The following is a 57,671-nucleotide window of genomic DNA, read 5'->3' on the forward strand; positions in this document are numbered from 1 at the left end:
GTAGATCCTCGAACTCTAGATCAGGTTAAGGAGCATAAATGGCTTGAGATAAAACAAATTAGAGAAACCACCGAATTCGGTGGTTTTTCATTTAATGGATATAAATTTGATTCAGATGAAAAGTCTCAGAGCCGCATTATTGCAGCAAGTGCATTAGGCGTAGAGGTTGAATGGACATTATTCAACAATACCGTTATCACATTATCAGGGGAGGAATTAAAAAAGTTAAGACAAGCATTGGCAGAGCATGTATCTATGTGTCATGCAAGAAGCAGAAAAGCTAGAGAGAGTATTGCGCTGGCTAAAACGAAAGCTGAAGTAGATAAGATCAGTTTTTAATATTAACGAGACATTTTATAGCACCTAATTCGGGTGCTTTTTTATTGCCTAAACGAAAGGGGGAAGGCATGACTGAAAATGAATCATACGGGTTGAGATTTGAAAAGAAAATCGACTCCATTCAAAGTGATATTCGCATGTTGTCAGATCATGTTACTCGACTGACTTTCATTAATGAAGCGCACAAAGAGACTAGCGAACAGAACAAAAAGGATATCGATACATTGGATATCAAAGTCGCCAATTTAGAAAACCGCACAGCAGCGCAAGATGGTGGAATTTCTGTGCTGCGTGTATTGCTGGGAATATTTGCAGGCATCGTATTTTCATTGTGTGCGTGGGTTGGATCTTCAATTATTCAATTAAGCCAAGACCAGTCTTTAATTAAAGAGAAAGTATCACGATTGGAGGAAGCAAAAAGATGAACAGTGAAAATACTCGAGCATATCTAGCTTTCGCATTGGTGGGATTAATGTTTGTTTTAGTGATTGCTTTATTTTTTGTGGATATGCCCCGAGAAAATAGCAATCTGATTAATACAGCATTGGGCTTCATTGCAGGGGCTATGACAACTGCATGTGGCTTTTATTTTGGTAGCTCTGAATTAGAGAAAAAGAAAGGTGAATCCAATGACAACTAAACCATTCTTCGACGCCGCCCGTGTCATTGCAGGTGGTAAACTAACGCAAGCACAAGTAGATGATTTAAATAAAGTGGTCGAAAAACTTGCACCAAGTGGGAAAACGACAAGTGATGTTGGAGTGGAACTAATTTCAGGCTTCGAAGATACGCGCTTTAAAGCTTATGATGATGGTGTGGGTATCTGGACTATTGGAACTGGCACTACAGTTTATCCAAATGGTGTGAAGGTTAAGCAAGGTGATACTTGCACACCTGAACAAGCTAAAGCTTACTTTAAACACGACTTGGCCAAATTTGAAAAAACAGTAAATGAATCTGTGACAGTGCCCCTAAATCAAAATCAGTTTGATGCTTTGGTTTCTCTGACTTACAACATTGGCGCAGGTGCTTTAAAGAATTCAACTTTGCTCAAGTTGCTTAATAAAGGCGACTACAAAGGCGCTGCCGATCAATTCCTTGTATGGAACAAAGCAGGTGGCAAGGTTATGAAGGGCCTAGTTCGTCGCCGAGAAGCAGAACGAGCACTCTTTTTAAAGAAGTAACTTATATGTGCAAACGTACCAAAGTTGCATCGATCATCACATTGCTGTGCCTCCTACTCTCAGGTTGCACAGCTCACACTATTAATAGTAATGTGAACGTCTCGATTTGTGTAAGGGCTTTGTGATGTCGCAAGTCATGATTATGGTTTCGGAAGCGGGCAGGATGGAGAATACTTGCAATCTACCCGCTGATTTAGATAAGAACGGGAATGTTCTTAAAATCTATGACTACTCATTAAAAGAGTTGCCGATTAATTTGGATGGAACTGTCACTTACAACGGTAAAAGATGGACCTTTGATAAGAAGCAAAATTACCTCTAAACCTGTGGATAAATAGCGCATTACGCCAAATATACGCCAAAATATATTTAAGTTATTGATTTTATAAAATAGATTGGTGCGCCCGGCGGGGATCGAACCCACGACCCCAGGCTTCGGAAACCTGTACTCTATCCAACTGAGCTACGAGCGCACATGTGTGGGGCACATCATAGGAAAAAAACACTGGTAGGTAAAGCACGAAATACGTACCAAGTGAGTTTAATGCTTAATTAAACAGCAGCTTGTTCTATTTTAGATGCGTTGCTGAATAAGCTGAATTGAATAATTAATAGAATGGAGAGTATGTGCTAGCTCATGAGGAGGAATACGTGATTCCTGCAAACTGGTAATCCATTGCATTTGGCACATTTTAAGTTCTTGAAGTGTTTTTATTTGCTCTATTTTTTGAATAAGTGGCTTTGCCATAAGGCCACAGTATTGGCTTAAGCTTTGCTTCATCAACTGTTGTATTTCTTCAAAAGAGAGCTGTTGAACTGGAATGCTTGGTTGGTTATTTTCAATATTTGAAGAAGGCGCAGACGTTGAGTGAGGAACCTGAATTTCTCCAACTAAATCATTACTTTTATTCTCGTCAACATTTTTTTGATGTATTTCTTTAGTTGTTATAGATGACTCTTGGGGAGATATTTGTTCAGGTAACTCTGAATAATTTTCACTAGAAGGTGCAATTAGTTTTAAGTCAATGAGCTGTTGTATCAGTTCTGGTGGGGCGATCCGCTTTTTAAACTCAGTATCGAGACTTTGAAAATCTTCATGGTCTATTAATAGAAGTAAACGTCTTTGTTTTGCATTTAACGTAATATTACGTTGTTGAAGCGCAACTCTTCCCAAATTGGTTCGATAAAAACCAGACATTGTATTTCCCCAATATAAAAATGAAGCAGTCTGTTTGATTTTTCTCTATCAAACAGTACTGTTCTTAATAAAATATAAATGGGGTTAAAGATAAAACTCAAAAATGACAATTTGATGAAGAATTTATGAATATCATCTATTTAAGGAATTTAAAATGCGCTTTCTAATGCCTTACGTAGATAGGCATCCAGCTCGTCTTGACGTAGAAGCCATTGAATATAATCTTTAGGCAGTTCAGCAATTGCCGTACCTTTATGCTTACCAAAATTAATCGTATGCGGAATACGGGCTTCTTCAGAAACTTGGTAAAGCTCTTCAATATCTTGAATATTTAAATGATAGATAATATGCATCAAAATATTGGCAGTTAAAATAATGTCAGCGTCGGCACGGTGAGCACCTTTCAGCATTTCTCGAGCTTTACCGCTACCTTGGGAAATCATATAAATGAGTGCAGAAATATTATGAGCTTCGGCATCTGGCCAAGCTTTACGTGCTAAAGCTAAAGTACAAATCGGTTTAATATGAGATACATCGACGCCACAGCGAGCAATTGCGGCAATATCATAATCAATATTATGGCCAATAATATAAGTTGTGCTATCAGGTAATTTAAAGGTTTTATAGTGAGGCTGATTTTCTAGGTCGGACTCTAAGATATGGTGAACAGCCATTGCAGCATAAGAGATCGGAGCTCCCACCTGATAAAGCTGATCAAACAATTTGCTTTTATCTAAAGTGAGTTTACCTGCATTAAGTTCAATAGGGGCGTATGCAATTTCAATAGGCAAACCATTTAGTGTATGAGTTTCTGTATCTAAAATAATGGCTTGCATCTTTTGAACCTTTAAACAATTACAAGTAACCATCAATCTTAACAGTTGACTATCTACTTTAAAACATAGAGTAAGGCTAGATGAGCTATCAAATGCAATTTATGTTGAAAAGTAGAAAATCTCGCTGTTCATTTTGATTAAATATCACTTGCGAAAAATGAAGATTAGGCGTAATTGTTTGTAAGACATTTAAAATGTTCATTAAAAACTAAAGCACAACAAAAATTGAATTTAAGGAAGATATACGAATGAAAATGAAATTGTTCATGACCAGTGTTCTTAGCACAAGTTTACTATTGACGGGATGTGGAGATGGAAGTAGCGATGACAGTTCAGCAACTACTGATCCATTGGGTACTCCAGCCAATAATATTCAAAATCCAGTGGTTAAGGTCGATGCTTATACAAGTACTAACTTAGGAGCGGTTGCTGCTGAAAGTAGTATTTTAACTTATAAAATGTTAGGTCAAAGTGGACAAGAGGTGCAGGCAACAAGTCTAGTATTTACACCGACTACTCCACCACCAGCAGGCGGTTGGCCAATTGTGGTTTGGGCACATGGTACGACAGGGGTTGCAGATGCATGTGCACCGAGTAAATCGGCATTAACAGACAGTACTAAAGATTTAATTAGTAAACTTCTTGCAGCGGGTTATGTGGTGGTTGCACCAGATTATGAGGGATTAGGTACACCAGGTATACATCCATTTTTAAATATTAAAAGTGAAGCTTATTCAATTACCGATGCAGTAGTAGCAACACGTAATTATTTATTACAGCGGAACTTATTAACTTCGAAAAAGTGGGTTACTGTAGGACATTCGCAAGGTGGGCATGCTGCATTGGGCGCTGCACAATATGCGAGCCGTGCGCAGCTAGACTATAAAGGTACAGTAGCGGTAGCACCAGCTTCAAATCTAGGATTTATTTTAATTGCAGGTGAACAGGCTGTTGCTAATGCAACTGTGGATAAAAAGATTCCAATGTATGCGCAGCTTGATACATATACTGCTTTAGTGACAGCCGGCATTCGAAATACACAGCCAAGCTTTGATTATTCCCAAGTATTTACTTCACAAACAGCAAGTACTGCACAGCAGGCGGAAACAATTTGTGCAGGGCCATTGGGGCAAGCCTTTGGTGCAGGTATGACTAAGTATGCTACAGAGCATAATGGAACTCTGGATGGATATACGCGTACACAACCTAATTTTATGGCAGTACCTTTAGTTAAAACATTCTTAGATAAAGATTCTCAACCTTTACAGGCAAAAGTCACTACACCGATTATTATTTATCAGGGGCTAGCAGATACAACAGTTCCGAAAGTAGCTACTGATATTTTGATATCTAATGCCACTGTCGTCGGTACAAAGATTAATAGCTATGTAACGGGTAATTGGGATCATGAGGCGGCAATGAGCAGTAATGTAGATAATATTATTGGAAATGTACAAAACTTGCTGTCAGCTCAATAAGAGTGTTTGATATTTAAGGTTTTTTTATTGCTATGAAAAGCTAAATTTAACTTTGGAAAATTATTAATTAAAAGCTTTTTAAGTGTTTATAAATTATTTTAGATTTGATGGCTCATTTTTTATAAAAATTGAGCCATTTTTATTTAAAACTGAGCTAACTTGATTCTGTTTAATTATAAAGTTCATGCTACAATATGCCGCAATCTTAGCACGGCTTAAAAGCCCTAATTTATAGGACCCCCGCTAATGTTTGCCAATATTTCCATTTCTGAATTTGATCCAGAATTAGCTCAAGCAATTGCTTCTGAAGGTGAGCGTCAAGAAGCACATATCGAGTTAATTGCATCTGAAAACTATTGCTCTCCTGCTGTGATGGAAGCGCAAGGATCAAAACTTACGAACAAATACGCAGAAGGTTATCCTGGCAAACGCTATTATGGCGGTTGCGAATATGTAGATGTTATTGAACAAATGGCGATTGACCGTGCTAAAGAACTTTTTGGTGCTGATTACGCAAACGTTCAACCACATGCTGGTTCACAAGCTAACTCTGCTGTGTATTTAGCACTTCTTAACCCAGGCGACACAGTTTTGGGTATGAGCTTGGCTCACGGTGGTCACTTGACTCACGGTGCAAAAGTAAGCTTCTCTGGTAAAACGTATAACGCTGTTCAGTATGGACTAAATGCTGAAACTGGCGAGATCGATTACGAAGAAGTTGAACGTTTAGCTTTAGAACACAAGCCACGTATGATCGTTGCTGGTTTCTCTGCTTATAGCCGTGTTGTAGATTGGCAACGTTTCCGTGACATCGCGGATAAAGTTGGCGCTTACCTTTTTGTTGATATGGCTCACGTTGCTGGTCTTGTTGCTGCTGGTGTATATCCAAACCCAGTTCAAATTGCTGACGTAACGACAACGACAACTCACAAAACACTTCGTGGTCCACGTTCTGGTTTAATCCTTGCGAAAGCGAATGAAGAAATTGAGAAAAAACTTCAATCAGCTGTATTCCCTGGTAACCAAGGTGGTCCATTAATGCATGCGATTGCTGCTAAAGCAATCTGCTTCAAAGAAGCAATGTCTGATGACTTTAAAACTTACCAACAACAAGTTGTGAAAAATGCTCAAGCGATGGCTGAAGTATTCATCGCACGTGGTTATGATGTTGTTTCTGGTGGTACAGACAACCACTTATTCTTGTTATCTTTAATCAAACAAGACGTAACTGGTAAAGATGCAGATGCTTGGTTAGGTGCTGCTCACATTACTGTGAACAAAAACTCAGTTCCAAATGACCCACGTTCTCCATTTGTGACTTCTGGTATCCGTATCGGTACTCCGGCAGTAACAACTCGTGGTTTTGGTGAAGCTGAAGTTCGTGAACTTGCTGGTTGGATCGCTGACGTGATCGACAGCAAAGGTGACGAAAAAGTTATTGCTGATGTAAAAGCAAAAGTTGAAGCTGTTTGTGCAAAATTCCCTGTATATGCAAAATAATTTGTATATATAAAAAAAGCGCCGTAAGGCGCTTTTTTATTAACTACTCCAACCGCCTCCTAAAGCACGGATTAAATTGATGCTTGCAATGATTTGGCTACCTTTCAGCTGAGCTGCTAATTGTTCTTGTTGCAAAATCGTGCGGTCAGAATCAATGACATCAAGATAGCTAATCGCACCTTCTCGATAACGTAAATGAGAAAGTTGATTAGCATGACGAGAAGAGGAGAGTGCTTGGTTTTGAGCCTGAATTTGCTGATCGAGAATTCTTTGATCAGATAAACCATTTTCAACTTCGCGAAATGCGTTTAGTACAGCTTGTCTATAGTTGGCGACGCTTTCCTCATAAGCCGCTCTTGCTTGAGCAATGCCTGCTTTACGTTGTCCACCATCAAATAAAGGTAACGACAAAATAGTACCAGCGACAGGTCCTAGTAAAAAAGTCCGACTCGACCATTTACCCAACTCGCTTAAACTTGAAGATTCATAACCTAAAGCTCCTGTAAGACTGAGTTTTGGGAAAAATGCTGCACGAGCAATTCCAATACGTGCATTATCTGCTGCCATTGCACGTTCTGCAGCCGCAATGTCGGGTCTTCTTTCAAGTAAAGTTGACGGCAAACCGGCAGGGAGACGGATACTATTTGCGTTTAAAGGTTGAACTGGCAAGTTAAAGTCCGCTGGTGGTTTTCCTAATAAGACTGCAAGCGCATGTTCTGCACTGGCTCTGTTACGAGCAATATTTAGGGCAGTGGTTTGTGCGGCAGCAAGTTCGGTTTGTGCACGAGAAACATCTAATTCACTGACCAGTCCGTTTTTAAAACGAAGCTGCATTAAATCTCGTGTTTCGCCTAGTAATTTGATTGTTCGGTTATAAATTGCTTGCTCGGTATCAAGTTGACGTATCAGAAAATAGCCTTGAGCAACATCTGCTTGTAGAGCTAAAAGTGCCGACTGATATAGAGCCTCTTGTTGTTGTAGATCCGCTGTCGCTGCGTTGACACTACTTGCTACACGACCAAATAAATCGAGCTCATATGAAACATTGGCTTGCGCGCGCCATAAGGTGTGAGCCGAAGTATGTGCATTGTCATCTAAACCGAGTGAAGCCCGAGACGGCTTTTGGCGGGTTGGCCCAAATCCGGCATCAATACTTGGTAAGCGTTCAGCTTGAGCTGCCGAACGTAGTGCACGTGAAGCCTGAATATTGGCTGCCACCGCTTTAAGGTTCTGGTTGCCTGCGATGGCTTGCTGTTCAAGTTCATTCAGTTGAGCATCATTGTAAATGCGCCACCATTCACCACGAGTTTGCTGATCGGCAGGTTGGGCAATCTTCCAGTTATTATCTTCAATTTTTGGATCAGATTCTTTGAATTTGACTGGCACTATAACTTTTGCAGGTTGATATTCTGGAGCTAATGAGCAGCCTGCAAGGAGCAGGCTTCCCATGAGTGAGGACAACAACCAGTTTTGTTTTGATGTAATCACCAAATGTCCTCCTTAATGATCGTGTGGGCTAGCTAACGGCGCTTCATGAACTGCCGCAGAATGCAGTTTATGTTTGCTGTTGAGGGTACGAATCAGAACGTAAAAGGCCGGGGTGAGGAATAAACCAAAGAATGTTACACCGATCATGCCGAAGAATACGGCAACACCCATCGCATGTCGCATTTCAGAACCTGCGCCAGTTGAAGTCACCAGTGGTACGACACCCATAATAAATGCAATAGAGGTCATTAAAATTGGACGTAAACGTAGACGACTTGCTTCAACGGCTGCTTTAAAGGCAGTCGCGCCTTGCATTTCAAGTTCCCGCGCAAATTCGACAATCAAAATGGCATTTTTACAGGCTAGCCCGACCAGTACCATTAGACCGATTTGGGTAAAGATGTTGTTATCTCCAGCAGTCAGCCAGACACCTGTCAGAGCCGCTAAGATTCCCATCGGTACAATTAAGATAACTGCTAATGGTAGGGTTAAGCTTTCATACTGAGCAGCTAAAACCAAGAACACGAGTAATACGCTAATTGGGAATACCCAAAGTCCTGCATTACCGGCCAAGATTTTTTGATAAGTTAAATCTGTCCATTCAAACTTGATACCACGCGGCAGAGTTTGTGCAGCAATACGTTCAACCGCAGCTTCTGCTTGGCTAGATGAATAACCTGGGGCAGGGCCGCCGTTAATATCTGCTGATGTGTAACCGTTATAACGAACGACCATTTCAGGACCATAGGTTTGAGTGACATTTACCAATGAAGATAATGGCACCATTTGGCCGGCACTATTACGGGTTTTAAGTTGCAAAATATCTTCGGGATTAGCACGGAAAGGCGCATCGGCTTGTGCACGAACCTGATAAACACGTCCAAAGCGGTTAAAGTCGTTAACGTACTGAGAACCTAAATAAATCTGCATAGTGTTGAAAACATCTGTCACAGCAACGCCTTGCTGTTTAGCTTTTACACGGTCCAGATCTACGTTGAGTTGAGGTACGTTAATTTGATAACTTGAGAACATTGGACCAAGTTCAGGAGCTGATTGTGCTGCTTTCATAAAGTTTTGTGCAGCATCATTCAAGGCTGAATAGCCTAAGGCGCCTCGGTCTTCAAGTTGGAGTTTAAAGCCGCCCATAGTACCTAAGCCCATCACTGGTGGTGGTGGGAAAACCGCGATATAGGCATCTTGAATAGCTGAATATTTCTGGTTGAGCGCACCTGCAATAGCATTTGCAGATAAGTCTTTAGCCTTACGTTCATCAAATGGCTTTAAAGTCACAAAGACAATACCGGCACTTGAGCTATTGGTGAAACCGTTAATTGATAGGCCAGGAAAGGCAACCGCACTTTCTACACCGGGTTGTTTAAGCGCAGTATCACTCATTTTACGAATGACTGCTTCGGTACGATCTAATGATGCGCCGTTTGGTAGCTGCGCAAAGCTAATTAAATATTGTTTGTCTTGAGCGGGAACAAAGCCACCCGGAACAATATAGGAAATACCAACGGTTAAACCTAGAAGTGCTGCATAAACACCCATTGCCGAAGCTTTATGGGAAATGACACGGCTGACACCTTGACTATAACGGTCTGAAGCACGTGAAAACACACGGTTAAACAGTGCAAAGAAACGTCCGAATACACGATTCATAATACGTGTTAAGGCATCAGGTTTAGCATCATGTCCTTTAAGTAACATTGCTGCCAGAGCTGGAGATAGGGTAAGTGAGTTAAATGCCGAAATGACTGTTGAAATGGCAATAGTCATAGCAAATTGTTTATAGAATTGCCCAGTTAAGCCTGTCATAAAGGCAAGTGGAACGAACACGGCAACAAGTGTTAATGCAATCGCAATAATCGGTCCGCTCACTTCTCGCATGGCGCGGTAAGTTGCCTCCCTTGGGTTTAAGCCTGCTTCAATATTCCTCTCGACGTTTTCGACGACGACAATCGCATCATCGACCACAATACCGATAGCAAGTACCATCCCGAACAGTGAAAGCGCATTGATGGAGTAACCAAAAGCGAGCATAAGGGCAAATGTACCAATAATTGAAACCGGTACGGCAAGCAATGGAATGATTGAGGCGCGCCATGTTTGTAAAAATAAAATAACAACCACAACAACCAGTGCAATTGCTTCAAGCAAGGTATGAACGACCGCTTTAATACTGGCCCGTACGAATTGAGTCGGGTCATAAACAATGTCGTATTTAATTGAAGATGGGAAATCTTTTGAAAGTTCCTTCATCGTGCTACGTACTTGATCCGAAACTTGTAAAGCATTCGCACCAGGAGCTTGGAAAATTGGAATTGCGACTGCTTGTTTATTATCAAGTAATGAACGTAAGCCGTATTGAGAGGCTGCAAGTTCAACACGAGCAACATCACCCAATCGGGTAACCGCGCCATCAGGGGCAGTTTTTAAAATAATATCTGCAAATTCTTGTTCAGTGGTTAAACGACCTTGAGCATTGACTGAAAGCTGTAAAGGTGAATTACTTGGTGATGCACCGATTGTACCCGCTGCAACCTGAATATTTTGTTCACGAATGGCATTCACAATTTCGGTCGCGGTGAGGTTACGCTGCGCTACTTTTTGCGGGTCGAGCCACACGCGCATCGCGTAGTCACCAGAACCAAATAATCCGACTTCACCTACACCTTGTAAACGTGCCAAACGGTCTTTTACGTTGAGCACCGCGTAGTTACGCAAGTAGGTCATGTCATAGCGATTATCTGGGGAGGTCAGATGCACAACCATAGTTAAAGTCGGTGAGCTTTTTAAGGTAGTAACACCTAAGCGCTGTACATCTTCAGGTAAACGGGGCATAGCCTGAGACACACGGTTTTGTACCAATTGTTGTGCTTTGTCTGGTTCGATGCCGAGCTTAAAGTTCACCGTAATGGTTAGGTTACCGTCGCTGTTTGCTTGAGATTGCATATACAGCATGTCTTCTACACCGTTGATTGATTCTTCAAGTGGAGAGGCAACGGTTTCAGCAATCACTTTCGGGTTTGCACCTGGATATTGAGCACGTACCACCACAGATGGGGGAACAACCTCGGGATATTCAGAAATCGGTAACTTAAATACCGAAAGGAGACCGGCGAGTAAAATCAAGACTGATAGCACACCAGCAAAGATCGGCCGATCAATAAAAAATTTAGAAATATTCATATGTGATTAACCTTTTGCCGGAGTTGATGTTTTATCTGTTGGCTGAGGTTGAGGAGGAGTAGCGTTAGCAGTGATTTGGGAATTTGGCATAGGAACAAGATGCGGTGTAACAGGGTCACCCGGACGAATCCGTTGTAAACCATTTACCACGATACGATCACCCGCTTGTAATCCGCTATTTACGATTTGCAAGCCATCTTGTTGGGCACCGAGTTTTACTTCGCGGTAAGCAGTTTGATTTTTCACATCAACGACTACGACAAAACGTTTATCTTGGTCGACACCAACCGCGGTTGGACTAATCAGAATCGCTGGGCGAGGTTGGCCTCCACCTAAACGGATTCGTGCATATAGGCCCGGCAATAAAACACCGTTTGGATTGTCAAAAGTTGCGCGAACACGAATCGTACCTGAGGTTGTATTCAGGTTATTGTCGATTGAGTTGATCGTACCTTCGCGAGTAAAGCCTGTTTCATTGGCAAGTCCCATATAGACAGGTACTTGCGAAGAATTGCGCTGATTACTGATATATTTCAGGTAAGTTTGTTCATCAACATCGAAAGATGCGTATAGGCGTGATACAGACACTAAACTTGTTAAAACCTGTGCGCCGTTACCTGCAGAAACGACATTACCCACGGTGACTTCGGCACGGGAAATTCGACCACTGACTGGTGCAGTTATACGGGTGTATTCCAGATTTAAACGTGCAGATTGGACAGCAGCTCTAGCGGCTTGTAGGTTAGCATTCGCTGAACGTGCATCATTTTCGGCTAAATCTAACTCTTGGCGAGAAACAGCATTACTCTGAATGAGACGTTGAATACGTGAAAGATTGCTTGCGGTATATGTTACCTGTGCTTCAGCTGAAGCAAGCTGGGCTTTGGCACGATTCAGTTCAGCTTCAAAAGGACGTGGGTCAATGGTAAATAGTAAATCGCCTTTTCTAACAAGACTGCCATCTTTGAAATGTACGGCAATAAGTTTTCCTGAAACTTGAGGCCGAATATCAACTTGATCAATGGCTTCTAAACGACCGGAATATTCTTGCCAATCGGTAATGGTTTTGCTTACTACAGGGGCTACATCAACAGTAGCAGCTTGTTGGGTACTGGTCGGTGCAGCTTTTGCATCGGCATTTTCATGTAAAAACATAAAACTGCCCCCTGTAGCCAAAATGGCGACAAAGATGGCAGACAGTGCAAACTGTTTGCGGGAAAATGACATGAGGTGCTCCTAGTTATTTGGATACCTGTTTTCAGACTTTTAGTTATGGTCCGTATGGGAGAAACAGGGTTTATGGAATGGACGGAGCATAAAAGTTTGTCAATCACGAATAAATATATTAAATTTGATAACACTATTCGTATTTTTATAACAATTGATGTATTTGAATAAAGAAATGCATTAATAGGAGTGTGCGTGTGGATCTATTTCATGCCATGAGAGTATTCAACAAAGTGGTTGAAACAAATAGTTTCAGTTTAGCAGCTGATAGTTTGGGTTTACCGCGTGCTTCTGTGACTACAACCATTCAGGCTTTAGAGAAGCATTTACAAGTTCGTTTGCTGAATCGAACAACACGAAAAATTAGTCTCACACCGGATGGCGCGGTATATTATGATCGGACAGCCCGTATTTTAGCGGATGTTTCCGATATTGAATCTTCTTTTCATGATGCAGAGCGAGGGCCGAGAGGTCAGCTTCGTATTGATGTGCCTGTATCGATTGGCCGTTTAATTTTAATTCCAAGACTACGCGATTTTCATGCACGCTATCCTGATATTGATTTAGTGATTGGTCTAAATGACCGACCTGTAGACTTGGTTGGAGAAGCAGTTGATTGTGCAATTCGGGTGGGAGAATTAAAAGATTCAAGCTTAATTGCGCGTCGTATCGGAACTTTCCAGTGCGCAACCGCTGCTTCACCGATTTATTTAGAAAAATATGGCGAACCTACCTCAATTGAAGATTTGCAAAAAAACCAAAAAGCGATTCCCTTCTTTTAAAGCCGTACCGGACGCAACTTCGATTGGGACTTTGTGGTTGATGATTTAATTAAAAGTGTGTCAGTACGTGGACGTGTTTCTGTAAATGACGGTGATGCTTATATCGACTTGGCTTTACAAGGTTTCGGTATAATTCAAGGTCCACGTTATATGCTCACCAACCATTTAGAATCGGGTTTGTTAAAAGAAGTATTACCTCAGTGGACGCCAGCGCCGATGCCAATTTCAGCAGTTTATCTTCAAAATCGTCATTTATCGCTCAAAGTAAAAGTGTTTGTAGATTGGGTCGCTGAACTTTTTGCAGGTTGTCCATTACTTGGCGGTACGGCTTTACCTTTCGACCAGAAATGTGAATTTGCCTGTGATAAAGAAACTGGTCATGAATATACAATTCGTACTTTGGTCGAGCAGCACAATATTGCTGAAGCTTATACACTCAAAACTTAATCTTAAAATTTGATTGATTTTTCAACATTTAAACCGTCAATACAGTTCATTGCTTAGACATCTTCATAAATCCTTAATTTACTGGTATAGAAATTGCAATTATTTCGGCAGAAGAGTAATTTAGAAATTGCTCAAGTTTTTATCACCTTATTAGGATTTTAAGGAGAAGCTTCAAGATGGCAAGCTTTATGAAAAAAATGTTCGTTTCAACAACTTTAGTTTTGGCTGCTGTTGCAACGAATGTCCAAGCAAAGGATTGGAAGGTGATTCGTTTTGGTACTGAGTCGTCTTATGCGCCGTTTGAATATAAAACACCAGATGGCAAGTTAACTGGTTTTGATGTTGATTTGGGTAATGCAATTTGTGCAAAACTCAAAGCCAAATGTGTTTGGGTGGAAAATTCTTTTGACGGGATGATTCCCGCACTTAAAGCGAAAAAATTTGATGGCATTCTTTCATCAATGACCGTTACTGATGAACGTGCGAAACAAATTTTATTTAGCAGCAAAATCTATAATACGCCAACGCGTATGGTTGCAAAAAAAGGTTCGCCGCTTTTGCCAACACCTACTTCATTAAAAGGTAAGCGAGTAGGTGTACAACAAGGCACTATTCAAGAAACATATGCTAAAACCTATTGGGCTCCAAAAGGTGTGAGTGTTGTTCCTTATCCAACTCAAGATTTGATTTACCAAGACATGATGTCTGGTCGTTTGGATGCAACTTTACAAGATGCAATCATGGTTGATGGCGCTTTCTTAAAACAACCGAAAGGTAAAAACTTCTCTTTTGCTGGCGGCAATGTGGTTGATGTCAAAACATTGGGGGTAGGTGCGGCTATCGGTTTACGTAAAGAAGATGCAGACTTGAAAGCGAATATTGACAAGGCACTCGCTGCAATCATTGCGGATGGCACATACAAGAAACTCGAGAAAAAATACTTCTCTTTTAGCATTTACTAATGATGTGAAAAATGTCGGCTAAGTGCCGACATTTTTAAATCTATTCTCATCTCATCAATATTAGATATTGTTTTTAAGGAGAAGATGAGTCATGTCTTTTTCTGGCTACGGGCCACTCCTTCTCAGCGGAACATGGATGACCATACAGCTTGCGCTGTTATCACTCTTGCTTTCTGTCATTATTGGCTTAATTGGTGCGAGTTCAAAACTCTCTAATATTAAAGCTTTACGTTATATTGCGACCGCCTATACCACACTCATCCGTAGTGTGCCTGACTTAGTGATTATGCTGCTGTTATTTTATAGCTTGCAGTTGGGTTTAAACCAAATTACTGAAGCACTACAAATGGACCAGATTGATATAAACCCATTTGTGGCTGGGGTGATTACCTTAGCGTTCATTTATGGTGCATATTTTACCGAGACCTTTCGTGGTGCATTTCAATCGGTTCCGAGGGGACAAATTGAAGCAGCAATGGCCTATGGGATGACGCCGTGGCAGGTTTTTCACCGTGTATTATTCCCTCAAATGATGCGTTTTGCGTTGCCTGGCATTGGTAACAACTGGCAAGTTTTGATTAAGGCGACCGCGCTGGTTTCCATTATTGGCCTGACTGACATTGTAAAAATTACGCAAGATGCAGGTAGAAGTACCATGCAACTGTTCTTTTTCAGCATCGTGGCTGCCGCTATTTATTTGGTCATTACTACCGTATCGAACCTGATCTTAATGTGGCTTGAACGTCATTATTCTGCTGGTGTGAGGAAGGGGCAATTATGATTGAAATCCTTCAACAATATTGGAAGGCATACCTTTGGACCGATGGCCTACAAATGACCGGTGTCGCGATGACTGCTTGGTTATTGGTGCTTTCAATTGGTATTGGGTTTGTGCTTGCTGTGCCTTTATCACTTGCACGAGTATCAGAAAATAACTGGTTGCGTGGTCCAGTTTGGTTGTTTACTTATGTTTTTCGTGGCACACCACTCTACATCCAACTGTTGATTATTTACTCGGGTATTTATAGCTTTGATTATGTCCATGAACATCAAACTCTCGATGCATTCTTTCGAGAGGGCATAAATTGCACCATTTTGGCATTCGCGCTCAATACTGGTGCATATACCACTGAAATCTTCGCTGGAGCGATCCGTTCTATTCCACATGGTGAGATTGAAGCTGCTCAAGCTTTCGGTATGTCAAAATGGAAACTCTACACACGTATTATCATTCCGTCGATGTTACGCCGTGCTTTACCGTTTTATGGCAATGAAGTCATTTTGATGTTGCATGCCACAACCATTGCATTTACCGCAACAGTTCCCGACATTTTAAAAATTGCGCGTGATGTGAATGCAGCAACCTATGACACTTTCAGTGCTTTTGGCATTGCTGCGGTGTTATATGCAGTGCTGGCTTTTATTTTGATTTGGATATTTCGTAAGTTGGAAAAACGTTGGTTGGCATTTTTAAAGCCATCGAATCATTAGGAGACATAAATGGAACAGGTTGCAAAACTAGTGATTCGTGATTTACACAAAACATTTGGCGATCATGAAGTACTTAAAGGAATATCACTTGATGCAAATGCCGGTGATGTAATTAGTATTATTGGTTCATCTGGTTCAGGTAAAAGTACCTTGCTGCGTTGTATCAACTTTTTAGAACAACCGAGCAATGGCACGATTAAGCTCAATGGTGAAAAACTACGCACAGTCTTTGATAAAAAAGGCAATTTAAAAGTGGTTGACCCAAAGCAGCTACAAAAAATGCGTACTCAGCTCATGATGGTGTTTCAGCATTTTAATTTGTGGTCACACATGACAGTACTGGAAAATGTCATTGAAGGGCCAATCCATGTACTTGGAGTAAAACGTGCTGAAGCAGAAGAGTGTGCACGCAAGTACCTACGTAAAGTTGGATTGCCTGAAAGTGTTGAGAGTAAATATCCGGCATTTTTATCTGGTGGTCAGCAGCAACGTGTAGCAATTGCTCGTGCTTTGGCTATGGAACCGGAAGTGATGTTATTTGATGAACCAACCAGCGCACTTGATCCAGAGTTGGTCGGTGAAGTACTAAAAGTAATGCAAGGCTTGGCTGAAGAAGGTCGTACCATGATTGTGGTCACACATGAAATGGGCTTTGCACGTCATGTGTCTAATCAGGTGATTTTCTTGCATCAAGGGAAAATTGAGGAACAGGGACATCCTGATGAAGTACTCAACAACCCGAAAAGTGAGCGTTTAAAGCAATTTTTGACGGGTAGTTTAAAATAAGCTGTTGATACCGAGTATGGTGAAACTTTTTTAACATTCTCATCATACTCGGTTGCTTTTTAATTATATTTTATAGATGAGTATTTTTAGAAAATACATTAATAATCACAATACCAGCGATCATTAAAGCTAAACCAATGCAGGCAGCTAAGTCTAAATGCTGTTTGTAAAATATCCAGCCAATTGCAGAAATTAAAATAATACCTGCGCCTGACCAAATGGCATAGGCAATCCCGATCGGAATTGTTTTGAGCGTAAGAGATAATAAATAAAAAGCAACTGCATAACCCACAACCGTAATAATAGACGGAATGGGAACAGTAAAGCCTTGAGATGCTTTTAATGCTGAAGTTGCAATAACTTCACAAGCAATCGCAATTGCTAAATAAAGATAAGACATGGGAAGCTGCGCCAGAAAGGGTTTTAATCAATCTATATGAAATGTTGAAATGATTTGACCAGTTTTAACGATTGTTCAATTTTTTGGTACAAAAGTACCAGTAAACCAAACTGAACTGATAAATTGATTTTATCACTAGCAAAGTGGTCTCAGCTATTTATTCGTTTATTCAATCATTGATCTGCATGGTCATTTAAGAGGATCAGTGATTTTAACTTGATCCTCTAAATGGTTTTAAGAAGAGAATGAGCCGATTAAATTCAGACCTTTAAATTTCTCTAATAATTGCTCTCTATTTTCAATATGTGCAGGGTCTGGTTCTATACAATCGATTGGGCAAACCGCTTTACATGTTGGCGCATCGTAAAAGCCTACACACTCGGTACAACGAGATGAATCAATTTCATAAACTTTGCTTCCTTCAAAAATAGCTGTATTGGGGCATTCGGGTAAACACATATCACAATTGATGCAGTCATTCGTAATCAAAAGGGCCATGTTTAACTCACTGAATAAGCCAATGTAGAGGCAGTAATACTTTCTTTCGCATGCGGCAAATTGCGTATGAGTAGGGCATAACTAACATCAACATCTTGTGAAAGTGGAATCTCAACAAAATGTCCCGAACCTTTAGCATCTGTAATTGGATTGCCCTTTAAATCGCTCATTTCGGTTAAGGTAAAGCTGATATTGCCTTGAGGCGTCATCAGCTCAAGTGAGTCGCCAATCACAAAACGGTTTTTCACCTCAATGCGAATATAATCGCCGTGACGTTCTAAAACTTCACCACAAAATTGTTGATAGTCAAAATGTGATGATCCGTCAGCATAGTTTTGATATTCGCTATGTACATGCCGTCTTAAAAAGCCTTCAGTGTAACCGCGGTTTGCCAAACCTTCGAGTTGGGTCATTAAACTTGGGTCAAAAGGTTTACCTGCTAATGCATCATCAATAGCTTTTCGATAAATTTGAGCAGTACGGGCACAGTAAAAATAGGATTTAGTACGGCCTTCAATTTTCAGTGAGGCAATGCCCATTTTTATTAAACGATCTACATGTTGTACCGCACGTAAATCTTTAGAGTTCATAAAATAGGTGCCGTGTTCATCTTCTTCGGCAGCAAACATTTCTTCATCATTACGTTGTACGAGTAAAGTTTGAACCGAGGTTGTTTCTGATTGTGCTGATGAGCAGCAAGACTTTTCTGGTGTATTTAGCTGAGTGACTGGAATTATATCGCCGTTTGCATCTTCTTGGGCTTCATGTAGTTTATAGTCCCAACGGCAGGCATTGGTACAAGCACCTTGGTTGGCGTCACGCTTGTTCATATATCCAGAAAGTAAACAGCGGCCTGAGTAGGCCATGCATAGAGCGCCATGTACAAAAACCTCGAGTTCAATATCGGGCACATGTTGCTGGATTTCTTCTATTTCTTCTAAAGATAATTCACGAGATAAAATCACGCGGCTTAGGCCGTAGTCTTTCCAAAATTTAACAGTAGCCCAGTTAATAGCGTTGGCTTGAACCGATAGATGAATTTGCACTTCTGGGAAATGCTCACGCACCATCATAATTAAACCCGGATCAGACATAATCAGAGCATCTGGCTGCATAGCCACAATTGGCTCAAGATCGCGTATAAAGTTTTTTAATTTGCTGTTATGTGGCTGAATATTTACCACAACATAAAACTTCTTACCCAAAGCGTGGGCTTCATCAATACCAATTTTTAAGTTGTCATGGTCAAAAGCATTATTACGTACACGTAAGCTGTAACGAGGTTGGCCTGCGTATACTGCATCTGCACCATAAGCAAATGCATAGCGCATGTTTTTAAGAGAACCTGCGGGAGAGAGAAGTTCGGTTTTCATAAAATAAAAGGCATAAAAAATATATGGTTTTATTTTATTAACTCCGCATTTTTGATTCAACCTACTGAATTAGTAGGAATTTGAGTTATATCATTTTGCGCGGGTAGCATATTTTTTGCTAACTCTCCTAAGCGCATCAAAGCATTTAACATTTTCGGATTTAATTCGAAACAGGCTGCTATACGTAAACAATGACTAAAACGTTTATCAGCCGAACATAAAATTCCTGGCATACATAAGATCTTTTCATCCATTGCTTGATGAAACAGTTCTAATGTATCAATAGATTCGGGTAGCTCTAACCATAAAATAAATCCAGCTTGTGGACGACTAACTCGAGTACCGAGTGGAAAATAGCGACAAATATAAGAGTTGATGGTATCGATTTGTTGTTGATAGCGCTTTTTGAGCTGACGTAAATGCAGATCGTAACCACCATTTTCTAAAAAAAGTCCTAAAGTTTCGGTGAGTAAAGTTGGTTCGGCAACGGTTGTTGTTAATTTAATTTGCTGCACAATATTACGAAAGCGTCCAGCTTCTAGCCAACCAATTCGATAGTCAGGTGCCACAGTTTTGGTATAGCTACCACAGACCAAGACCCATCCATTTTGGTCAAATGCCTTAATGTTGGGTAGGAGAGGCTCGGGGGGTTGTAGTTCAGCATACATTGCATCTTCAATAACCGGAATTTGGAACTGATTAGCGAGCTCTGCTAAACGCCGGCGGTTGCTTTCAGGCATGCTAAAACCAAGAGGATTATGTCCTGTCGGAATAGTTAATATGGCTTTTTCACTTTTTGATTTTTAAGAGTTCTTCAAGTGCATCTAGACACATCCCTGTATGAGGCGAAGTCGGCACTTCTACGATTTTTCGCCCTAAATTATGAAGAAGCGGGTACAGGTTATGAAAAGTAGGAATCTCAAGCGCTATGCTGTCACCTGCTTGGGTGGTTGCCATAATTGCGAGACTTAAAGCCTCCATAGTGCCATGAGTCAGCACAATGTCATCTGCGGACAGAAACATGCCAAGCTGTAAGCTTCGCCTAGCAATTTGAGTACGTAATCGTAACGAACCAGGCGGCAAAGTATAGTTTTTAAAAATGTCTGCCTGTGTCCGTAAAACTTGAGCAGTTAAACGTTTTAATCTTTCTATTGGATAGAAGTTTTCTCCAGTAGGGCAAGCTAGAGCTAAATTGGCATAGTCAGGCTCCATCTGTTTTTTAACAATTTGTGCGAGAAAACAGCTAATTCCTGAAAGAGATACTTTTTCTTCACTGACATAACGCTCTTCGAGTTCTAGTAAGTTTGAAGGAGCATGACAAACATAGTAGCCAGACTGTGGGCGAACTGAAATTAAACCTTGGTCTTCAAGCTGACGATAAGCTTCTTTTACGGTGTTAATACTGACCTGATAATGTTGCGCACAGTCACGAATTGAAGGCAGCCTAGAACCTACAGGCTGCCTACCATTCTGGATTTGAAGGGTGAGGTCATCACTCACTTTTTTATATTTGTACATGTCAATTTATTAAAAAGTAAAAGTAATGGATACACTTTATAGTGATCTGGTATTTATCTCAAATATTGTTATTCGCTTAGATTGATCCTTTTAAGCAGGATTTATTTTTAAGAACTGTGTCTATTATTTTTCATATTAACTGATACTGTGACCATCAAAAATAAATTAGTAAGATCAAAAAGTGGTGAGGATTTAAAGCCATATTTTTTTAATTATAAAATCAGTAGGAGTGGTCTATGTCTGTTGTTGCATTTAAACAAGTTGATGTTTTTACTTCACAAGCATTTAAAGGAAACCCTGTTGCGGTCATTATGGATGCCAGTACTTTAACGTCTGAGCAGATGCAAGCCATTGCGAACTGGACCAATCTTTCTGAAACCACATTTGTATTTCCAGCCACTGATTCACAAGCTGACTATCAGGTTCGAATTTTTACTCCACAAAGTGAGTTGCCATTTGCAGGACATCCCACAATTGGTACCGCCTATGCTTTGCTTGAAGCGGGTATAGTGACTGCTAAAGAAGGTAAGTTAGTACAGCAATGCGGTGCAGGTTTGGTGACTTTGACTGTAAGTGATTCAAAGCATATTTCATTTGAACTCCCTAAGCCTAAAATTACTCCACTCGATGCAATGCATACTGAAAAATTGGCAGAAATTTTAAAATGTAAAATTAATACACAATGGAATGCAGCATTGATAGATGTAGGTGCGCGTTGGGTTGTATTACAAGCTGTAAATGCTAAGGCTGTTTTAGATAGCCAACCCGACTTTGCTGCTCTAAAAGAACATGATTTAGAAATGAAAGTTACGGGTGCGACAGTTTTCGGTTTTTATGAAAATGATGATGTAGAAAAGCATATAGAGGTCCGTTCATTTGCAACTTCATGTGGTGTAAACGAAGATCCAGTTTGTGGTAGTGGTAATGGGAGTGTAGCGTCTTTTATTCGTTACTATGGTATTTTGCCAGCACAAAATGACCTTGTGCTTTCTTCACAAGGTCGCGCTTTAGGGCGCAATGGACAACTTAAGCTTGAATTGCATCAAGATAAAATTTTAGTGGGTGGAACAGCTGTTACCTGTATTGATGGCAGCATCACCTTATAAAAAGAGCTATAAAAAAACCGAGGACTTTACCTCGGTTTTTTATTTAGAAAAATCTTATTTTTCTACGAACGCACGTTCGATCACATAGTCGCCCATTTCACCCATGCGAGGTGATTCAACTAAACCATGTTGGTCAAGTAATGCAGCAACGTCTTTTAAGAATGCAGGGCTACCGCAAAGCATTGCACGGTCAGTTTCACGGTTGAAACGTGGTAAACCGATTTTTTCAAATAAAGCGCCTGTTTCAATTGCAGTTGTTACACGGCCTTGTGTGTGGAAAGGTTCACGAGTAACAGTAGGGTAATAAACAAGTTTGTCTTTAATACCTAACTCTTCAAAGAATTCATGGTTTGGTAATTCGTTCAAGATTAAGTCTTGATAAGCTAATTCAGAAATATAGCGTGTACCATGAACAACAATTACTTTTTCAAAGCGTTCGTAAGTTTCTGGGTCACGAATAATTGACAAGAATGGAGCAAGACCAGTACCAGAAGATAAAAGGTACAAGTTTTTACCTGGTAAAAGATCATCATGAACTAAAGTACCTGTTGGTTTTTTAGAAACTAAAATTTCGTCACCAACTTGTACTTTTTGCAAAATTGAAGTTAAAGGACCATCTGGTACTTTAATCGAGAAGAACTCTAACTCTTCTTCGTAGTTTGCACTTGCAATCGAATATGCACGCATTAACGGTTTGCCATTCACTTCAAGTCCGATCATCACGAACTGACCATTTTTAAAACGTAAGCTAGTGTCGCGTGTAGTTTTAAAACTGAAAAGGGTGTCATTCCAGTGGTGCACATGAGTAATGCGTTCAACGTTAAAAGCAGCCATTAAAGGTCTCGATCACGATTAAAAGAAAACAGATTGCTATTCTAATCTAATTTCATTCCCGATAAACTGAATATATTTAATTGTGTTTATAAGAAAAAGTGATGATGAATTCTGTCACCCTCCCAATAGTCGGGCACATGTGCTCACCTTTTCGAGAAAAATTTGGTATTCCACGTCAGCCTAATTTGGTTAATATCGAATCTTATATCGAGATGGTAGAACCTTATAACGACTTGTTGGCTTTTGAGGGAATTGAGCAATTTAGTCATCTTTGGCTCATTTGGCAGTTTCATGACAATAAAAATCAGGAGACTGCAACTAAGTTTCGGCCTCAGGTTCGTCCGCCACGTTTAGGGGGCAATGAAAAAATTGGTGTGTTTGCAACACGCAGTATGTATCGTCCAGCGCCTGTGGGTTTATCTGTAGTACGTTTAAAAAAGATTGAAAAAGTCGGTAAGTCATTAAGAGTGTACGTTACAGGCAGTGATTTATTAAATGGCACGCCAATTTTAGATATTAAACCTTATATTCAATATTCAGATGCCATTGTTGATGCTCAAAGTGGTTATGCGCAGGCTGAACCCGAACGAAAGTCAGTCATATGGTCGGAAACTGCACTCACTACCCAGCAATATCTTTTAAAGAATAAAAAAATTAATACGCAATATCTTGATGAATTAGAACAAGTATTGACGTTAGACCCTAGACCTGCCTATCAAGAAGACCCTGAACGAGTCTATAAAATGAAATTTTCGAATTTTGATATTCATTTTAAAGTGAATGGTAATGTCATTACAGTTGTTGATATAGCGAAAGAGGAATCGCTTATCTAATAAAGCCGTTTTAGAACCAATGTAGGTTCATCCATAGCAAGCTAATAAATATTGTCATATGCAAAATTTGGGCAGGAATAAAAGCAAGGGCATAACGCATTCCACCAGAAATAGCCGAGTTAATGCTTTTAGCAATCGCATGGACAGCGAAGCCGCTCATGAAAGCAATGAGTAGTGAGGTATGAGCGTTATTCGGTTCTCCTTGTACAATTACTGCTGCAATAGCTGCATGTATTTCAAACAAAGATGCGAGTAAGGTCCCTGCGATTAAGCCTGCATCTCCCAAATATAGACTTAGACCATAAACGCCTGCCTGAATGAGGGTAAGTGTCCCTGCAATAATAATTGCTTCTTTTAAGCTAAACATTCTGGAATCTAGCTCGGGTGTAGTCGTACTTGGCTCTGCCTTGCGTAATATAATGAAAGCCCATACCGCTAAAAAAGCCAATGCAATGAGTGTTGGAAATATAATAAGTTTGAACCATGCCAAACTTATACCGACGACAATAATTAAGGTTTGTACCAATGTGGAAACACATGACATTAATGCTGCACCTGCATTTGTCTTGGCATTTGCACGACCAGAGCGTACTTCCAAACCCAGACTCGCGATAGTGGCGGTACTTGAAACAAAACCTGATGCTAAAGAAGAGAGTAATAAAGCATTTTTAGAAGATAAAAGCCGCTTTGCAATATGTGCGAGAGCTTGCACAAATAAAATTAAAGTCAGTAATTTTAAAATCACATGAGGGTTTAGAACGGGTCCCCAAAAAGGTTTATTGGGAACTAAGGGTAAGGCAATTAAAAGTAATGCCAGTAAAAAAATCCCGTCGCGCAATTCTGATTCGGTAATCCATTGACTGGCTATGCCATGCATTGATTGTTTTGCCAATAAAATAATCGTTATGATCACGGCGAGTCCTGCAGCCAGCGAAATATTCCAAATACAAAGCGCCCCAATGAAGTAAGTCATAATAAAGGCAAGTTCGGTGGTGACACCGGGGTCATTTGGCTGATTTTTTAAGAGAGACAATACTGATCGCGCCTATAAGTAGAGCACCTACAATTCCAATTTCAGTACCGAATAAAAAGCATATTGCTCCGAGTAGGGAGCTAATTGCAAATGATCGAAAACCTGCGAAAGTTTTATATTCGTGTTTTAACTTACTTCTTTCGCGCTCCAGACCAATTAATAACCCGCAGCCCAATGCAGCAGCAATGATAGTGATAAATTCTTCAAATGATGCAGTTTGTAATGACATTGTCATTGGAAGATTCATAATACTTCCTCTTAGGTTTATTGTTATATGTAGATGTCAGTTATTTTTAAATCATATATTCATGTCCAGTTTATGCTTTTTATTGTATTGAGCCTAGTCTCTTTTTTAATCAAACTATCATAATAAATATCTTTATAAATATGATCTATGACACAAAAAAAATCTAAGTTGAGAATTGGTTTAATTAATTGAAGTTAAAAGATATTTAAAAGCTAAATTTGAAGATTTCTAGACCAGCTAAATCTAAAACATCTCTGCTATATTATAAAAATATATTGGGGATAACACATGAATGCACATGTAGAAATAGACGCACATTGGTGTCTGGAACAACTATTACAAGAAGGCCGCATTACTGAACGGGACAAATTACTGGTACAAACGACAAATAGACAAAAAGATCAATTGAAATGGCATCCATTACAGTGGATTGCACATTTTAATTTAAAAGACCAACAGCACGTACAAGCACATTTAAGTCTAAACCGCCTGTGCCAATGGTTTGCTGATCGGGCGCAATTACCATTATTTGTGATTGATCCTTTAAAAGCAGATGTAAGCGCTTTAACTCAAGTCATGTCACAAGAGTTTGCAATTCGAAACCATATTTTAGCTGTAGAAGTTCATGCGGACCGAATTGTGATTGGTACAGACCAGCCTTTTAAAACAGATTGGTTAAACAATTTGGAAAGAAGCCTGGCACCGAAGAAAATTGAACGCGTACTGCTTAATCCCGAACAGTTGCAACGTTATTTGCGAGAATATTATCAGGTTAGCCGAGCAGTAAATTCAGCTCAGAAAGATGCTGCGCATGACCGTGATAACAAGGGAGTAGAAGCACTTTTACAGCTTGGTGATAGCCAAAACCCTGATGCCAATGATCAACACATTGTGAAATTGGTTGACTGGATTTTACAGTTTGCATTTGAACAAAGTGCCAGTGACATTCATATGGAACCGCGTAAAGACAATGGCAAAGTTCGGTTCCGTATTGATGGTGTTTTACATACCATTTATAACATGCCCTCAAATACACTGACTGCCGTGATTTCCCGAATTAAAATTTTAGGGCGATTAAATGTAGCAGAAAAACGTAAACCGCAAGATGGTCGGTTAAAAACACGCACACCGAAAGGGCAAGAAACCGAACTCCGTTTATCTACCTTACCAACAGCGTTTGGTGAAAAAATGGTTATGCGTATTTTTGATCCAGATGTACTGGTACGTTCCTTTCAGCAATTGGGTTTTGACCAGTCATTGTTGCAACAATGGCAGCGTATTACACAAAATAGTCACGGCATTATTTTGGTTACTGGTCCAACAGGTTCTGGTAAAACCACAACGCTATATTCTTCTTTAAAGCAGCTTGCAACCGAGCAGGTCAATGTCTGTACCATTGAAGACCCGATTGAAATGCTAGAGCCTAGTTTTAACCAAATGCAGGTCAATAATGCAATTGATCTGGGCTTTGCTGATGGTGTGCGTGCCCTGATGCGTCAAGACCCAGACATTATTATGATTGGGGAAATTCGTGACCAAGATACTGCAAATATGGCCATTCAGGCGGCACTCACAGGGCATTTGGTTTTATCAACTTTACATACCAATGATGCACCCTCTAGTTTGACCCGTTTACATGATTTGGGTGTGCAACCTTTTTTAACAGCAGCGACTATTTTAGGGGTATTGGCTCAGCGTTTAGTGCGACGACTTTGCCCACACTGTAAACAAGAAACTCATATAAATGAGGAAGAATGGCAGCACCTAACATTTGACTATATTATGGAAATGCCCGAAAAAGTTTATCAAGCAGTAGGGTGTGAACAATGCCGACATACGGGCTATAAAGGTCGAGTTGGTATTTATGAGTTTATGCCAGTTAGTCTTGAGCTTAAGCATCTTATTAGCAGCCATGCGACATTAAATGAACTACGAAGCCAAACCAAAAAAGAAAGTGTAGAGCCTTTGAGAATTGCGGGAGCACATAAAGTCATTGAAGGGCTTACCACTTTAGAAGAGGTATTAAGAGTTGTTCCATTAAACTAAACTTTTCTTAAGATTCACCTCATTTATGCTTGTTTTACTGATGTCATTCCAAGATGTAATTAAATAGGTGATTTTATGAAAGCATTTAAAGTGATCTTGATGACAGCGCTTACTGGTATAGCGCTAGCTCCTATATCTATGAGTCAAGCAGCGGCTATATCTGCAACGGTCACTACTGTTAAGCAAGCATTAACGGCAAAAGACGATACGCCTGTAAAACTACATGGACAAGTCGTGAAATCTATTGGAGATGAGAAATATCAGTTCCGAGATAAAACAGGTACTATCACTATTAATGTAGATGATGAGCTTTGGCAAGGTCATCCTATTTCCCCAACAACTAATATTGGTTTAGTTGGTGAAGTAGATATAGACTTTAAACCCTCAAAACATGTAGAAATTGATGTAGAACAAATCCAGTTTTAAGCACTGGACTTTACTTATAATATTTATAGCCGCACTGATGATGCGGCTTTGCTTTTTTAATAAAGGCTTGGCAAGATCAAGACAGAATATAACAGGAAAAATAGATGAGAATTTTGCTTGCAGAAGATGATCGCTCTCAAGCGGAAAGTATTCAATCTTGGTTAGAGTTAGATGGCTATCAAGTCGATTGGGTCGAAAGAGGTGATTATGCCCTTACTGCGATTGAGCAGCATGACTATGATTGTATTTTACTTGATCGAGGTTTACCTCAACTGGCAGGTGAAAAAGTCTTAACAACAATCCGTTATAAACAAAAAAATGTACCTGTCATTTTTATTACAGCGCGTGACAGCATTCATGACCGGGTAGAGGGACTAGATTTAGGCGCAAATGACTACTTGATTAAACCTTTTAGCTTAGAAGAGTTATCTGCCCGAATCCGTGCTCAATTACGTAATCAAACTTTAAGTCAGCAATCGATTCTAATATGGGGAGATTTACATCTAGATACTCAAGCAAAAGTTGTATCGTTGGCCGGAAATTCCATTGATTTAACAGCGAAAGAGTTCCAAATTTTACGTAAGCTCATGGTTCATCCTGAACATATTGTTACTCGGGATCAATTAGAAGAAGCGCTCTATGCATGGGGTGACGAGATTGAAAGTAATGCAATAGAGGTTTTTATCTATCAACTTCGAAAAAAAATCGGCAGTAGCAGTATTAAAACCATACGGGGACTAGGCTACCGTATGGGAGATTTAAAATGAAAACGAATCGATCCTCTTTGCAGTCTCAACTGGTTAAAACCACTATGTGGAGCAGTATCGTGGTGGGGCTGCTCGCTTTAAGCTTGCTTACCATATTTTCGATTTATCACAATATGTCAGTGCAAGATGAAATCATGGATGAAATTTCAGATACGTTATTGGTTTCTGATCTCTCTAAACATTCTATGAGACAATTTGACGAGCTCAGTGATGAGTTTGATATTCAATATGAATTATTAAATTCTGGTCAATTGCTTACTCATTCTCATACTTACCAACATGAACTTTTTGAACAAGGCAATTTATCAAAAGGTTTTTCATATTTTTGGTTTGATGGTCAATTATGGCGTAGTCTGGCCGCACAACAAAAAGATTCAGAGCTGCAAGTTGAGGTTTTTCAACCCATGAGTACTCGTGTTGAAGAAGTACTCAAAGCACTCGCTGGATATAGTGGTCTTATGGTTTTGTTCTGGCTACTACAATGGGTCATTGTAAGTTGGCGTACCGAACAACAATTGGCGGCTCTCAACCTACTCTCTAAACGTATTGCTCAAAAAACCGCATCAAATTTAGAACCGATTCAAGACCCAGATGTCATTACAGAAATTCAACCCGTCATAGATGCATTAAACCAGTTACTCGCAAGGCTCCAAAGGGCACTCGTTGCTGAACAGCGATTTACCGCAGATGCATCACATGAGTTACGTTCACCATTATCTGCCATACAAATGCGTCTGCAAGTTTTACAACGTAAATATCAGCATATTCCAGAGCTTGATCAAGACTTTGAACGTATCCAGGAAGACGTTTCAAGAAGTACCAAAATTCTTGAAAATTTACTGCTCCTTGCTCGTTTGGAACCTAATGAAATAGAACAACCAGAACTTTTTAAGAGTGTGATTGATTTAAACCATCTATTAGCTCGAGTAATTGAAACTGTAAGTATGGATGCACAAGCCAAACAAATGATGATTGAGACAAATATTTTGTCAAATGAAACCAAAATATTTGCAAATGAAGAATTACTTTTGATTGCTTTTAGAAATCTGTTTGATAATGCTATTCGCTATAGTCCTATGTTGGGTTTTATTCATGTTGAGCTCAGTCATGATCAGCAACAATTAAAAATTTCTATAGAAGACACTGGAAATGGTGTAGATGATGAAGTTTTAAGACGTCTAGGACAGCGTTTTTTTCGTGTATTAGGTACGCAGCAACAAGGCTCAGGATTAGGACTATCAATTACTAAAAAAATTATTCAACTCCATGGTGGGGAACTGCAGTTTATGCATGCAAACCAAGGTGGTTTAAAAGTTGAGGTGACATTGCCTTTTAATCATGAAATACAAAAATAGCATGGTTGCCCATGCTATCCATTTTTTGTTTTCCCACGAATATTATTGAAACGCGAGGGTAGTTCTTATTTAGTTAAAATGAGACGGTTATTGCGAGTAAGGCGTAGTCGGTATTCCTCGCCAGCATGCATAATTCGAATTTCACGACCTAATGCAAATAGGTTGTTAGAATGCAGCATTGGTAAGGCATGAGCTGAGTCAGTGTTACGAGTAAATAAGCTAAAAGGTGCGTTCATTTGTTGTGCTCCGTGGTATATTCTTGAACGATTTAAATGATAATCATTATCGAATAGATCTGTCAATGAGATTTTAAAGAATTTATAAATTGATAAAATTTGCTTACACTTGGGAAAAATTTGAGTGAGTAGAAAAATGCCTAAACCGATAGTCGATGTCGCAATAGCTATCTTAATTCATCGCGGAAAAATATTAGTTGGATGGCGTGGTGAACAGCAGCATCAAGGTGGAAAGCATGAGTTTCCAGGAGGAAAGGTTGAGCAGGGTGAAACGCCTGAAGAAGCATGCCGCCGTGAAATTTATGAAGAAGTCGGTATTGGTTTAAAAGATTGGCATCAGTTTGATTATATTCACCATGAATATGATGACATTATCGTCAACCTTCATTTGTTCCATAGCTATGTACCTGATGAATTATTAAATCTTATTCATCAGCCTTGGACATGGTATACGCGTGATCAGCTAGTTAACTTAAACTTCCCGAAAGCCAATAAAGATATTATTAAAAGATTGTATTGGCCACATTTTATTAAAATTAGCGCTACGCTCACACTACCCGAAAATGATGAAATTTTAGTGTATTGGCGCAGTGAAAAAGATAATGTTAGTGAGGATGATCTAGAAAAATTAGCTCTTTTAGATACAAATCAGCTTTCAAAATTAATCGTGAATGTCGATACTTGGCACAAACTAAAACCTGATTTAAAAAGCCGTATAAGAACAGTACATCTTAAACAGTCTCAATTAATGAGTTTGCATAAAGGCGACTTAGAAGTGGGAGTACGTTTTATTGCTGCTTGCCACGATGCGGTTTCTTTACAGCATGCTCAGCAAATTGGTTGTGATGCTGTTTTTGTAAGCCCTGTCAAAGTAACAGAGACCCATCCTGACGCTATCGCATTAGGGTGGGATCGTTTTGCTGACTTAATTGACAAATGCCAGATTCCCGTCTTTGCTTTAGGGGGCATGAGTCCTGATGATTTAGCCACAGCACAGCAATATGGTGCGTATGGCTTGGCTGGGATTTGTAATTTTTTAAAAAACATAAAAACATTAAAAACTAGAGCGCTTTTAATGCTTGCTGAGCTTCCTGAACAGTTTTTGGGTTATTACGTTGTTGACCCGCTTTTAAAATGGTTAGCCAAAGCTGTTTTTTCATCGCTTGGCTCTGAGCAAAGCTTAAACCACGTCTTGCAAGAGACTCAGCATTAGCATATTGCTGTTTATGATTTGCAGTCAGTGCAAGAAATAAATAAGTCTCGGCAGCCTGTGGAGCTAAACGCTGGGCTTGAAGGGCGTAGCGCTCTGCATCTGACCATTGCTGGTTTTTGTAAGCTTGCTCAGTTTTTTGCATTAAAGTTTTAAAAGCTGGTAACTGGCTTCCATCATCATTAAAGCGTTGGGGCTTTTTCTGCTGAGGAACAATCACCTGTAAACTTTTACGTTGAATATTTGGATGATCATAGGGTGTAATTTTTACACCAGATGGTGTCTCAGCATTCTTTTTTTCAGTAACAGGTGGTGTTTTGTCTTTTGGAGCTGAATGATCTGGTAAAGTTGTACAGCCGACCATAAGTACAGCACCAATATAAAAAACACCTTTCTTTAACATATCCTGTTTCCTGTTAATGCTTAGTTGTTATAACTACCACTAGAAATCACTCGTGTGTTATTCGACAGATCTTGTTCCATCTGGCTTTCACTCTCACGAATATAGCTATCGCTATTATCCGGTTGAGAAGCTGGTGCTGTGTTATCACTTTGTGGTGCGTATGTTGGATCAACTTGATAATACGGTGCTCCACATGGCGTAGCACGATGCGGAACCGTATGTGTCAGCATAGGGATATACATCGCGCCAGCACAAGCTTGTGCTGATAAATCACCTGTTGCATGGTCAATCCATTGCCACTGTACCGTGTCTGGCTGACGTAGATTTACTGGTGTTTGACGTAATTGTTTCATCACATTAATCCACACTGGTAATGCACCAGATGAACCTGTTAAGCCAGTTACTTTGTTGTCATCTAGACCTAACCATACTACAGCGACATGGTTCCCCGAATAACCAGCAAACCATGAGTCACGTGTATCGTTAGTTGTACCTGATTTACCAGCCAATTTTAAAGTAGGAGGTAAGCTGTTATACGCTGCGCGGCCCGTACCTGATGACATGACCTGTTGTAGGCCATAGTTCATGATATAGCCAACCGAAGGGTCAATGGTTTGTTGTACGTTTAAACCATAACGATCAAGTAAACGGCCATTTGCATCTACCACAGAACGAATCGCACGAGTTGGATATTTGAAGCCACCTGTAGCGAAGTTTTCATAAATACCGAGTACTTCCATTGGTGACATATTAACTGCACCAAGGAAAATAGATGGGTAGGCTGGAATTGGTGATTCAACACCAAATTTTCTTAAGTTGTTGGTAAATGTAGATAACCCAAATTCTTGACCTAGACGAACTGCAGATAGATTGTAAGAGTTTGCTAAGGCTTCACTTAAACTTACAACGCCATGACCACCGCCACTATAGTTTTTCGGTGTCCAACTTTTACCGCCATCTACCGGAATGCTAATAGGAGCATCTTCGATCTTACTTGCCCAGTTATAACGTCCAGACTCAATTGCACTTAAATAAATCACTGGCTTCAATAAAGAACCGACTTGACGTTTTGCATCTAAAGCACGGTTAAAGCCAGTAAAATCTTGAGTTGAGCCAACGGCTGCAATCAACTCACCGTTTTCAGGATGTGCAATCAGTACCGCACCTTGCAAGTTTTTCAAGCGGGCAGGGTTACTTTGAGTCAGACGTTCTACAGATGCTTTAAATGCATCTTGAACCTGAGTTTGTGCAATTGGGTCCAAGGTCGTAAAAATACGTAATCCTTGATTAGTTAAATCGCTTTCCTGATATTCGGTACGTAACTGACGGCGCACAATATCTAGGAAATCAGGGAATTTTGCAGGACCTAAGCTTGGCTTGCTGAGAACACCTAAAGGACGTGCAATTTCAGTTTCATATTCGGCTTGAGTTAAATAACCCATTACACGCATGTTATTCAATACTGTATCGCGACGATTTTTTGCTCCTTCAGGGTTTTTCCAAGGGTTATATAAAGATGGCCCTTGAACTAAACCGACTAAATAAGCTTGTTGCGCGACATTAAGTTCACGAAGTGGTAAACCAAAATAAAACTGCGAAGCCAAGCCATAACCATTAATTGAATAGTTACCATTTTGGCCTAAATTTACTTCATTTAAATAAGCTTCTAAAATTTCATCTTTGCTGTAATGAAGCTCAATAAGTAAAGCCATTAATGCTTCATTAACTTTACGCTTTAATGTACGTTCAGGGGTTAGATAGAAATTTTTGACTAACTGTTGTGTCAGGGTTGAACCACCTTGGCGACGTCCTCCAGTGACATTACTTACTAAAGCACGTGCTGTACCACGAATTGAAATACCGTGGTGATGGTAGAAATTACGGTCTTCTGTAGAAATTAAAGCTTCAATGAGTGGTTTAGGAACATTATTGAGTTTGATCAGAACACGGTCTTCATTATGCTGAGGATAGATCCCACCAATCAGTAAAGGTTCTAAACGAGCCACACCTGTTGAAGAAGGTTTTGTACTGCGTACCTCTGCAACTTGGTCATTTGTAAAGCTAAGTTCTAAAACTTGTTCCGGTTCTACGCTATCACCATAGTCAAAACCGCGTGTATGTACATACATGTTGCTACCTTGAGCAACGAAGGTTCCAGACTTGTCATAATTACTTGAAGTTTTGTAACCTAATAATTTTAATTCTTGGGTAAAATTTGCTTGAGTAATGGGTGCATTATTATAAATTTCCAGAGGCCGAGCGAACACTTTGGCAGGAATGTCCCAGCGCTGTCCTTCAAATTTTTCACGGATAATATTATCTAAACGAATCAGATAGATACTAAGAGCAATAAAAGCACCAATCACCAATATGGAAAAAATTAGCGCGAAGAAACCGATACCACGTTCAAACTTCATATAAATGAGATAAAACCCTAAACAATACGTTAATGATGCGATAGCTTGTCATCAATTTGCAATGATAAAACTGTGAATAAATGGAAAACTTAGATTGAATTTTACAGCATCTTGTTGTTATGTTTTTTTAAATTAATCAGGTTAATGTTATGATAGCGTAGAATCGCAGCGGAGCTTACTCATTCGTGCAAATTTCACATAAGTCCTTCAGAAACGTCGGGTTAATTGGTCGACCGGATAAATCATCAGTTGTAGAAACACTATGTTTAATTCATGACCATTTGCTAAGTTTAGGCCTAAACCCCATTTTTGATCAGGAAACTGCCGAATTAGTGCCCTATGATCATGCACAAGTTGTTAGTCGTCACTTATTAGGTGAAGTTGCTGATCTGGTGATTGTAGTAGGTGGTGATGGTTCTTTACTTCATGCAGCTAGAGCTTTAGTTCGCTACAATACACCTGTCATTGGTATTAACCGTGGGCGTTTAGGATTTTTAACTGATATTAAGCCTGCGGAAGCTATTTTTAAACTTGATCAGGTATTACAAGGTCATTTCCAACTTGATCGCCGTTTCTTGCTTGAAATGGAAGTACGGACCAATGGTGAAGTCATTTATGATGCAATTGCTTTAAATGACGTTGTACTACACTCAGGTAAGTCGGTACATATGATCGACTTTGAACTTAATATTGATGGTCAATATGTTTACCGTCAGCATAGTGATGGTTTAATTGTTTCGACCCCGACAGGATCAACTGCTTATGCATTGTCAGGTGGTGGTCCAATTTTACATCCGAGTATGGATGCTATTGCATTAGTCCCTATGCACCCCCATACATTATCTTCACGCCCGATCGTAGTTGGTGGGCAAAGTGAAATTAAAATCGTCATTCGCGAAAATCGGGTATTACCGATGGTGAGTGCAGATGGGCAACATAGTGTATCGCTCAATGTTGGTGACAGTTTGCACATCCGCAAACATCCATTTAAATTAAGTTTATTACACCCACCAGGTTATGATTTCTATATGGCTTGTCGTACCAAACTGGGTTGGAACCAAGATTTTGAATCTTTTCAAAGAGATGAATCATGAATATTGAACAAATGCTATCTGTTTTAAACCCTGAAATTGTAGAGCGTTTAAAAACAGCAGTAGAAATTGGTAAATGGCCAAATGGTATTGTTTTAACGAAAGAGCAGCGCGAAACATGTATGCAAGCCGTGATTGCTTGGGAGTTAAAGAACTTACCAGAAGAACAGCGTAGCGGTTATATTGACCGTGGTACAAAAGAAGAGGGTGAGGTTTGTGAAGATGATCATCACAAGCATGAGCCTGAATTTAAACCGATTCGTTTTGTTTAAAACCGTATTTTAAAACAAAAGAATAAATCCTAGTTAGCATTTGCTATCGCGTTGGCGACATGGATGTCGCCAGTTGAGCAACAGTACATGGAAGTACTGTTTGCTCAACAAAAGATTTTTGTTACTTTTCATCTTTGAAAAGTAAGTATTGCCTATATGTAGCAATATAAGAAAAACATGCTATAGAAGGCTGTATGGTCTTATATCAGTTTTATTGGCTTGAATTACGTGTTTCCCATAACACTTTTGCTTTTTGCATTGCTTCCTCAAAACTAGAAACAATGCCCATGGTATATAAAGCAATACCCATAGTTTCTGTTACGGCCATTTCCCCATATTCATGATTTTGCTTTCCAAGCCAGACCGCTTTAAAGGTTGCTAAGTCTAACTCTTCTTCAATTGGACTACGTTCAGGCGTAAGCTTTGGCAACTCATGCTCATAGAGTTCACCATTTTTAATACCGCAAATGAGAGTTTTAGCATCGGGGTTTCGTTCAAATTCACCGCCTTCACCTTTAATGACGGCACTATTTTGATAGCCTAAGCGAAGCGCACTATGCTGATGAGAGGTTCTATACGCTGGATGGAATATCGCTTGTAAGGTGGCTTTCGCATTAAATGGGTTAATGAGACGAGCCAAAGTGTGAATAGGTGAGCGTAAGCCCATCACATTTCTCAAAGAAATTAAATCGCTTAAAACAGGTGAAATCACATCTAGCGGTAAGTAAGCAAAATTCTGTTCGGCCAATTGGGTGCGGACCTCTTGTTCAGAATGGCAAATTTTATAATCTAAATATTGCAAAACTTGTTCGGTATAGACCCGGTTAATCGTATGTCCAGAAGCGCCATGCATGACGATTTTATAGCCGTGGTGAGCAAGGTTAAGAGCCGCTAATAAAAACCAAGGGTAATGTTTCCGCTTGCCTGCATAAGATGACCAGTCCAAGTCCACATCTAAAGGTTGAAAATTAAGTTGGTCTTTGGTGGCTTGTACAAAGCCTGCAAGCTCATCAATGGACTCTTCTTTAACACGTAGCAGCATTAAAAAAGCACCCAACTGAACATCAAGAACTTCACCTTTTAAAATCATGGTAAAAGCCTGATAGGCCTCTTCATAACTTAGTGAGCGAGAGCCGGTTTTCCCCTTACCTAAAATACGGACATATTGAGCAAAGGGATGTTCAGCATCTTTATAGATATTACGTTTAGTATTCATGGCAATTCAAAACAGTAAAAATAAGGGGGAGACAGCTCAAAATGAAATGTCTACAAGGACTTTTCAATATGACATAAAAAACTGCTGAAAAAATATCAAAAGTGTTTCTCATACTAAAGTCTTAAGGCTGCATGAGTGTTTTTTGTGCGTATTAGCCAAAATTTTAACCGAATTGCTATTCAATTCGAGTAAACTTTCACGTGCTTTTTTGAGCACTCATATCATAATTTTATGTGATTCTCCTATATCTTCAGCTTTTTATTGGAAAAGTAAGAGGTTATTTCTGGCTACTCAAAGTGGTTGGAAACTTCAGGTATTCTCCTGTTTTAGAAAACTGTATTTCGTTTTCATTGAGGTAGTAGGAAGGTTTTTTGTTCCCAAAAAACCGTTTCCCTTTTGCGGTGTTTATGTGAAAGGTTAGGGCTGTGTATTCGTAAAGAATAGACGTTTCATTTTGATATTTCCAACGGACTTGGAAATATAGATTGAAGTAAAGTTATGGCTAAAAAACCGATTTATAAATCACTTTATTTTCAAGTGATTATTGCGATTATTGCGGGTGTTCTGGTTGGGCATTTCTCACCAAGTACAACGCAAATAGTGAATGGTGTTGAACACCATATTCCAGGTTTAGGTGAGCAACTCAAGCCATTAGGTGATGCTTTTATTCGTTTGATTAAAATGATCATCGCACCTGTTATTTTCTGTACAGTGGTCAGTGGTATCGCTGGTATGGAAAGTATGAAGTCAGTGGGTAAAACTGGCGGTGTTGCGTTGTTATACTTCGAGATCGTTTCAACAATCGCACTTCTGATTGGCCTTGTGGTGATTAACATTGCAAAGCCAGGCGTAGGAATGAATATTGATCCTGCGACTCTGGACACTTCAGGTATCCAAAAATACGTCACTTCTGGTGAATCACAATCTACCGTTGATTTCTTAATGCATATCATCCCAGATACAGTAGTGGGTGCATTTGCAAATGGTGAAATCTTACAGGTCCTTCTTTTTGCCATTCTATTTGGCTTTGCACTGCATAAGCTAGGTGATGCAGGACGTCCAGTTTTAAAGTTAATTGATCAAATTGCTCATGTGTTCTTTAACATTGTAAATATGATCATGAAGCTTGCTCCACTGGGTGCTTTTGGGGCAATGGCGTTTACTATCGGTAAATATGGTGTGGGTTCACTGGTACAGTTGGGCCAGCTCATCCTCTGTTTCTACATTACCTGTTTATTATTTATTTTCTTGGTATTAGGAACCATCAGCCGTTTGAGTGGATTTAGCATTCTTAAAATGGTGCGTTTGATTCGTGAAGAACTTTTAATTGTACTTGGTACATCTTCTTCTGAGTCAGTTCTACCACGTATGCTACGTAAGCTTGAAATCGCAGGTTGTGAAAAGTCTGTGGTTGGTTTAGTTATCCCAACAGGTTATTCATTTAACCTCGATGGTACTTCAATTTATTTGACCATGGCTGCAATCTTTATTGCTCAGGCAACGAATACACAGCTTGATATCCAGCATCAAATTACTTTGCTATTGGTACTTTTAATTTCATCTAAAGGTGCGGCGGGGGTAACGGGGTCTGGTTTTTTTGTTATGGCTGCAACTTTTTCTGCTGTTGGGCATATACCAGTTGCAGGTTTGGCATTGATTTTAGGTATTGACCGTTTCATGTCAGAAGCTCGTGCTTTAACGAACCTTGTTGGTAACTCTTTAGCAACGATTGTGGTTGCGAAATGGGTTGGTGCATTAGATAAAGATAAACTAAATGATGCACTGAATAATCCCGATGAAGTAGATAGAAAAATGCTTGAGCAAAAAAGTGTAATTGCTGAGGCATCTCACTAATCATTTATCGTAATAAAAAAGGAGGCTAAGCTTCCTTTTTTATTGGCTGACTGAAAAGTACAGTTTAAATGAGCAGCTATGCCATGACAGTAACTAAAAAAATGATTAGCATGCACAGCAATGAGATTCGATAAAACAATAAAGCCGAAGGAAAATATTATGTTGGCATATGATGCAGATTTAGAATTATTCCGTGATAATTTTAAACGTTTTATGAATGAGCATATTGCTCCACATTACGACCAATGGGAACGTGAAGGAATTATGCCGCGTTCAGTGTGGAATCAACTGGGCGAAAATGGCTTTTTATGTGTGGATGTCCCAGAAGAATATGGCGGTTATGGGGTTCCAACTTACTATTCATTAATGTTAGTTGAAGAGTCTGCTCGAGCTGGTTTTTGTGCATTATCAACTGCTATTTCATGTCACTCTGAAATTGCTGCACCTTATATTTTACATATTGGTACAGAAGAGCAAAAACAATATTGGTTGCCGAAAATGGTAACTGGTGAAGTGGTTGGGGCAATTGGTATGACTGAACCGGGTGCTGGTTCAGACTTACAATCAATGCGTACGAGCGCCATTTTACAAGATGACCATTATTTACTAAATGGATCAAAAACATTTATTTCAAATGGTCAACATGCTGACCTTGTGGTGCTTGCAGTAAAAACCGATCCTCAAGCGCGTGCGAAAGGGGTATCGTTATTATTGGCAGATACACATTTGGATGGCTTTAAGAAAGGTACCAACCTCGACAAAATCGGTTTACATTCTCAAGATACTTCTGAGCTATTTTTTGACAATGTTAAGGTTCCTAAAAACCAGTTACTCGGTCAAGCTGGGCAGGGGTTTGCTTACTTAATGCAAGAGTTACCACGTGAACGTACAGCCATTGCATCTACCGCTATTGGCGCTATTCGTGGTGCAATTGATTTGGCAACGGCTTATGTAAAAGAACGTCATGCATTTGGCCAGCCTATTTCACAGTTCCAAAATACGCGTTTTGTTTTAGCTCAAGCAAAAATTGATGAGCTTGCTACGGCTGCTTTTTACGAGAGAAACGTTGCTCTATATCAAGAAGGTAAGCTAGATGTGGAAACAGCAGCCGCACTTAAAAGTTTTAGTACGGATATGCAAATGAAAGTAGCTGACAACTTGCTGCAACTTTTTGGTGGTTATGGTTATATGACTGAATATCCAATTTCACGTTTCTTTGTAGATGCTCGTATTCAGCGTATTTACGGTGGTACAAATGAAATTATGAAAGAAATCGTAGCGCGTGGCTTAATTGGTAAAGCCTAATTAAATAGTTTTAAAAAAAGCCTACCTTTGAGTAGGCTTTTTTATATTACCTATTTGTTAGTTCGATAAATGACAGGATAGTCTTGTTGCTTGGGTAACTTGTGTAAGGCCTGATTGATCTTTATTAAAAATGCATCGGCTTCATCTTGACGAAAAGAGTCTTCGGTATATTTGCTACGTTTTTGATTGATGCCACAACCCGTTATTTCCATATTTTCAGGATTAAATGACCAGTCATTTGGATTCTTTAAGTTAATGTCTAAATCACTTTCACAGCTTTTCCATAAATGTAAAAACTCATTTGATAATTCTGTTTTAAATCCTCGTGCTGGATAGACCGAGAAGCCTTTCATTTCGGGATTAGAAAATTGTATAAACATATCTACTGGCATACCTCCCCAAATGATTGCTGTATTTTCTGGTAATGCAATGCCTGATAAATTTTTTTCTTTTAAAGCATGTGTTTGCTCAAATTTCTGTCTGAAATTTTGCGATTGATAGGTCAGCTTGGTTTGAGGTGGGATTGGAATACCACGAATTTGATTACTGACAGTCGTCATATAGTACGGAGAATTATCAGTACCATTGCAACCTGCAATTATTGGACAACCGCCGCAAGCCGTTAAACTAAAAGTTGTAAAACCCAATAGGCTTAAAACAATAATTTTATTCATTCTATTTTACTGTTGTTATGACATATTGGGTCAGTATAACCAATCCATGCATTAAGAGGGCTATCTTTAAGAACAACGAAATAATCAGCTTTAAATGTAATTATGTTTTTACTTGGCTGGCTGATCTAATGGTCCATCAAATAAAGATTTACAGCTTTCTAAATTTTGACAAGAAGCAAACATAAGTGCTTTAGGTAAGCTCGCATACAAATTTGTAATGTGTTGTTCGGCAGGGTTATAAAAATGCCAATAACTAAATTCGTTTGAACGTTTATTTTCTAAAGCTTTAAAAAAGTCTGCTTCATTAAGCGTATTATTAAGTTGAGTAAGAGGGCCACCTTGTTCATGTGTACCGACTGTGGTCATGAGTAAAGGGAAATGATTTAGTTTTTGACTTTGCCAATGTTCTAACTGTTGAAATAACATGCCTTGATCAAACCACAAAGAAGGACTTGCAGCGAAGTAACGCTGAAATGCATTTGGCTTTTGAAAAAAATGATAAAGCACAAACAAGCCTCCAAAAGAGTGCCCATAGAGGCTTTGTTGCTGGCTGTTAACCGGAAACTGTTTTGCAATTTCAGGTTTGAGTTCGTTATTTAAAAAGGCAATGAACTGATCAGCACCACCATATTTATATTTACCGTGTGCTTGAAATTGGGCAGAAGGTTCTGGTGTGTAATCATAAGCACGCTTTTGCACATCAAAGGTTTTTTGATGTGGATAACCAACAGCTACAATCATGAGCGGATCTAAACCTAATTTAGTCGAACCTGCTCCAATTGACTGAGCAATATTGGCAGCACTAGGGAAAGTTGCATTTCCATCTAATATATAAAGTACAGGGTAACCATGTTGGGGTGGGGCCACAGGCGGTTTATAAATTTGAATTAGATATTCATGACCTGTATTTTTAGATTTGATTTGGAATTGTGCCTGATTATTTTGAAAAACGATTTTTGATTGATCTTTTATTGAAGGTTGAGCCAAAACAGGCGTACTTATTAAAGTTCCCAAGAGAAAACTACAAGATAAAAAGAAAAATGGTTTAAGCATAATAAAGTTAAGAAAATGTTATAAGTAAAATAATAAATGAAAATCATTATCAAATAAAGTAATCTTATTGACAGGTTTGAGAGTGATTAACGAAAAAAGCCGGTACACCGATATTGCCTAACAAATCAAAGCCGACTATTGTTATACTCTCGTTTAAAAGATGATTTTTCTGAGGCTGCATTCCAATGATCAACGATGATCAAAACAAAACGACTTCTCTTAGTTTAGAACAAATTCGCGAAGATATTGATAGCGTAGATCAACAGATTCAAGAGTTATTAAATCGCCGCGCAAGCCTTGCTGAAGCTGTTGCTAAAGCTAAATTTGCTTCCGAAGAGAATCCTTTGTTTTATCGTCCTGAACGTGAAGCACAAGTATTACGCAAAGTTATGGAACGCAATCAGGGACCTTTATCTGATGTAACCATGGCGCGTCTGTTCCGTGAAATTATGTCTGCTTGCCTTGCTTTAGAAGCTCCGCAAAGCATTGCATTCTTAGGACCTGAAGGTACTTTTACGCAATCTGCTGTGCTTAAACATTTTGGTAAAGATGCAGTTGTACGTCCATTACCAACTATTGATGAAGTGTTCCGTGAAGTAGAAGCGGGTAGTGCACATTATGGTGTAGTTCCAGTTGAAAACTCATCTGAAGGTATTGTGAACCACACACTAGATTGCTTTAAAACATCGAATTTAAATGTGATTGGTGAAGTTGAATTGCGTATTCATCATCAATTCTTGGTTTCTGAAAATACGCGTAAAGACAGCATTAAACAGATTTATGCGCACCAGCAAACTTTGGCGCAATGCCGTCAGTGGTTAGACGCGCATTATCCAGGTGTTGAACGTGTTGCCTTAAACTCAAATGCAGAAGCTGCACGCCGTATTCGCAACGAATGGCACTCAGCAGCAATTGCATCTGATATTGCAGCAGGTATGTATAATCTTGAAATCTTGCATAGCAATATTGAAGATAATCCGGAAAATACCACTCGTTTCTTAGTGATTGGCCGTGAAAAAATTCCACAAAGTGGTAATGACAAAACATCGTTATTAATTTCAGCACATGATCGTGCAGGTGCTTTATTAGAAATTTTAGCGCCGTTTGCAAAACATAATATTAGCTTAACGAGTATTGAGACCCGTCCAGCATTACCTGAAAAATGGGCTTATGTATTCTTTATCGATTTAGAAGGTCATATTGATCAAGAAAACGTTGCTGCTGCAATCAATGATATCCGTCCAATGGTAAAAGAGCTTCGTATTTTAGGTTCTTATCCTGCTGCTGTTCTTTAATTACTTACGTTGGAATAATGACATGTATCCAAAGGAATATGTCATTAAGCTTAAAAAACAAATTGCTCAAAGATTTAAATAACTTTGAGCAAAAATAAAGTTGAAGTTATGTCACAACCCCTATTTAAAAAAGTTGCATTTATTGGTTTAGGACTCATCGGGTCGAGTTTGGCTCGCGTTATCGTTGCAGAAAAGTTGGCGACAACTATTGTGGCATCTACACGTTCACAGAAAACTTTAGAAGATGCAAAATCACTTGGTTTAATACAAGAAGGATTTTCCGATCCTGTAGAGGCCGTGAGAGGGGCGGATTTAATTGTTTTAGCCTTACCTGTACGTGCTACACAAAAAGTGCTTGAGCAAATTAAACCTTATTTGTCAGAAACCACAATTGTAACCGATGTGGGAAGTACAAAAGGTAATGTGGTTGATGCAGCAAAAGCTGTATTTGGTGAAGATTTACCAACGGGTTTTGTACCCGGGCATCCTATTGCAGGTAGTGAACACACGGGTGTTCATGCAGGTAAAGTCGATCTCTTTGCAAATCATAAAGTGATTTTAACGCCGTTACCAACAAGTGCAGAATGGGCTGTTGAGAAACTAATTCAACTTTGGTCAGCTGCTAAAGCTGAAGTTATTTGTATGGATGTTGCTAAACATGATGAGGTTTTGGCACATACGAGCCATTTACCGCATTTAATGGCATTTAATCTAGTCGAGCAACTTGCAAACCGTGAAGATAACTTGGATATTTTCCGTTATGCGGCTGGTGGTTTCCGTGACTTTTCACGAATTGCAGCAAGTGATCCTCAAATGTGGCATGACATTTTCTTTGCCAATAAAACCGCTATCTTAAATGCTGTAGATGGCTTCGAAAAGCAACTTACCGTACTTAGAAAATTGATTGAAAACGAAGATTCTCATGCATTAATGGGTTTACTCGGCCATGCTCAGGCAGCACGGCAACATTTCAATCATATGTTAGCCAAAAAACCTTTAATGGAGAAAAATAAGGTGACACAGCAATTCAGTATCTTACCGGGAAATAAGGCGTTTAAAGGTAAATTTACCGTACCGGGTGACAAATCTGTGTCACATCGCTCCATTATGTTTGGTGCTATTGCCGAAGGCACCACCCATGTAACTGGCTTCTTAGAAGGTGAAGATGCTCTAGCAACTTTACAAGCTTTTCGTGATATGGGTGTAAGCATCGAAGGCCCTAAAAATGGTGAAGTGACCATTCATGGCGTGGGTATGCATGGCTTAAAAGCACCAGCAAGTGCATTGTATATGGGTAACTCTGGTACAAGCATGCGTTTACTTTCAGGTATGCTTTCTGCACAAAAGTTTGATTCTGTTATGACAGGTGATGCATCACTTTCTAAACGTCCAATGGAGCGTATTGCTAAACCCTTACGTTTAATGGGTGCGCAAATTCAAACAACAGGCGAGAAAGGTACACCACCTGTAAGTATTACTGGTGGTCAGCAATTAAAAGGTATTCAATACGATTTACCTATGGCATCTGCTCAAGTGAAGTCTGGTATTTTACTTGCTGGTTTATGGGCTGAAGGTGAAACTTCGGTAACTGAGCCGGAACCAACACGTGATCATACAGAGCGTATGCTTCGTGCATTTGGCTATGATGTTAAAACTGAAGGTAATAAAATCTCACTCGTTGGTGGTGGAAAATTAGTAGGTACTAATATTCAAGTACCATCTGATATTTCATCTGCTGCTTTCTTTATGGTGGGTGCTGCAATTACTGAGGGTGCAGACGTTGTACTTGAAGCGGTAGGCATTAACCCAACACGTACAGGTGTAATTGAAATTTTAAAACAGATGGGTGCCGACCTGACTGTTGAAAATGAACGTATTGCTGGTGGCGAACCTATTGCTGATATTCATATTAAAGGTTCACGTACCCTTAAAGGTATTCATATGCCTGAAGATCAAGTACCTTTGGCAATTGATGAATTCCCAGCATTATTTATTGCAGCGGCTTGTGCTGAAGGGCAAACAGTACTCACAGGTGCGGCAGAGCTTCGTGTGAAAGAATCTGACCGTATTCAAGTTATGGCAGATGGTTTAAAAATCATGGGTATTGACTGCACACCAACTGAAGATGGCATCATCATCGAAGGAAAAGGCAAATCTGGCGATTGGTCACCAATCTTTGCTGGCGGTGAAATCGAATCGCATCATGACCATCGTATTGCTATGAGTTTTAGTATGGCAGGGCTTCGTACTTCTGGTCCGATTACAATTCATGGTACTGAAACTGTTGCTACAAGTTTCCCAACATTTACTGAGTTGGCGAATCGTGCAGGTTTAACGATTGAAGTTAGCCAATAACTTTTGACCTAATACATTTTATAATTGCTAACACAATAGCAACGGCAGCAGCGAGCTAAAGGCTTGGCTGCTGTTTGTTTATTGCTTATGCTAAGTGCAGATAATGATAATAGTGTTAGGACAAAGGATGAAAAAATTACAATTTATTGCCAGTTGCCCAGAACATGGGGTGCTTGATCATCCACCAAATGAATGCCATATCACTCAAGAATATGTAGCGGCCTTATTATTTAAACAATTGGGGCATTATGGTTTCGATGCACAGCATATTGTACATGAGCATGAAAAAGTAGAAGTAAGCATTGATAATCATCTTTTGCCGTTGTCTATTACTTGCCAGAAAACGGACCACGATGGGCATTTAATGTGTGAAATCTCTGCCAATCCAGATGAAGAACAAGACTGGTTTGAGAAAATCGAAACACAAAGCATTATTCGTCAGCTTGCGCAGGCTGTTGAAAATAGTTTGAAAGCCGATCAGAGTTTCTCCGAATTTGTTTGGAAGTCTTGATCAATTAAATATATTTTATGAAGTAAGGGTGAACATATTTGTTCACCCTTTTTATTTATTAATATTGATAAGAATTATTTATTTTTGTAGTGACATTATTTAATAAAAATTAACAAACAAAAAAATAATATTGTTTGAATTTTGAACTAATTTTCTATTAATTTAAAAATGCTTTTTAACAAAGAACTACTCAATTTCCTCTTCTTATTTATATTATTTTACAGAGAATTAACATGAATATAATTTCCAGTAATTATTCAAAAGGCTTTGGTATATTGATTATCTCCTTATTATCAGCGTGTAATAGTGATGATAAAGATACGACCATAAACTCAACAAATCAGAAGTTGCTAGAAGGAACTATTACTTCCTTGGAGAATCTTAAACAAACTTTGGTATGGCAAGAAAATCAATGTGATAGTGTCTATTCTAAAGTTATTGGTGAGGCGACAATTGCTCAAAAATCAGCGGCAGAACTAAGAGCCAATATCGCGAGTTCAAATAATTTAGGAGTTTTTCTTGATAATCAAATTATTCCCAAACTAGCTCAGCTTACTGATGAGTCGACAGTATTAAGAGCGAGATGTAATGCTCCTGACTATGATGGAACTGGAGTAAGTATTGAGCGGCCTGCTATGCTTAGAGAAATGTTAAGTGAGTGGAAAGGAACAATTAATTTATTAATTCGTCAAATAAATAACCCTCCTAATATGAATCCTGAAATTAAATTAGCTTCATTAACCAATATCAATATTAATCAATTAACGGCAGCAAAATCTAAATTTAAAGATTGTTCAGATAGCTTTTGTCCAGAAATGACGGTTATTCCAGCTGGTAGTTTTTTAATGGGCGGAAATATAAATGAGCAAGAGCAACAAAATGTACCTGCTCAATCTCGGTCATATGAATTACCTCAACATTTAGTACAAGTCGAAAAACCATTCGCAATGTCAACTTATGAAACAACAATTGCTGAGTTTCAGGCTTTCCAAAAGGAAACTGGCTGGGAAGTCGAGGGGTGTCGTAATTGGGAAACACGCAATGGGGTCTTCAATATGTGGTATCGAGATGATTTAAATCCGAATAATTCGGGTATGAATCAAACACCTCAGGATCCTGTTGTATGTGTACGCCGTGAAGATGGAAGAGAATTTGCGAAATGGTTATCTAAAAAAACAGGTCAGACCTACCGTTTACCAACAGAAGTTGAGTGGGAATATGCGGCGCGTGCTGGAACGACAACAGCCTATTATTGGGGGGATGACCTTAATCTTGACCAAGCTTGTAAATATGCAAATGTATTAGATCCAACAACAGTTGTAGCACTACCACAAACTAATGGTTGGAGTTTATTTAATTGTACAGATGGTTATGCTTTTACGTCACCAGTAGGGAAGTTTTTACCAAACAATTTCGGTTTATATGATATGAGTGCCAATGCCCGAGAATGGGTCGATGATTGCTGGCATGCAAATTATGAAAATGCTCCTAGTGTAAATCGTCGTTGGGGTGAGGAAAATAATGGACAGTGTAACTTCCCAGTTTTACGTGGGGGAGCATGGATATATAACACTTATAACGTACGAACTGCCTATCGTAATGCTTATGTAACTTCACAAGCCCGTTCAATCATGTGGGGTTTCCGTTTGGTACGTGAAATTTAACTTTGATTTTTATATCTAATCTATTCTACATTTAGAGTCATTTTTAATTTATCAGCGTCGATTTTAATAAAGGCTAAAACTGCGCTGATAAATTCTTATCTTTGAATAAACCTAAGTTTATTAAGAATATTTTTGAGAGTATAAATATATGGTGCCATTTGATTTTTCAAACTTATCTCCTCAAATTGTTTGGCAGCATTTTCAAACACTTTGTACGATTCCGCGCCCCTCAAAGCATGAACAACAGCTTCGTGAGTATCTAAAAAACTGGGCCGAAAGTCGAAATTTAGAAACTTACGTAGATGAAGTTGGTAATTTAATTATCCGAAAGAATGCAACTACGGGTAAAGAACATGTATCTGGCGTTATTCTTCAAGGCCACTTAGATATGGTTACACAAGCTAACACTGGCACAGTACATGATTTCTTTAAAGACCCGATTCGTCCTGTTCTTGAGGATGGCTGGTTAATTGCCAAAGACACTACTTTAGGTGCAGACAATGGCATAGGAGTAGCTTTGGCTTTAGCTGTTTTAGATTCAAATGATATTGCTCATGGACCAATAGAAGTTCTTTTAACAGTCGATGAAGAAGCAGGTATGAGCGGTGCACGACTTTTAGAAGCCGGTATATTAAAAGGAAAAAGGTTATTTAATATTGATACAGAAGAATGGGGCGAGTTGTATCTAGGGTGTGCTGGTAGTATTGATGTTGAGGTAGAGCAGCCGCTTAGCTATGAACCAATTTCTAAAGATTTAAATATTGTGAATATTCAGGTGGCTGGTCTTAAAGGCGGGCACTCTGGCGTAGATATTCATTTAGGACGTGGCAATGCTAACGTTATTTTGGCTCGCTTTTTAAATCAATATTTAGGCTCACTTGGTGGGCATCTTGTTGAGTTTACAGGTGGCACGGCGCGTAATGCTTTACCGAGAGAAGCTGTAGCGACTATTGCAATTTCATCTAACCAATTGCCTAAATTAGAAAAATTACTCGATGAATATCAAACAGCATGGAAAAAACAGCTACAAGGTATTGATGACAATCTGCAATTAATTATTCAGCCTAATAGTGCTGAAGTGACTGAAGTGATTACTCAACAACAGCAAAACGAGTGGTTACAAGCTTTAGCAACAAGTCCTTATGGCGTTGCAAGTATGAGTCAAGCTTTACCAGATGTAGTTGAAACTTCAAATAATATTGGGGTGGTAAAACTAAATCCAGAAGGTGGAAAAGCTGTCTTAATGGTTCGCTCAATGGTAAATCAAGAAGCTCAAGATTTTGCAGAAAAAATTCAGGCCCATTTTAGCCAGTTTAATATCGCTTCTGCACTCACACCATTAGTTTCGGGTTGGACACCAAATCCTGACTCAGCGGCTTTAAAGTGCTTGCAACAAGCCTATCAAAAGGCATTTAACATTGAGCCAAATCTAAAAGTAATTCATGCAGGCTTGGAGTGTGGGATTATTGCCGAGCATTATCCAGATTTACAGATGGTATCGTTTGGACCGGATATTCAAGGTGCGCATGCACCGGGTGAACGAGTCAAAGTTGATACTGTAGAGAAATGCTGGAAGCTATTGGTAACGGCTTTGGCATCTGTAGAGTAGTTTTTTAGAAATAAGAAGCTCAATCATGAGCTTCTTAAACTTTAACCTTTACGTGAAAATGATCTGGATTTAACTCGATTTCACAATAAATTTGTTGTTTAAGTGATTTTTAAAAGTTGTCCTGTTTCATTTAAAGTAAACTCATCAAAATCATTCGCTAAATAAAAATGACCTTTATAAAACTGGCGAACTTCTTCGGCAATAGCTAGCTGCCCAGCTTTATCCTGATGTCTAGGGCTAAAATGCGTCAGAATTAAATTACCCAAAGATTGCTGTTCTGCAAATTCAGCCACCATTTTTGCTGAGCTATGCATTGGACCTTTGCCGACTTTATCTAAAACCGTTTGCAAGTATGTTGATTCGTGAATAAGGAGTTGGGCATCTTTGCAAGCGTTAGCTAATAGCTCTGGTTGGTCATTATCACCACCTATAATTGCATGAACTTGTTGATTTTGAATTTTGATAAAGTCTTGAGCTTTTAAAGTTTGTCCCTCAAATTCAACATTGTAGCCACGTTTTAAATGGCCCCACATATCGCCTTGAGGCACGCCTAGCTGTGTGAGAGCTTGGGTATCTAACTTCTTCTGAATAGATTTGATATAAATACTAAAAGCAAAACTTGGAACACGATGGCTTAGAGGATGTGCTTGAACAATAAATTCATCAGTGATCTGTTGTGGCTGTATTGCATCATTCACATCAATAAATTGAAGGGAATAGGGTAAATGTAAATCTGTAAGCTGGGCAGTGATTTCAAACCATTGCTGAATTTCTTTCGGTGCAATCACGATTAAGGGTTTGCTACGGGCATTCATGCCTGCACTTGCCAATAAACCAACTAGACCATAACAATGATCGCCGTGAACATGTGTAATACAAATGGCAACTAGGTTTTGCAAGGAAAGTTTAGCTTGTTGAATGCGGTGCTGGGTACCTTCGCCGGCATCAACTAAAATCCAGTCCTTATTTTTGCTGTTACGAACCGCTAATCCTGAAACATTACGGGAAAGTGTGGGTACACCTGATGATGTGCCTAAAAAAGTAAAATGAAGCATATTCTTGGAATTTTTTAATCAAATGCGTAATTTATATTATAGACACTTATTAGAATTTTATAAAAATTATAGTAAATGATAGCGACCGAGTAAAAAAATATTTGGCACGTTCTGGGTTAAGTTGGAATAATTTTCAATAAGGACATACTTGAAAATGATGGGCATACTCTCAAGTTATGCCCATCAAATACACTTTATTTCATGATAATAAAGCGTGTAATGATTTGACGAAGCTGTTTTAAATAACCTGTAAAGAAGTGGTTAGCGCCCGGTAAAATCGTAATTGGATGCTTCTGCGGTTTTGCCCATGCAATTGCATCTGAAAGTAAAGTAATATCATCTTGCTCACCATGAATGAGCAGAATATCACCTTGAATTTCAGGGGTTTTATAGTGACGTAATCCCACAACAGTAGCTGTTGGTAAACCACACAAAATTAATTGTACTGGCTGTAATTCAGGGCTAAGCTGCGCATGACATTTTGCCAAAACATGTGAGCCGAAGCTAAAACCGCCTGCATAGAATGGTAAGCCTTCATGAAGCTTACGAACGTGTTCAATCACAGCTAAAATATCTTCGGTTTCGCCATGGCCTTCATCATGAACACCTTCACTGCCACCTAAACCACGGAAACTAGGACGGTAAACAATACAACCATATTCATTAAAGATTTGGGTTAAAAGAGCAGGGACTTTATGTTGAGGAGTTCCACCTTGCAATGGGTGCGGATGGCAAACAACCGCAAAGCCTTTGATTTCACCTTCAGGGCGGTCTACAAAAAGTTCAATTTTACCTACTGGACCCTGAATGAAAATTTGCTCAGACATATAAGAATCGATAAATAACAATACGTATTCCTATTTTACCGATAGTCGTCATTGAAAACACGAGTTAGCATTAAAAAATATCTACTGTTATAGTTGGTATTAAGAATAATTTTTTCAGGTTATCTATGCTTGCTTTAATTTCTCCTGCAAAAACTTTAGATTATGAAACAGCGTTACCTACAGATGAGTTTACTCAGCCGCGCTTATTAGAAAACTCAGCACAATTAATTGATGTTTGCCGCAAACTTTCCGCTTCGGAAATTGCGACTTTAATGAGTGTTAGTGAAAAAATTGCCACACTCAATGCAGACCGTTTTAGAGATTGGCATCCCGAATTTAATTTCTCAAATGCTCGCCAAGCAATCTATGCATTTAAAGGTGATGTTTACACTGGTTTAGATGCTTATCATTTAAAAGGTAAAGATATTGATTTTGCACAGCAGCATTTGCGTATGCTCTCTGGTCTATATGGTTTATTGCGTCCTTTAGATTTAATGATGCCTTATCGTTTAGAGATGGGTACTAAATTAAAAAATACGCGCGGTCATAATTTGTATGAATTCTGGGGTGATATCATCACTAACCAAATTAATGAAGACTTGGCCGCAATTAAATCTGAATTATTAGTAAATCTAGCTTCGGATGAATATTATAAGTCTGTCAATGAAAAGAAAATTAAGGCTGAAATTGTGAAGCCTGTTTTCCTTGACCAGAAAAATGGCAAATATAAAGTTATTAGTTTCTATGCGAAAAAAGCACGCGGTTTAATGGCTCGTTTTATTGTTGAAAACCAATTAAATAAAGCCGAGGATCTTAAGGCTTTTAATACCGAAGGTTACTACTTTGATGCTGATAACTCATCTGCAAAAGAGTTGGTATTTAAACGTGATGAGCAAGTGGCTTAATTAAATTAATAATTTCACATGCCATGCGGCCTTTGGTCTCATGTTTAATTTATTAAACTCTATAAGGGTTATGCCTTACTTTTGAAAGGTCAAAAGTAACAAAAACCTTTGTTGAACAGAGGGCACATCCATGTGGCCCCTGTTCAACAGTGGCATCCATGCCACTCGGCACGATAGCTTTTGTTATCGTGCTTTAAAATTTAGGCAAAATTAATGATTACTTAAAGAAGTAACCTGTTTCTGGCGAGCTTGCATTTGCCATGCGTTTACGTGGCATACGTCCAGCTAAAAATGCTTCACGTCCAGCTTCAACAGCTTTCTTCATTGCAGAAGCCATTAAAATAGGATTTTGCGCAGCAGCAATTGCTGTATTCATGAGTACGCCATCACAACCAAGTTCCATCGCAATAGCTGCATCACTTGCTGTACCAACACCTGCATCTACTAAAACTGGTACTTTCGCATTTTCTTTAATAATTGAAATGGTGTGCGGGTTTAAAATACCTAAACCTGAACCAATCAAACTGCCTAAAGGCATAATTGCAACACAGCCCATACTTTCAAGTTCTTGCGCAATGATTGGGTCATCCGAGGTATAGACCATAATTTCAAAACCGTCATCAATTAAAGTACGAGCAGCTTTTAAAGTCTCGGTTACATTTGGATATAAGGTTTTTTCATCGCCCAACACTTCAAGCTTTACTAGGTTATGACCATCCAGTAATTCTCGGGCTAACATGCATGTACGTACTGCGCTGTCAGCATCAAAACAACCTGCGGTATTTGGCAAGATAGTATATTTTTCTGGTGGAATAACTGAAAGTAAATTCGGTTGATCTGGATTTTGTCCAATATTCACACGGCGGATTGCGACAGTTACGATTTCTGCACCACTGGCTTGAATGGCTAAATCCGTTTCATTTAAGTCTTTATATTTGCCAGTTCCTACCAATAAACGAGATTGAAAAGAACGTGAACCAATAATGAGAGGGGTGTCTTGCATGGATAACTCCGACTTAGCCGCCGCCAACAGCGTGAATAATTTCGATACGGTCATGTTGAGCAATCATAATTTGCTCTAATTTGCTTTTAGGTACGATTTGCTGATTGTGTTCAACAGCAAAACGTTTTCCTTCAAGTGCCAACTCCTGAATGAGTTGCAAAAGGTTTTGGCTAGGCGTGTCCGTTAATTCGCCATTTAAATAAATTTGCATGATCACATTCCGATTATTTTGCGTATTTGAAAGCATTCCAAGCCAAAACTAGCCATCCAGCAATCATTAAGGCTCCACCGATTGGCGTAATTGCGCCTAATATGCGTGGTAAACCTAATGCCATGATATAAAGCGAACCACAAAAGAACAGAATGCCAATCTGAATAAGCAAGAAAGATAACTTGATTGGGAAATGGGGAAGAACCTTACTTAGAATACCAAGGGCTAATAGCCCAAGTGCATGATAAAAAAAGTAGTCGGTTGCAGTCTGCCACCAAGCAATTTGTTCAGGGCTCGCGTGAGCTTTAAGACCATGTGCTCCAAAAGCACCCAACATGACTGCAAAAGCAAGATTAAGGGCTGAAATGGCAATCCACATAACAAAAAACGCAACTGAATAATGAAAGGCAACGTTACCATAGAATAGGTTGGCTAAACATAGCCAGATAAAATAAAAGGGCTGATCGCCCTTTTATTTTTTATTTACTTTAGCTTGCTGACATAGCGACTTTAATTTTTTCCATCGCATTTTTTTCAAGCTGACGAATACGTTCTGCTGATACATTATATTCAGCAGCAAGCTCATGTAGGGTAGATTTATCATCATCTAACCAACGGCGCTGCAAAATATTACGCGAACGATCATCTAACTGGTCCATTGCATCATGTAAAGCAGATGTACTTTGCTCTTCCCAGTCTTCATTTTCAACTAAACGAGCAGGGTCGTAACGGTTATCTTCCAAATACAAGGCAGGTGCTGTATGTGGAGTATCGTCGTCATCATCGCCTTGCGCTTCAAAAGCAGCATCATAAGCAGTTAAACGACCTTCCATTTCCAAAACTTGTTCTGGAGTTACATTTAAGTCGTTAGCAATAGATTGTGCTTCTTCGAGTGTTAATTTTTTACTCGATTTTTTCAAACTACGTAAGTTGAAGAAAAGTTTACGTTGAGCTTTAGTCGTTGCAATTTTTACAATACGCCAGTTACGAATAACGTATTCATGGATCTCTGCCTTAATCCAGTGGACGGCAAAAGATACGAGACGTACGCCCATATTTGGGTCAAAACGTTTTACGGCTTTCATTAAGCCTAAGTTACCTTCTTGAATAAGGTCGCCTTGAGGGAGGCCATAACCTGCATAGCTGCGCGCAATATGAACAACAAAACGTAAATGCGACATTACCAGCATTTTTGCGGCATCAAGATCTTGGTCATAATAATAACGTTCAGCAAGTTCTTTTTCTTGCTCGGCCGTTAAAATAGGAATCTGATTGACAGTACTGATATATGCACCAAGGTTTACACCGGGCGCAGACAATGACAGGGGCATCAATTGATTGCTGCTGTCACTCATGAGTTCTCCTTATAGGATAGGATGGATTAACCAATAAATTCATCTTAATTTGAATTGGCTTCATAATTAAGGAAAATTGGGTAGAAAAATGTAAAATTTTATGCAGTTTCTAATCTTAGATTTTAACAAAGAATCATTGAGTTTCAATTAAATAGTGAAATTCTCTTTCTGAAATCTGCATGGTTTGACACATAAAATGATGTAAAGTGCAGTAACGCGTTACATCAATTTCACTATGCGGGTCAGATGATTTCAATAAAAATAGCTGCTTTCCTGATACTTTCTTAAGTTCACGTTTTAACATTAATAAAGGCATTGGACATGGTTGACCAAGGGCATTAATTTCAATAGGTGCTACAGCAGAAGAAGTAGTGCTCATTCATTTTAAAAACAAATAAAAAAAATATTTTAACAAATTTTTTTACGAACTCTAGGTGTTTTATAAAAATTAAGAGCTAAAGGAATACATAAAAATTATTGTAATAAGCTGTTTAAAAAAAGAGCTAAAAATAGGGGAAATATTTGAAAAAAATTCTATTAATTGTCATAAACCCGTGTTAAGCTCGAACCGTTTTAGGAATTACCACACAGTTAAATTGTTTTAATAACCTATAACAAATGGATGTAACCGGAAATTGTTGATAGTTTTACAGAATGATTACAAGCTTTAAGATTATAAAAATTTTAAAACCTTGTTTGCTCTGCTGTTTGCAACACCGGAAGGTCCTTTTTTCATCATCTGAGGATTGACTTATGACAGCTCGTGAACAAGGCGTAGTAAAGTGGTTTAATGACACTAAAGGCTTTGGTTTTATTCAACGTAACGGCGGCGACGATGTATTCGTTCACTTCCGTGCAATCGTAGGTGACGGTCACCGTTCTCTACGTGACGGTCAACGTGTAGAATTTAGCGTTGTACAAGGTCAAAAAGGTTTTCAAGCTGAAAACGTTCAGCCTTTAGACTAAGACTAATTCATCTTTTTGATGAATCATGGACGCTCCAATTTTTGAATTGGGGCGTTTTTGTTTATAATGATCTTCTCATTCGAGAGATTGTTTGTTAGAGCGCGTATTTATGACATCTGGTTTTGAAACCTTGAATTTACATCCGCAACTTAAAAAGGCGATTGATGCTTTAGGGTTTACTCAAATGACCCCAATTCAGCAAAAGGTTTTAAAATATACATTAGCCGGGCACGATGCAATTGGGCGAGCACAGACAGGAACAGGTAAGACAGCTGCTTTTCTGATTAGTGTAATTAATGATTTACTCAATAATCCGGTTAAAGAACAACGTTTCCGTGGCGAACCTCGTGCTTTAATCTTGGCGCCTACTCGTGAGTTGGCCTTGCAAATTGAAAGCGATGCAAAGTTTCTCACAAAATTCTCTAATTTACATTTAGTGACCCTATTGGGTGGTGTTGATTTTGATAAGCAGAAGAAGCAACTTGATGCTAATTTTGTCGATATCATGGTTGCTACACCAGGACGTTTAATCGATTTTGTAGAACAAAAAGAAGTCTGGCTCGATCAAATTGAATTTTTGGTGATTGATGAAGCTGACCGATTATTAGATATGGGCTTTATTCCTTCGGTAAAACGTATTGTTCGTTATTCACCACGTAAGGAACAACGTCAAACCCTGATGTTCTCGGCGACTTTTAGTTACGACGTCTTAAATTTAGCAAGACAGTGGTTGTTTGAGCCGGTAACAGTTGAAATTGAGCCTGAACAAAAGACCAATAACGATGTAGAACAACGTGTTTATGTTGTAGCTAAACAAGATAAATATCGTCTTTTACAAGATATTTTACGTGAAGAACCAATTGATAAAGTCATGATCTTTGCCAACCGCCGTGATCAAGTGCGCCGTCTTTATGACCATTTGAAAAAAGATGGATATAAAGTAGGAATGCTATCTGGTGAGATTGCTCAAGATAAACGTTTGAAAATGCTAGAGCAGTTTAAGCAAGGGAAGCATAACATCATGATTGCAACGGATGTTGCAGGTCGTGGTATTCATGTAGATGGCGTATCGCATGTTATCAACTTCACTTTACCTGAGCAGTCTGATGACTATGTTCACCGTATTGGGCGTACAGGTCGTGCAGGTGCACAAGGAGTGAGTATTAGTTTCTTGTCTGAAGATGATGCTTTCTATTTGCCGGAAATTGAAAAAGCAATTGGTAAAAAACTACCACTTACCCGATTAGACGGGTATTGCTAATAAAAAAAATCCCAATCAATTGATTGGGATTTTTTTCAATTAATTAATTTTACAATAGAATGTAAGAGTAGTTTGATAGTCATCATCTTTTGCTAAAGACGCATTTTTACCAGTTAAAGTACCAATAACACCTGCAGCGGCTTCTACCATTTGACCCGTCTTTTCACTTACTACATCTTTTAATACACCATGATAAGTGGTTTTTTCATCAACAATAACAGGAGTTGTATTCTTAGAGCACGTTTTCTGTGCGGCAGTAACTGCATTATTCTTTGCAATTAAATTAGTTTTGCCGATACCAGTCACTTCAAACTGATTATTTTCTTTTTGAATTGCTAAAGTATTTTTAGGAGTGGTAGCACAAGCACCAAGTAATAAAACAACGCCGCTCATTGCGCTCGCTAAAATTATTTTTTTCATGATTCACCTAAGTTAATCGCTAAAAGACATAGCTATTTGAACATAAGTTTTCTATTTGATTTTGAATACGTTGTATGAGTTTTGAAGTTTTGTATTAAAAAATGTCAAACTATAAGTTCACTAAGTTTATAGGCTAGATTCCATGGTGGATTAACGGTAGATTATGCTAATCTATTTCGAATTTTTGAGTTAGATCAATATTAATGACGGATTCAGCAATACAAATAATTCACCAAAATATTCATCAGCGTCAGTCTATTGGCCAATTAATTGAGCCAGCTCCAAACTCAGATCAATTAGAGTTGGCTTTTCAGGCTGCTTTAACTGCTCCAGATCATCATAGGCTTAAGCCAACACGCTTTGTCGTTATTTCTGGTGAACAACGTGCTGCTTTTGGTGAGGTTTTAGCAAAAGCATTGGTAGATTTAGGAGAATCTGACCCCGCTCAGCTGGAACGTGTTAAGCAACATCCTTTTCGTGCTCCGCTACTGATTTTAGCTCTTACACAGTTACAAGATCATCCAAAAGTGCCACATTTTGAGCAAATCTTAAGTACTGGTGCGGCAGTACAAAATCTTTTGTTGTCTTTGCAAGCTCAGGGGTTTTCATCTATGTGGCGTAGTGGTGCTGTTGTTGAATCAACTTGGTTAAAACAGCATTTAGGTCTGCAACCGCATGATTTAATTTCAGGTATTATTTACGTTGGCACAGCAGCTAAAGCAATTGCACCGCGTGCAGATATTGAAAGTAAAGAATTCGTAAAAGTTTGGCAGGCTTAAGCGTCTGTAAAAGTAAGAAATAGGATAATAAAGCATGGCTGAATTTAAGTTTACAGATTTGGTGGAACCTGTTGCGGTCGATAAAAAAACGGCACTACGTATTACCGTTTTAGGGGGCGGTAGCTTTGGTACAGCCATGGCGAATTTAGCTGCTCGTAATGGCTGCGATACCATGATCTGGATTCGTGATGCGGAAACAGCAGAAGAAATTAATAAAACCCATATTAATAAACGTTATTTACCAGACTTCACTTTAGAATCTTCACTACGTGCTGTGTCTGATCTTGAGCAAGCGGTATGTGACCGAGATATTATTTTAGTTGCAATTCCTAGCCATTCTTTCCGCGATGTCTTAAAACAAATTGCTCCTTATATTAC

The 57,671-nt window shown here is 39.1% G+C and carries 54 protein-coding genes, 1 tRNA gene and 5 pseudogenes (1 of these 60 running past the window's edge); 33 read left to right on the forward strand and 27 right to left on the reverse strand.

Features of this window, described 5'->3' with window-relative positions:
• The 5 genes from J671_RS14150 to J671_RS0104560 form a co-directional block, all read left to right on the forward strand.
• Positions 1–339: DUF4376 domain-containing protein (locus tag J671_RS14150; protein ID WP_031982644.1), on the forward strand; the 339-nt coding region annotated here is incomplete at its 5' end.
• Positions 340–407: 68 nt separating this feature from the next.
• The gene (locus J671_RS14155; protein WP_000138205.1) at positions 408–764 is read left to right on the forward strand and encodes a hypothetical protein; all 357 of its coding nucleotides are present in this window, start codon (positions 408–410) and stop codon (positions 762–764) included.
• Positions 761–979: a hypothetical protein gene (locus J671_RS14160; RefSeq protein ID WP_001083663.1), complete on the forward strand. Its 219-nt coding sequence runs from the start codon at positions 761–763 to the stop codon at positions 977–979. Before J671_RS14155 ends, J671_RS14160 begins: the two co-directional genes overlap by 4 nt.
• Positions 969–1,523, forward strand: a complete 555-nt coding sequence (locus J671_RS14165; RefSeq protein WP_031982645.1) for a lysozyme — start codon at positions 969–971, stop codon at positions 1,521–1,523. Before J671_RS14160 ends, J671_RS14165 begins: the two co-directional genes overlap by 11 nt.
• A gap of 124 nt (positions 1,524–1,647) precedes the next feature.
• The gene (locus J671_RS0104560) at positions 1,648–1,845 is read left to right on the forward strand and encodes a hypothetical protein (protein WP_000084539.1); all 198 of its coding nucleotides are present in this window, start codon (positions 1,648–1,650) and stop codon (positions 1,843–1,845) included.
• A 74-nt stretch (positions 1,846–1,919) separates the two neighbouring features.
• Here J671_RS0104560 and J671_RS14170 read toward each other — a convergent pair.
• From J671_RS14170 to J671_RS14180, 3 genes are all read right to left on the reverse strand, one after another.
• A tRNA-Arg gene (locus J671_RS14170) sits at positions 1,920–1,996 on the reverse strand.
• 101 nt (positions 1,997–2,097) lie between these two features.
• Positions 2,098–2,721 carry a hypothetical protein gene (locus tag J671_RS14175; protein ID WP_002049342.1) on the reverse strand — a complete coding sequence of 208 codons (624 nt, stop codon included), beginning with the start codon at positions 2,719–2,721 and terminating at the stop codon, positions 2,098–2,100.
• 149 nt (positions 2,722–2,870) lie between these two features.
• A complete protein-coding gene (locus J671_RS14180; RefSeq protein WP_031982646.1) occupies positions 2,871–3,557 on the reverse strand; it encodes a 3'-5' exonuclease in 687 nt (228 codons plus the stop codon).
• 248 nt (positions 3,558–3,805) lie between these two features.
• Between J671_RS14180 and J671_RS14185 the strand changes: the two genes are divergently transcribed.
• Positions 3,806–5,035 (forward strand): alpha/beta hydrolase, encoded by a 1,230-nt coding sequence (locus J671_RS14185; RefSeq protein WP_031982648.1) that lies wholly within the window; start codon positions 3,806–3,808, stop codon positions 5,033–5,035.
• 108 nt (positions 5,036–5,143) lie between these two features.
• On the opposite strand, the pseudogene J671_RS26145 reads toward J671_RS14185, so the two are convergent.
• Positions 5,144–5,221: pseudogene (locus J671_RS26145) on the reverse strand (hypothetical protein); the annotation flags it as partial.
• 60 nt (positions 5,222–5,281) lie between these two features.
• On the opposite strand from J671_RS26145, the gene glyA reads away from it, so the two are divergent.
• Positions 5,282–6,535 carry a serine hydroxymethyltransferase gene (glyA, locus tag J671_RS14190; protein WP_002049224.1) on the forward strand — a complete coding sequence of 418 codons (1,254 nt, stop codon included), beginning with the start codon at positions 5,282–5,284 and terminating at the stop codon, positions 6,533–6,535.
• 39 nt (positions 6,536–6,574) lie between these two features.
• Here the strand turns inward: glyA and adeH are convergent, their stop codons facing one another.
• From adeH to adeF, 3 genes are read right to left on the reverse strand one after another with little or no spacing between them, the layout of a single operon-like run.
• Positions 6,575–8,023: a multidrug efflux RND transporter outer membrane subunit AdeH gene (gene adeH / locus J671_RS14195; RefSeq protein WP_031982649.1), complete on the reverse strand. Its 1,449-nt coding sequence runs from the start codon at positions 8,021–8,023 to the stop codon at positions 6,575–6,577.
• A gap of 12 nt (positions 8,024–8,035) precedes the next feature.
• Positions 8,036–11,215: a multidrug efflux RND transporter permease subunit AdeG gene (adeG, locus tag J671_RS14200; protein WP_031982651.1), complete on the reverse strand. Its 3,180-nt coding sequence runs from the start codon at positions 11,213–11,215 to the stop codon at positions 8,036–8,038.
• A 6-nt stretch (positions 11,216–11,221) separates the two neighbouring features.
• Complete coding sequence (gene adeF / locus J671_RS14205) at positions 11,222–12,442, reverse strand: multidrug efflux RND transporter periplasmic adaptor subunit AdeF (RefSeq protein WP_031982652.1); 1,221 nt, start codon at positions 12,440–12,442, stop codon at positions 11,222–11,224.
• Positions 12,443–12,639: 197 nt separating this feature from the next.
• Between adeF and adeL the strand changes: the two are divergent.
• The 5 genes and pseudogenes from adeL to J671_RS14225 all read left to right on the forward strand — a co-directional run bounded on the left by adeL (position 12,640) and on the right by J671_RS14225 (position 16,910).
• Positions 12,640–13,671 (forward strand): annotated as a pseudogene (gene adeL, locus J671_RS0104565) (multidrug efflux transcriptional repressor AdeL).
• Between the two features lie 176 nt (positions 13,672–13,847).
• Complete coding sequence (locus J671_RS14210) at positions 13,848–14,633, forward strand: ABC transporter substrate-binding protein (RefSeq protein ID WP_002049251.1); 786 nt, start codon at positions 13,848–13,850, stop codon at positions 14,631–14,633.
• 91 nt (positions 14,634–14,724) lie between these two features.
• Entirely contained in the window at positions 14,725–15,414 is a 690-nt protein-coding gene (locus J671_RS14215; protein ID WP_000010370.1) for an ABC transporter permease, read from the forward strand.
• Entirely contained in the window at positions 15,411–16,124 is a 714-nt protein-coding gene (locus tag J671_RS14220) for an ABC transporter permease (protein ID WP_002049239.1), read from the forward strand. Before J671_RS14215 ends, J671_RS14220 begins: the two co-directional genes overlap by 4 nt.
• 9 nt (positions 16,125–16,133) lie before the next feature.
• On the forward strand, positions 16,134–16,910 hold the full coding sequence (locus J671_RS14225) for an ABC transporter ATP-binding protein (RefSeq protein ID WP_000438610.1): 777 nt from the start codon (positions 16,134–16,136) through the stop codon (positions 16,908–16,910).
• Between the two features lie 70 nt (positions 16,911–16,980).
• Here the strand turns inward: J671_RS14225 and abeS are convergent, their stop codons facing one another.
• From abeS to J671_RS0104570, 4 genes and pseudogenes are all read right to left on the reverse strand, one after another.
• Entirely contained in the window at positions 16,981–17,310 is a 330-nt protein-coding gene (abeS, locus tag J671_RS14230; protein WP_000121131.1) for a multidrug efflux SMR transporter AbeS, read from the reverse strand.
• A 234-nt stretch (positions 17,311–17,544) separates the two neighbouring features.
• Positions 17,545–17,808, reverse strand: coding sequence for a YfhL family 4Fe-4S dicluster ferredoxin (locus J671_RS14235; RefSeq protein ID WP_004707811.1), 264 nt, complete (start codon positions 17,806–17,808; stop codon positions 17,545–17,547).
• A 2-nt stretch (positions 17,809–17,810) separates the two neighbouring features.
• Positions 17,811–19,181 (reverse strand): tRNA 5-hydroxyuridine modification protein YegQ, encoded by a 1,371-nt coding sequence (yegQ, locus tag J671_RS14240; RefSeq protein WP_031982654.1) that lies wholly within the window; start codon positions 19,179–19,181, stop codon positions 17,811–17,813.
• A 56-nt stretch (positions 19,182–19,237) separates the two neighbouring features.
• Positions 19,238–20,705 (reverse strand): annotated as a pseudogene (locus tag J671_RS0104570) (PLP-dependent aminotransferase family protein).
• A gap of 230 nt (positions 20,706–20,935) precedes the next feature.
• Between J671_RS0104570 and J671_RS14245 the strand changes: the two are divergent.
• Complete coding sequence (locus J671_RS14245) at positions 20,936–21,805, forward strand: PhzF family phenazine biosynthesis protein (protein ID WP_031982656.1); 870 nt, start codon at positions 20,936–20,938, stop codon at positions 21,803–21,805.
• 54 nt (positions 21,806–21,859) lie between these two features.
• Here the strand turns inward: J671_RS14245 and J671_RS14250 are convergent, their stop codons facing one another.
• Positions 21,860–22,639: a ferredoxin--NADP reductase gene (locus J671_RS14250; RefSeq protein ID WP_002049093.1), complete on the reverse strand. Its 780-nt coding sequence runs from the start codon at positions 22,637–22,639 to the stop codon at positions 21,860–21,862.
• A gap of 104 nt (positions 22,640–22,743) precedes the next feature.
• Between J671_RS14250 and tsaA the strand changes: the two genes are divergently transcribed.
• The gene (tsaA, locus tag J671_RS14255) at positions 22,744–23,472 is read left to right on the forward strand and encodes a tRNA (N6-threonylcarbamoyladenosine(37)-N6)-methyltransferase TrmO (RefSeq protein WP_081404905.1); all 729 of its coding nucleotides are present in this window, start codon (positions 22,744–22,746) and stop codon (positions 23,470–23,472) included.
• 10 nt (positions 23,473–23,482) lie between these two features.
• Here tsaA and J671_RS14260 read toward each other — a convergent pair.
• Positions 23,483–24,752: pseudogene (locus tag J671_RS14260) on the reverse strand (MgtC/SapB family protein).
• A gap of 288 nt (positions 24,753–25,040) precedes the next feature.
• Here J671_RS14260 and J671_RS14265 point away from each other — a divergent pair.
• From J671_RS14265 to J671_RS14280, 4 genes are all read left to right on the forward strand, one after another.
• Complete coding sequence (locus tag J671_RS14265; RefSeq protein ID WP_031982659.1) at positions 25,041–26,798, forward strand: GspE/PulE family protein; 1,758 nt, start codon at positions 25,041–25,043, stop codon at positions 26,796–26,798.
• A 75-nt stretch (positions 26,799–26,873) separates the two neighbouring features.
• Positions 26,874–27,224, forward strand: a complete 351-nt coding sequence (locus tag J671_RS14270) for a NirD/YgiW/YdeI family stress tolerance protein (RefSeq protein WP_002049212.1) — start codon at positions 26,874–26,876, stop codon at positions 27,222–27,224.
• Positions 27,225–27,328: 104 nt separating this feature from the next.
• Positions 27,329–27,991 (forward strand): response regulator transcription factor, encoded by a 663-nt coding sequence (locus J671_RS14275; protein WP_004707827.1) that lies wholly within the window; start codon positions 27,329–27,331, stop codon positions 27,989–27,991.
• Entirely contained in the window at positions 27,988–29,346 is a 1,359-nt protein-coding gene (locus tag J671_RS14280) for a sensor histidine kinase (RefSeq protein WP_031982660.1), read from the forward strand. The genes J671_RS14275 and J671_RS14280 overlap by 4 nt, the downstream gene beginning before the upstream one ends.
• Positions 29,347–29,411: 65 nt before the next feature.
• Here J671_RS14280 and hemP read toward each other — a convergent pair whose 3' ends face one another.
• The gene (hemP, locus tag J671_RS14285; RefSeq protein WP_000993415.1) at positions 29,412–29,582 is read right to left on the reverse strand and encodes a hemin uptake protein HemP; all 171 of its coding nucleotides are present in this window, start codon (positions 29,580–29,582) and stop codon (positions 29,412–29,414) included.
• Positions 29,583–29,718: 136 nt separating this feature from the next.
• On the opposite strand from hemP, the pseudogene J671_RS14290 reads away from it, so the two are divergent.
• Positions 29,719–30,618 (forward strand): annotated as a pseudogene (locus J671_RS14290) (NUDIX domain-containing protein); the annotation flags it as partial.
• Positions 30,619–30,643: 25 nt separating this feature from the next.
• Here J671_RS14290 and J671_RS25125 read toward each other — a convergent pair.
• The gene (locus tag J671_RS25125) at positions 30,644–31,195 is read right to left on the reverse strand and encodes a tetratricopeptide repeat protein (RefSeq protein ID WP_031982663.1); all 552 of its coding nucleotides are present in this window, start codon (positions 31,193–31,195) and stop codon (positions 30,644–30,646) included.
• A 20-nt stretch (positions 31,196–31,215) separates the two neighbouring features.
• Positions 31,216–33,612 (reverse strand): penicillin-binding protein 1B, encoded by a 2,397-nt coding sequence (gene mrcB / locus J671_RS14295; RefSeq protein WP_004707836.1) that lies wholly within the window; start codon positions 33,610–33,612, stop codon positions 31,216–31,218.
• A 185-nt stretch (positions 33,613–33,797) separates the two neighbouring features.
• Between mrcB and J671_RS14300 the strand changes: the two genes are divergently transcribed.
• Together J671_RS14300 and J671_RS14305 are read left to right on the forward strand one after the other, a co-directional pair.
• Positions 33,798–34,706, forward strand: coding sequence for an NAD(+) kinase (locus tag J671_RS14300; RefSeq protein ID WP_002049094.1), 909 nt, complete (start codon positions 33,798–33,800; stop codon positions 34,704–34,706).
• The gene (locus tag J671_RS14305) at positions 34,703–34,975 is read left to right on the forward strand and encodes a YeaC family protein (RefSeq protein WP_002049252.1); all 273 of its coding nucleotides are present in this window, start codon (positions 34,703–34,705) and stop codon (positions 34,973–34,975) included. Before J671_RS14300 ends, J671_RS14305 begins: the two co-directional genes overlap by 4 nt.
• 211 nt (positions 34,976–35,186) lie before the next feature.
• On the opposite strand, the gene J671_RS14310 is transcribed toward J671_RS14305, so the two are convergent.
• The gene (locus tag J671_RS14310; RefSeq protein ID WP_031982665.1) at positions 35,187–36,191 is read right to left on the reverse strand and encodes a glycosyl transferase family protein; all 1,005 of its coding nucleotides are present in this window, start codon (positions 36,189–36,191) and stop codon (positions 35,187–35,189) included.
• 498 nt (positions 36,192–36,689) lie between these two features.
• Between J671_RS14310 and J671_RS14315 the strand changes: the two genes are divergently transcribed.
• Both J671_RS14315 and J671_RS14320 read left to right on the forward strand, forming a co-directional pair.
• On the forward strand, positions 36,690–38,045 hold the full coding sequence (locus J671_RS14315) for a dicarboxylate/amino acid:cation symporter (RefSeq protein WP_031982666.1): 1,356 nt from the start codon (positions 36,690–36,692) through the stop codon (positions 38,043–38,045).
• 159 nt (positions 38,046–38,204) lie between these two features.
• Entirely contained in the window at positions 38,205–39,350 is a 1,146-nt protein-coding gene (locus J671_RS14320) for an acyl-CoA dehydrogenase family protein (RefSeq protein WP_004707843.1), read from the forward strand.
• Between the two features lie 50 nt (positions 39,351–39,400).
• On the opposite strand, the gene J671_RS14325 is transcribed toward J671_RS14320, so the two are convergent.
• Both J671_RS14325 and J671_RS14330 read right to left on the reverse strand, forming a co-directional pair.
• Entirely contained in the window at positions 39,401–40,024 is a 624-nt protein-coding gene (locus tag J671_RS14325; protein ID WP_017393809.1) for a hypothetical protein, read from the reverse strand.
• A gap of 108 nt (positions 40,025–40,132) precedes the next feature.
• Positions 40,133–41,077, reverse strand: coding sequence for an alpha/beta hydrolase (locus tag J671_RS14330; protein WP_068791253.1), 945 nt, complete (start codon positions 41,075–41,077; stop codon positions 40,133–40,135).
• A 185-nt stretch (positions 41,078–41,262) separates the two neighbouring features.
• On the opposite strand from J671_RS14330, the gene pheA reads away from it, so the two are divergent.
• The 5 genes from pheA to J671_RS14355 all read left to right on the forward strand — a co-directional run bounded on the left by pheA (position 41,263) and on the right by J671_RS14355 (position 48,511).
• A complete protein-coding gene (gene pheA / locus J671_RS14335) occupies positions 41,263–42,372 on the forward strand; it encodes a prephenate dehydratase (protein ID WP_002049199.1) in 1,110 nt (369 codons plus the stop codon).
• 108 nt (positions 42,373–42,480) lie between these two features.
• Entirely contained in the window at positions 42,481–44,727 is a 2,247-nt protein-coding gene (locus J671_RS14340; protein ID WP_031982668.1) for a bifunctional prephenate dehydrogenase/3-phosphoshikimate 1-carboxyvinyltransferase, read from the forward strand.
• Positions 44,728–44,854: 127 nt separating this feature from the next.
• Positions 44,855–45,238 carry a hypothetical protein gene (locus tag J671_RS14345; protein ID WP_002049301.1) on the forward strand — a complete coding sequence of 128 codons (384 nt, stop codon included), beginning with the start codon at positions 44,855–44,857 and terminating at the stop codon, positions 45,236–45,238.
• Positions 45,239–45,471: 233 nt separating this feature from the next.
• Positions 45,472–46,902 (forward strand): formylglycine-generating enzyme family protein, encoded by a 1,431-nt coding sequence (locus tag J671_RS14350; protein WP_171073053.1) that lies wholly within the window; start codon positions 45,472–45,474, stop codon positions 46,900–46,902.
• Positions 46,903–47,050: 148 nt separating this feature from the next.
• Entirely contained in the window at positions 47,051–48,511 is a 1,461-nt protein-coding gene (locus tag J671_RS14355) for an aminoacyl-histidine dipeptidase (RefSeq protein ID WP_031982671.1), read from the forward strand.
• A gap of 98 nt (positions 48,512–48,609) precedes the next feature.
• Here the strand turns inward: J671_RS14355 and J671_RS14360 are convergent, their stop codons facing one another.
• Together J671_RS14360 and J671_RS14365 are read right to left on the reverse strand one after the other, a co-directional pair.
• Positions 48,610–49,566 carry a ribonuclease Z gene (locus tag J671_RS14360; RefSeq protein ID WP_031982673.1) on the reverse strand — a complete coding sequence of 319 codons (957 nt, stop codon included), beginning with the start codon at positions 49,564–49,566 and terminating at the stop codon, positions 48,610–48,612.
• A gap of 194 nt (positions 49,567–49,760) precedes the next feature.
• Positions 49,761–50,393, reverse strand: coding sequence for an alpha/beta hydrolase (locus J671_RS14365; protein ID WP_016805219.1), 633 nt, complete (start codon positions 50,391–50,393; stop codon positions 49,761–49,763).
• Between the two features lie 125 nt (positions 50,394–50,518).
• Between J671_RS14365 and yaaA the strand changes: the two genes are divergently transcribed.
• The gene (gene yaaA, locus J671_RS14370; RefSeq protein WP_031982674.1) at positions 50,519–51,298 is read left to right on the forward strand and encodes a peroxide stress protein YaaA; all 780 of its coding nucleotides are present in this window, start codon (positions 50,519–50,521) and stop codon (positions 51,296–51,298) included.
• A 217-nt stretch (positions 51,299–51,515) separates the two neighbouring features.
• Here the strand turns inward: yaaA and J671_RS14375 are convergent, their stop codons facing one another.
• From J671_RS14375 to J671_RS14395, 5 genes are all read right to left on the reverse strand, one after another.
• Entirely contained in the window at positions 51,516–52,301 is a 786-nt protein-coding gene (locus J671_RS14375) for a thiazole synthase (RefSeq protein WP_001154366.1), read from the reverse strand.
• A 13-nt stretch (positions 52,302–52,314) separates the two neighbouring features.
• Positions 52,315–52,512, reverse strand: a complete 198-nt coding sequence (thiS, locus tag J671_RS14380) for a sulfur carrier protein ThiS (protein ID WP_022575392.1) — start codon at positions 52,510–52,512, stop codon at positions 52,315–52,317.
• 13 nt (positions 52,513–52,525) lie between these two features.
• Positions 52,526–52,891 (reverse strand): DUF423 domain-containing protein, encoded by a 366-nt coding sequence (locus J671_RS14385; protein WP_002049118.1) that lies wholly within the window; start codon positions 52,889–52,891, stop codon positions 52,526–52,528.
• Positions 52,892–53,000: 109 nt separating this feature from the next.
• Entirely contained in the window at positions 53,001–53,867 is an 867-nt protein-coding gene (gene rpoH / locus J671_RS14390; RefSeq protein WP_002049311.1) for an RNA polymerase sigma factor RpoH, read from the reverse strand.
• Between the two features lie 133 nt (positions 53,868–54,000).
• Positions 54,001–54,246, reverse strand: coding sequence for a sulfurtransferase TusA family protein (locus J671_RS14395; RefSeq protein WP_004886267.1), 246 nt, complete (start codon positions 54,244–54,246; stop codon positions 54,001–54,003).
• 374 nt (positions 54,247–54,620) lie between these two features.
• Between J671_RS14395 and J671_RS14400 the strand changes: the two genes are divergently transcribed.
• Together J671_RS14400 and rhlB are read left to right on the forward strand one after the other, a co-directional pair.
• A complete protein-coding gene (locus J671_RS14400) occupies positions 54,621–54,833 on the forward strand; it encodes a cold-shock protein (protein WP_000126912.1) in 213 nt (70 codons plus the stop codon).
• A 109-nt stretch (positions 54,834–54,942) separates the two neighbouring features.
• Complete coding sequence (rhlB, locus tag J671_RS14405) at positions 54,943–56,094, forward strand: ATP-dependent RNA helicase RhlB (protein WP_004886271.1); 1,152 nt, start codon at positions 54,943–54,945, stop codon at positions 56,092–56,094.
• A gap of 39 nt (positions 56,095–56,133) precedes the next feature.
• On the opposite strand, the gene J671_RS14410 is transcribed toward rhlB, so the two are convergent.
• On the reverse strand, positions 56,134–56,514 hold the full coding sequence (locus J671_RS14410; protein WP_002049100.1) for a hypothetical protein: 381 nt from the start codon (positions 56,512–56,514) through the stop codon (positions 56,134–56,136).
• A 203-nt stretch (positions 56,515–56,717) separates the two neighbouring features.
• Here J671_RS14410 and J671_RS14415 point away from each other — a divergent pair, with 203 nt between their 5' ends.
• Positions 56,718–57,293 (forward strand): nitroreductase, encoded by a 576-nt coding sequence (locus tag J671_RS14415; RefSeq protein WP_031982676.1) that lies wholly within the window; start codon positions 56,718–56,720, stop codon positions 57,291–57,293.
• 34 nt (positions 57,294–57,327) lie between these two features.
• Positions 57,328–57,671, forward strand: partial view of an NAD(P)H-dependent glycerol-3-phosphate dehydrogenase gene (locus J671_RS14420; protein WP_002049214.1) — the start only. The gene runs 730 nt beyond the window's last position; 344 of the gene's 1,074 nt are visible here — the first part of the coding sequence; it begins with the start codon at positions 57,328–57,330; its stop codon lies beyond the right edge, outside the window.

Origin of the sequence: Acinetobacter sp. 1130196, assembly GCF_000588095.1 — a bacterium.
Taxonomy (GTDB): Bacteria; Pseudomonadota; Gammaproteobacteria; order Pseudomonadales; family Moraxellaceae; genus Acinetobacter; species Acinetobacter nosocomialis.

Coding starts and splice junctions, on each gene's coding strand:
- adeF (WP_031982652.1), bottom strand. CDS start 12,442: ATGTCATTTTCCCGCAAACAGTTTGCACTGTCTGCCATCTTTGTCGCC.
- J671_RS14330 (WP_068791253.1), bottom strand. CDS start 41,077: ATGCTTAAACCATTTTTCTTTTTATCTTGTAGTTTTCTCTTGGGAACT.
- J671_RS14165 (WP_031982645.1), top strand. CDS start 969: ATGACAACTAAACCATTCTTCGACGCCGCCCGTGTCATTGCAGGTGGT.
- J671_RS14325 (WP_017393809.1), bottom strand. CDS start 40,024: ATGAATAAAATTATTGTTTTAAGCCTATTGGGTTTTACAACTTTTAGT.
- J671_RS14340 (WP_031982668.1), top strand. CDS start 42,481: ATGTCACAACCCCTATTTAAAAAAGTTGCATTTATTGGTTTAGGACTC.
- J671_RS14360 (WP_031982673.1), bottom strand. CDS start 49,566: ATGCTTCATTTTACTTTTTTAGGCACATCATCAGGTGTACCCACACTT.
- yegQ (WP_031982654.1), bottom strand. CDS start 19,181: ATGAAAACCGAACTTCTCTCTCCCGCAGGTTCTCTTAAAAACATGCGC.
- J671_RS14280 (WP_031982660.1), top strand. CDS start 27,988: ATGAAAACGAATCGATCCTCTTTGCAGTCTCAACTGGTTAAAACCACT.
- hemP (WP_000993415.1), bottom strand. CDS start 29,582: ATGAACGCACCTTTTAGCTTATTTACTCGTAACACTGACTCAGCTCAT.
- J671_RS14345 (WP_002049301.1), top strand. CDS start 44,855: ATGAAAAAATTACAATTTATTGCCAGTTGCCCAGAACATGGGGTGCTT.
- J671_RS14415 (WP_031982676.1), top strand. CDS start 56,718: ATGACGGATTCAGCAATACAAATAATTCACCAAAATATTCATCAGCGT.
- J671_RS14155 (WP_000138205.1), top strand. CDS start 408: ATGACTGAAAATGAATCATACGGGTTGAGATTTGAAAAGAAAATCGAC.
- J671_RS14245 (WP_031982656.1), top strand. CDS start 20,936: ATGTCTGTTGTTGCATTTAAACAAGTTGATGTTTTTACTTCACAAGCA.
- J671_RS14220 (WP_002049239.1), top strand. CDS start 15,411: ATGATTGAAATCCTTCAACAATATTGGAAGGCATACCTTTGGACCGAT.
- J671_RS14385 (WP_002049118.1), bottom strand. CDS start 52,891: ATGTGGATTGCCATTTCAGCCCTTAATCTTGCTTTTGCAGTCATGTTG.
- J671_RS14180 (WP_031982646.1), bottom strand. CDS start 3,557: ATGCAAGCCATTATTTTAGATACAGAAACTCATACACTAAATGGTTTG.
- J671_RS14410 (WP_002049100.1), bottom strand. CDS start 56,514: ATGAAAAAAATAATTTTAGCGAGCGCAATGAGCGGCGTTGTTTTATTA.
- J671_RS14395 (WP_004886267.1), bottom strand. CDS start 54,246: ATGAGCACTACTTCTTCTGCTGTAGCACCTATTGAAATTAATGCCCTT.
- J671_RS14265 (WP_031982659.1), top strand. CDS start 25,041: ATGAATGCACATGTAGAAATAGACGCACATTGGTGTCTGGAACAACTA.
- J671_RS14310 (WP_031982665.1), bottom strand. CDS start 36,191: ATGAATACTAAACGTAATATCTATAAAGATGCTGAACATCCCTTTGCT.
- thiS (WP_022575392.1), bottom strand. CDS start 52,512: ATGCAAATTTATTTAAATGGCGAATTAACGGACACGCCTAGCCAAAAC.
- J671_RS14305 (WP_002049252.1), top strand. CDS start 34,703: ATGAATATTGAACAAATGCTATCTGTTTTAAACCCTGAAATTGTAGAG.
- J671_RS14270 (WP_002049212.1), top strand. CDS start 26,874: ATGAAAGCATTTAAAGTGATCTTGATGACAGCGCTTACTGGTATAGCG.
- J671_RS25125 (WP_031982663.1), bottom strand. CDS start 31,195: ATGTTAAAGAAAGGTGTTTTTTATATTGGTGCTGTACTTATGGTCGGC.
- J671_RS14210 (WP_002049251.1), top strand. CDS start 13,848: ATGGCAAGCTTTATGAAAAAAATGTTCGTTTCAACAACTTTAGTTTTG.
- rpoH (WP_002049311.1), bottom strand. CDS start 53,867: ATGAGTGACAGCAGCAATCAATTGATGCCCCTGTCATTGTCTGCGCCC.
- J671_RS14350 (WP_171073053.1), top strand. CDS start 45,472: ATGAATATAATTTCCAGTAATTATTCAAAAGGCTTTGGTATATTGATT.
- J671_RS0104560 (WP_000084539.1), top strand. CDS start 1,648: ATGTCGCAAGTCATGATTATGGTTTCGGAAGCGGGCAGGATGGAGAAT.
- tsaA (WP_081404905.1), top strand. CDS start 22,744: ATGAATTCTGTCACCCTCCCAATAGTCGGGCACATGTGCTCACCTTTT.
- mrcB (WP_004707836.1), bottom strand. CDS start 33,612: ATGAAGTTTGAACGTGGTATCGGTTTCTTCGCGCTAATTTTTTCCATA.
- abeS (WP_000121131.1), bottom strand. CDS start 17,310: ATGTCTTATCTTTATTTAGCAATTGCGATTGCTTGTGAAGTTATTGCA.
- J671_RS14185 (WP_031982648.1), top strand. CDS start 3,806: ATGAAAATGAAATTGTTCATGACCAGTGTTCTTAGCACAAGTTTACTA.
- J671_RS14225 (WP_000438610.1), top strand. CDS start 16,134: ATGGAACAGGTTGCAAAACTAGTGATTCGTGATTTACACAAAACATTT.
- J671_RS14400 (WP_000126912.1), top strand. CDS start 54,621: ATGACAGCTCGTGAACAAGGCGTAGTAAAGTGGTTTAATGACACTAAA.
- J671_RS14215 (WP_000010370.1), top strand. CDS start 14,725: ATGTCTTTTTCTGGCTACGGGCCACTCCTTCTCAGCGGAACATGGATG.
- J671_RS14275 (WP_004707827.1), top strand. CDS start 27,329: ATGAGAATTTTGCTTGCAGAAGATGATCGCTCTCAAGCGGAAAGTATT.
- J671_RS14160 (WP_001083663.1), top strand. CDS start 761: ATGAACAGTGAAAATACTCGAGCATATCTAGCTTTCGCATTGGTGGGA.
- rhlB (WP_004886271.1), top strand. CDS start 54,943: ATGACATCTGGTTTTGAAACCTTGAATTTACATCCGCAACTTAAAAAG.
- glyA (WP_002049224.1), top strand. CDS start 5,282: ATGTTTGCCAATATTTCCATTTCTGAATTTGATCCAGAATTAGCTCAA.
- pheA (WP_002049199.1), top strand. CDS start 41,263: ATGATCAACGATGATCAAAACAAAACGACTTCTCTTAGTTTAGAACAA.
- yaaA (WP_031982674.1), top strand. CDS start 50,519: ATGCTTGCTTTAATTTCTCCTGCAAAAACTTTAGATTATGAAACAGCG.
- J671_RS14235 (WP_004707811.1), bottom strand. CDS start 17,808: ATGGCCCTTTTGATTACGAATGACTGCATCAATTGTGATATGTGTTTA.
- J671_RS14250 (WP_002049093.1), bottom strand. CDS start 22,639: ATGGCTGCTTTTAACGTTGAACGCATTACTCATGTGCACCACTGGAAT.
- J671_RS14355 (WP_031982671.1), top strand. CDS start 47,051: ATGGTGCCATTTGATTTTTCAAACTTATCTCCTCAAATTGTTTGGCAG.
- J671_RS14175 (WP_002049342.1), bottom strand. CDS start 2,721: ATGTCTGGTTTTTATCGAACCAATTTGGGAAGAGTTGCGCTTCAACAA.
- J671_RS14365 (WP_016805219.1), bottom strand. CDS start 50,393: ATGTCTGAGCAAATTTTCATTCAGGGTCCAGTAGGTAAAATTGAACTT.
- J671_RS14320 (WP_004707843.1), top strand. CDS start 38,205: ATGTTGGCATATGATGCAGATTTAGAATTATTCCGTGATAATTTTAAA.
- J671_RS14375 (WP_001154366.1), bottom strand. CDS start 52,301: ATGCAAGACACCCCTCTCATTATTGGTTCACGTTCTTTTCAATCTCGT.
- adeG (WP_031982651.1), bottom strand. CDS start 11,215: ATGAATATTTCTAAATTTTTTATTGATCGGCCGATCTTTGCTGGTGTG.
- J671_RS14315 (WP_031982666.1), top strand. CDS start 36,690: ATGGCTAAAAAACCGATTTATAAATCACTTTATTTTCAAGTGATTATT.